58 protein-coding genes, 3 tRNA genes and 1 pseudogene (1 of these 62 running past the window's edge) are annotated in these 55,256 nt (G+C 69.7%); 19 read left to right on the top strand and 43 right to left on the bottom strand.

Annotation, left to right across the window (positions count from 1 at the left end):
- From R4I43_RS23120 to proC, 4 genes are all read right to left on the bottom strand, one after another.
- On the bottom strand, positions 1 to 305 hold the 5' portion of the coding sequence (locus R4I43_RS23120; RefSeq protein WP_324267772.1) for an NAD-dependent epimerase/dehydratase family protein. Its footprint begins 730 nt before the window's first position; the window shows 305 of its 1,035 coding nt (coding positions 1–305); it begins with the start codon at positions 303 to 305; its stop codon lies beyond the left edge, outside the window.
- A gap of 147 nt (positions 306 to 452) precedes the next feature.
- A complete protein-coding gene (locus R4I43_RS23115) occupies positions 453 to 554 on the bottom strand; it encodes a 30S ribosomal protein bS22 (RefSeq protein ID WP_010241351.1) in 102 nt (33 codons plus the stop codon).
- Between the two features lie 181 nt (positions 555 to 735).
- Entirely contained in the window at positions 736 to 960 is a 225-nt protein-coding gene (locus tag R4I43_RS23110) for a helix-turn-helix domain-containing protein (protein WP_125093164.1), read from the bottom strand.
- 242 nt (positions 961 to 1,202) lie between these two features.
- Positions 1,203 to 2,024, bottom strand: coding sequence for a pyrroline-5-carboxylate reductase (gene proC / locus R4I43_RS23105; RefSeq protein ID WP_324267771.1), 822 nt, complete (start codon positions 2,022 to 2,024; stop codon positions 1,203 to 1,205).
- A 151-nt stretch (positions 2,025 to 2,175) separates the two neighbouring features.
- Between proC and R4I43_RS23100 the strand changes: the two genes are divergently transcribed.
- Entirely contained in the window at positions 2,176 to 3,804 is a 1,629-nt protein-coding gene (locus R4I43_RS23100) for a long-chain fatty acid--CoA ligase (RefSeq protein ID WP_324267770.1), read from the top strand.
- 112 nt (positions 3,805 to 3,916) lie between these two features.
- Here R4I43_RS23100 and R4I43_RS23095 read toward each other — a convergent pair whose 3' ends face one another.
- The 12 genes from R4I43_RS23095 to R4I43_RS23040 form a co-directional block, all read right to left on the bottom strand.
- The gene (locus R4I43_RS23095) at positions 3,917 to 4,702 is read right to left on the bottom strand and encodes a thioesterase family protein (protein ID WP_324267769.1); all 786 of its coding nucleotides are present in this window, start codon (positions 4,700 to 4,702) and stop codon (positions 3,917 to 3,919) included.
- A gap of 124 nt (positions 4,703 to 4,826) precedes the next feature.
- Positions 4,827 to 5,705, bottom strand: a complete 879-nt coding sequence (locus R4I43_RS23090) for a sugar phosphate isomerase/epimerase family protein (RefSeq protein ID WP_324267768.1) — start codon at positions 5,703 to 5,705, stop codon at positions 4,827 to 4,829.
- A gap of 96 nt (positions 5,706 to 5,801) precedes the next feature.
- A complete protein-coding gene (locus R4I43_RS23085) occupies positions 5,802 to 6,920 on the bottom strand; it encodes a hypothetical protein (protein ID WP_324267767.1) in 1,119 nt (372 codons plus the stop codon).
- Entirely contained in the window at positions 6,917 to 8,008 is a 1,092-nt protein-coding gene (locus R4I43_RS23080; protein WP_324267766.1) for a Ppx/GppA phosphatase family protein, read from the bottom strand. The genes R4I43_RS23085 and R4I43_RS23080 overlap by 4 nt, the downstream gene beginning before the upstream one ends.
- A gap of 132 nt (positions 8,009 to 8,140) precedes the next feature.
- On the bottom strand, positions 8,141 to 8,821 hold the full coding sequence (locus tag R4I43_RS23075; protein ID WP_324267765.1) for a response regulator transcription factor: 681 nt from the start codon (positions 8,819 to 8,821) through the stop codon (positions 8,141 to 8,143).
- Positions 8,818 to 10,056 (bottom strand): ATP-binding protein, encoded by a 1,239-nt coding sequence (locus R4I43_RS23070; RefSeq protein WP_407691297.1) that lies wholly within the window; start codon positions 10,054 to 10,056, stop codon positions 8,818 to 8,820. The genes R4I43_RS23075 and R4I43_RS23070 overlap by 4 nt, the downstream gene beginning before the upstream one ends.
- A gap of 241 nt (positions 10,057 to 10,297) precedes the next feature.
- Positions 10,298 to 11,041: a phosphoglyceromutase gene (locus R4I43_RS23065; protein WP_324267764.1), complete on the bottom strand. Its 744-nt coding sequence runs from the start codon at positions 11,039 to 11,041 to the stop codon at positions 10,298 to 10,300.
- A gap of 629 nt (positions 11,042 to 11,670) precedes the next feature.
- Positions 11,671 to 12,156: a type III secretion system chaperone family protein gene (locus R4I43_RS23060; protein ID WP_324267763.1), complete on the bottom strand. Its 486-nt coding sequence runs from the start codon at positions 12,154 to 12,156 to the stop codon at positions 11,671 to 11,673.
- Positions 12,153 to 13,448 (bottom strand): D-inositol-3-phosphate glycosyltransferase, encoded by a 1,296-nt coding sequence (gene mshA, locus R4I43_RS23055; protein WP_407691296.1) that lies wholly within the window; start codon positions 13,446 to 13,448, stop codon positions 12,153 to 12,155. Before mshA ends, R4I43_RS23060 begins: the two co-directional genes overlap by 4 nt.
- A 170-nt stretch (positions 13,449 to 13,618) precedes the next feature.
- Positions 13,619 to 14,758, bottom strand: coding sequence for a L,D-transpeptidase (locus tag R4I43_RS23050; RefSeq protein ID WP_407691300.1), 1,140 nt, complete (start codon positions 14,756 to 14,758; stop codon positions 13,619 to 13,621).
- Positions 14,759 to 15,011: 253 nt separating this feature from the next.
- The gene (locus R4I43_RS23045; RefSeq protein WP_324267760.1) at positions 15,012 to 16,043 is read right to left on the bottom strand and encodes a chymotrypsin family serine protease; all 1,032 of its coding nucleotides are present in this window, start codon (positions 16,041 to 16,043) and stop codon (positions 15,012 to 15,014) included.
- A 54-nt stretch (positions 16,044 to 16,097) separates the two neighbouring features.
- Positions 16,098 to 17,210, bottom strand: a complete 1,113-nt coding sequence (locus R4I43_RS23040) for a UDP-N-acetylmuramate dehydrogenase (RefSeq protein WP_324267808.1) — start codon at positions 17,208 to 17,210, stop codon at positions 16,098 to 16,100.
- Between the two features lie 37 nt (positions 17,211 to 17,247).
- Between R4I43_RS23040 and R4I43_RS23035 the strand changes: the two genes are divergently transcribed.
- From R4I43_RS23035 to purU, 4 genes are read left to right on the top strand one after another with little or no spacing between them, the layout of a single operon-like run.
- Entirely contained in the window at positions 17,248 to 17,766 is a 519-nt protein-coding gene (locus R4I43_RS23035; protein ID WP_324267759.1) for a DUF2505 domain-containing protein, read from the top strand.
- 6 nt (positions 17,767 to 17,772) lie between these two features.
- The gene (locus R4I43_RS23030; protein ID WP_324267758.1) at positions 17,773 to 18,624 is read left to right on the top strand and encodes a class I SAM-dependent methyltransferase; all 852 of its coding nucleotides are present in this window, start codon (positions 17,773 to 17,775) and stop codon (positions 18,622 to 18,624) included.
- Positions 18,625 to 18,681: 57 nt separating this feature from the next.
- Entirely contained in the window at positions 18,682 to 19,407 is a 726-nt protein-coding gene (locus R4I43_RS23025) for a maleylpyruvate isomerase family mycothiol-dependent enzyme (RefSeq protein ID WP_324267757.1), read from the top strand.
- 32 nt (positions 19,408 to 19,439) lie between these two features.
- Positions 19,440 to 20,312, top strand: a complete 873-nt coding sequence (purU, locus tag R4I43_RS23020) for a formyltetrahydrofolate deformylase (protein WP_324267756.1) — start codon at positions 19,440 to 19,442, stop codon at positions 20,310 to 20,312.
- Positions 20,313 to 20,357: 45 nt separating this feature from the next.
- On the opposite strand, the gene R4I43_RS23015 is transcribed toward purU, so the two are convergent.
- The 6 genes from R4I43_RS23015 to R4I43_RS22990 all read right to left on the bottom strand — a co-directional run bounded on the left by R4I43_RS23015 (position 20,358) and on the right by R4I43_RS22990 (position 23,646).
- The gene (locus R4I43_RS23015) at positions 20,358 to 20,906 is read right to left on the bottom strand and encodes a YbaK/EbsC family protein (RefSeq protein WP_324267755.1); all 549 of its coding nucleotides are present in this window, start codon (positions 20,904 to 20,906) and stop codon (positions 20,358 to 20,360) included.
- Between the two features lie 19 nt (positions 20,907 to 20,925).
- Positions 20,926 to 21,666, bottom strand: coding sequence for an alpha/beta fold hydrolase (locus R4I43_RS23010; RefSeq protein ID WP_324267754.1), 741 nt, complete (start codon positions 21,664 to 21,666; stop codon positions 20,926 to 20,928).
- On the bottom strand, positions 21,666 to 21,950 hold the full coding sequence (locus R4I43_RS23005; protein ID WP_324267807.1) for a DUF2516 family protein: 285 nt from the start codon (positions 21,948 to 21,950) through the stop codon (positions 21,666 to 21,668). The genes R4I43_RS23010 and R4I43_RS23005 overlap by 1 nt, the downstream gene beginning before the upstream one ends.
- Before the next feature lie 114 nt (positions 21,951 to 22,064).
- Positions 22,065 to 22,754 (bottom strand): hypothetical protein, encoded by a 690-nt coding sequence (locus tag R4I43_RS23000; RefSeq protein ID WP_324267753.1) that lies wholly within the window; start codon positions 22,752 to 22,754, stop codon positions 22,065 to 22,067.
- Between the two features lie 6 nt (positions 22,755 to 22,760).
- The gene (locus tag R4I43_RS22995) at positions 22,761 to 23,171 is read right to left on the bottom strand and encodes a helix-turn-helix domain-containing protein (RefSeq protein ID WP_324267752.1); all 411 of its coding nucleotides are present in this window, start codon (positions 23,169 to 23,171) and stop codon (positions 22,761 to 22,763) included.
- 94 nt (positions 23,172 to 23,265) lie between these two features.
- On the bottom strand, positions 23,266 to 23,646 hold the full coding sequence (locus R4I43_RS22990) for a VOC family protein (protein ID WP_324267751.1): 381 nt from the start codon (positions 23,644 to 23,646) through the stop codon (positions 23,266 to 23,268).
- A gap of 103 nt (positions 23,647 to 23,749) precedes the next feature.
- On the opposite strand from R4I43_RS22990, the gene R4I43_RS22985 reads away from it, so the two are divergent.
- The gene (locus R4I43_RS22985) at positions 23,750 to 24,295 is read left to right on the top strand and encodes a CGNR zinc finger domain-containing protein (protein WP_324267750.1); all 546 of its coding nucleotides are present in this window, start codon (positions 23,750 to 23,752) and stop codon (positions 24,293 to 24,295) included.
- 72 nt (positions 24,296 to 24,367) lie between these two features.
- Here R4I43_RS22985 and R4I43_RS22980 read toward each other — a convergent pair whose 3' ends face one another.
- Positions 24,368 to 25,576 carry a DUF445 domain-containing protein gene (locus R4I43_RS22980; RefSeq protein ID WP_324267749.1) on the bottom strand — a complete coding sequence of 403 codons (1,209 nt, stop codon included), beginning with the start codon at positions 25,574 to 25,576 and terminating at the stop codon, positions 24,368 to 24,370.
- 200 nt (positions 25,577 to 25,776) lie between these two features.
- On the opposite strand from R4I43_RS22980, the gene R4I43_RS22975 reads away from it, so the two are divergent.
- Positions 25,777 to 26,946, top strand: coding sequence for a pyridoxal phosphate-dependent aminotransferase (locus R4I43_RS22975; protein WP_324267748.1), 1,170 nt, complete (start codon positions 25,777 to 25,779; stop codon positions 26,944 to 26,946).
- 15 nt (positions 26,947 to 26,961) lie between these two features.
- Here the strand turns inward: R4I43_RS22975 and R4I43_RS22970 are convergent, their stop codons facing one another.
- The 4 genes from R4I43_RS22970 to R4I43_RS22955 form a co-directional block, all read right to left on the bottom strand.
- On the bottom strand, positions 26,962 to 29,568 hold the full coding sequence (locus R4I43_RS22970; protein ID WP_324267806.1) for a CHAT domain-containing protein: 2,607 nt from the start codon (positions 29,566 to 29,568) through the stop codon (positions 26,962 to 26,964).
- Positions 29,569 to 29,573: 5 nt separating this feature from the next.
- A complete protein-coding gene (locus tag R4I43_RS22965; RefSeq protein WP_324267747.1) occupies positions 29,574 to 30,047 on the bottom strand; it encodes a hypothetical protein in 474 nt (157 codons plus the stop codon).
- The gene (locus R4I43_RS22960; RefSeq protein ID WP_324267746.1) at positions 30,044 to 30,628 is read right to left on the bottom strand and encodes an RNA polymerase sigma factor; all 585 of its coding nucleotides are present in this window, start codon (positions 30,626 to 30,628) and stop codon (positions 30,044 to 30,046) included. The genes R4I43_RS22965 and R4I43_RS22960 overlap by 4 nt, the downstream gene beginning before the upstream one ends.
- 121 nt (positions 30,629 to 30,749) lie before the next feature.
- Entirely contained in the window at positions 30,750 to 31,907 is a 1,158-nt protein-coding gene (locus R4I43_RS22955; RefSeq protein ID WP_324267745.1) for a S8 family peptidase, read from the bottom strand.
- Between the two features lie 262 nt (positions 31,908 to 32,169).
- Here R4I43_RS22955 and R4I43_RS22950 point away from each other — a divergent pair, with 262 nt between their 5' ends.
- Complete coding sequence (locus R4I43_RS22950; RefSeq protein WP_324267744.1) at positions 32,170 to 33,126, top strand: hypothetical protein; 957 nt, start codon at positions 32,170 to 32,172, stop codon at positions 33,124 to 33,126.
- Between the two features lie 386 nt (positions 33,127 to 33,512).
- Here the strand turns inward: R4I43_RS22950 and yczR are convergent, their stop codons facing one another.
- Positions 33,513 to 34,958, bottom strand: a complete 1,446-nt coding sequence (gene yczR / locus R4I43_RS22945) for a MocR-like transcription factor YczR (RefSeq protein ID WP_324267743.1) — start codon at positions 34,956 to 34,958, stop codon at positions 33,513 to 33,515.
- Positions 34,959 to 35,020: 62 nt separating this feature from the next.
- On the opposite strand from yczR, the gene yczE reads away from it, so the two are divergent.
- Entirely contained in the window at positions 35,021 to 35,668 is a 648-nt protein-coding gene (gene yczE, locus R4I43_RS22940) for a membrane protein YczE (RefSeq protein WP_324267742.1), read from the top strand.
- A 121-nt stretch (positions 35,669 to 35,789) separates the two neighbouring features.
- Here the strand turns inward: yczE and R4I43_RS22935 are convergent, their stop codons facing one another.
- Positions 35,790 to 36,416 carry a maleylpyruvate isomerase N-terminal domain-containing protein gene (locus R4I43_RS22935; RefSeq protein WP_324267741.1) on the bottom strand — a complete coding sequence of 209 codons (627 nt, stop codon included), beginning with the start codon at positions 36,414 to 36,416 and terminating at the stop codon, positions 35,790 to 35,792.
- 169 nt (positions 36,417 to 36,585) lie between these two features.
- Here R4I43_RS22935 and R4I43_RS22930 point away from each other — a divergent pair, with 169 nt between their 5' ends.
- From R4I43_RS22930 to R4I43_RS22900, 7 genes are all read left to right on the top strand, one after another.
- A complete protein-coding gene (locus R4I43_RS22930) occupies positions 36,586 to 37,263 on the top strand; it encodes a maleylpyruvate isomerase family mycothiol-dependent enzyme (RefSeq protein ID WP_324267740.1) in 678 nt (225 codons plus the stop codon).
- A gap of 69 nt (positions 37,264 to 37,332) precedes the next feature.
- Positions 37,333 to 37,920, top strand: coding sequence for a TIGR03086 family metal-binding protein (locus tag R4I43_RS22925; RefSeq protein WP_324267739.1), 588 nt, complete (start codon positions 37,333 to 37,335; stop codon positions 37,918 to 37,920).
- 51 nt (positions 37,921 to 37,971) lie between these two features.
- Entirely contained in the window at positions 37,972 to 38,412 is a 441-nt protein-coding gene (locus R4I43_RS22920; RefSeq protein ID WP_324267738.1) for a helix-turn-helix transcriptional regulator, read from the top strand.
- Between the two features lie 10 nt (positions 38,413 to 38,422).
- The gene (locus R4I43_RS22915; protein ID WP_324267737.1) at positions 38,423 to 38,833 is read left to right on the top strand and encodes a VOC family protein; all 411 of its coding nucleotides are present in this window, start codon (positions 38,423 to 38,425) and stop codon (positions 38,831 to 38,833) included.
- A gap of 11 nt (positions 38,834 to 38,844) precedes the next feature.
- A complete protein-coding gene (locus R4I43_RS22910; RefSeq protein WP_324267736.1) occupies positions 38,845 to 41,196 on the top strand; it encodes an excinuclease ABC subunit UvrA in 2,352 nt (783 codons plus the stop codon).
- Positions 41,197 to 41,407: 211 nt separating this feature from the next.
- A complete protein-coding gene (locus R4I43_RS22905) occupies positions 41,408 to 42,073 on the top strand; it encodes an esterase/lipase family protein (RefSeq protein ID WP_324267735.1) in 666 nt (221 codons plus the stop codon).
- Positions 42,074 to 42,180: 107 nt separating this feature from the next.
- Complete coding sequence (locus tag R4I43_RS22900; RefSeq protein WP_324267734.1) at positions 42,181 to 42,834, top strand: MBL fold metallo-hydrolase; 654 nt, start codon at positions 42,181 to 42,183, stop codon at positions 42,832 to 42,834.
- Positions 42,835 to 43,963: 1,129 nt separating this feature from the next.
- On the opposite strand, the gene R4I43_RS22895 is transcribed toward R4I43_RS22900, so the two are convergent.
- The 7 genes from R4I43_RS22895 to R4I43_RS22865 form a co-directional block, all read right to left on the bottom strand.
- Positions 43,964 to 44,764: an esterase/lipase family protein gene (locus R4I43_RS22895; RefSeq protein WP_324267733.1), complete on the bottom strand. Its 801-nt coding sequence runs from the start codon at positions 44,762 to 44,764 to the stop codon at positions 43,964 to 43,966.
- Between the two features lie 153 nt (positions 44,765 to 44,917).
- Positions 44,918 to 45,094: a hypothetical protein gene (locus tag R4I43_RS22890; protein ID WP_324267732.1), complete on the bottom strand. Its 177-nt coding sequence runs from the start codon at positions 45,092 to 45,094 to the stop codon at positions 44,918 to 44,920.
- The gene (locus R4I43_RS22885) at positions 45,094 to 45,405 is read right to left on the bottom strand and encodes an STAS domain-containing protein (protein ID WP_324267731.1); all 312 of its coding nucleotides are present in this window, start codon (positions 45,403 to 45,405) and stop codon (positions 45,094 to 45,096) included. Before R4I43_RS22885 ends, R4I43_RS22890 begins: the two co-directional genes overlap by 1 nt.
- A gap of 326 nt (positions 45,406 to 45,731) precedes the next feature.
- A complete protein-coding gene (locus R4I43_RS22880; RefSeq protein WP_324267730.1) occupies positions 45,732 to 45,935 on the bottom strand; it encodes a cold-shock protein in 204 nt (67 codons plus the stop codon).
- A gap of 344 nt (positions 45,936 to 46,279) precedes the next feature.
- Positions 46,280 to 46,621, bottom strand: coding sequence for a DMT family transporter (locus R4I43_RS22875; protein ID WP_324267729.1), 342 nt, complete (start codon positions 46,619 to 46,621; stop codon positions 46,280 to 46,282).
- A 32-nt stretch (positions 46,622 to 46,653) separates the two neighbouring features.
- The gene (locus R4I43_RS22870; RefSeq protein ID WP_324267728.1) at positions 46,654 to 47,115 is read right to left on the bottom strand and encodes a nucleoside deaminase; all 462 of its coding nucleotides are present in this window, start codon (positions 47,113 to 47,115) and stop codon (positions 46,654 to 46,656) included.
- A gap of 29 nt (positions 47,116 to 47,144) precedes the next feature.
- Complete coding sequence (locus R4I43_RS22865; RefSeq protein ID WP_324267727.1) at positions 47,145 to 47,741, bottom strand: DsbA family oxidoreductase; 597 nt, start codon at positions 47,739 to 47,741, stop codon at positions 47,145 to 47,147.
- 114 nt (positions 47,742 to 47,855) lie between these two features.
- On the opposite strand from R4I43_RS22865, the gene R4I43_RS22860 reads away from it, so the two are divergent.
- On the top strand, positions 47,856 to 48,236 hold the full coding sequence (locus R4I43_RS22860) for a MerR family transcriptional regulator (protein ID WP_324267726.1): 381 nt from the start codon (positions 47,856 to 47,858) through the stop codon (positions 48,234 to 48,236).
- A 775-nt stretch (positions 48,237 to 49,011) separates the two neighbouring features.
- The gene (locus tag R4I43_RS22855; protein ID WP_324267725.1) at positions 49,012 to 49,419 is read left to right on the top strand and encodes a hypothetical protein; all 408 of its coding nucleotides are present in this window, start codon (positions 49,012 to 49,014) and stop codon (positions 49,417 to 49,419) included.
- Between the two features lie 1,059 nt (positions 49,420 to 50,478).
- Here R4I43_RS22855 and R4I43_RS22850 read toward each other — a convergent pair.
- From R4I43_RS22850 to R4I43_RS22820, 7 genes and pseudogenes are all read right to left on the bottom strand, one after another.
- Positions 50,479 to 50,895, bottom strand: coding sequence for an SSI family serine proteinase inhibitor (locus tag R4I43_RS22850; RefSeq protein WP_324267724.1), 417 nt, complete (start codon positions 50,893 to 50,895; stop codon positions 50,479 to 50,481).
- Between the two features lie 1,213 nt (positions 50,896 to 52,108).
- Positions 52,109 to 52,255, bottom strand: a pseudogene (locus tag R4I43_RS22845) (IS701 family transposase); the annotation flags it as partial.
- A gap of 303 nt (positions 52,256 to 52,558) precedes the next feature.
- Positions 52,559 to 52,632, bottom strand: a tRNA-Phe gene (locus tag R4I43_RS22840).
- A gap of 29 nt (positions 52,633 to 52,661) precedes the next feature.
- Positions 52,662 to 52,738 (bottom strand) — tRNA-Asp (locus tag R4I43_RS22835).
- A gap of 23 nt (positions 52,739 to 52,761) precedes the next feature.
- A tRNA-Glu gene (locus R4I43_RS22830) sits at positions 52,762 to 52,834 on the bottom strand.
- Positions 52,835 to 53,146: 312 nt separating this feature from the next.
- Positions 53,147 to 53,737 (bottom strand): TetR/AcrR family transcriptional regulator, encoded by a 591-nt coding sequence (locus tag R4I43_RS22825; RefSeq protein WP_324267723.1) that lies wholly within the window; start codon positions 53,735 to 53,737, stop codon positions 53,147 to 53,149.
- 232 nt (positions 53,738 to 53,969) lie between these two features.
- Positions 53,970 to 54,209 (bottom strand): hypothetical protein, encoded by a 240-nt coding sequence (locus R4I43_RS22820; protein ID WP_324267722.1) that lies wholly within the window; start codon positions 54,207 to 54,209, stop codon positions 53,970 to 53,972.
- A gap of 526 nt (positions 54,210 to 54,735) precedes the next feature.
- Between R4I43_RS22820 and R4I43_RS22815 the strand changes: the two genes are divergently transcribed.
- The gene (locus R4I43_RS22815; protein WP_324267721.1) at positions 54,736 to 55,194 is read left to right on the top strand and encodes a hypothetical protein; all 459 of its coding nucleotides are present in this window, start codon (positions 54,736 to 54,738) and stop codon (positions 55,192 to 55,194) included.
- Positions 55,195 to 55,256 lie beyond the last annotated feature (62 nt).

Raw genomic sequence — 55,256 nt, 5'->3', positions numbered from 1 at the left:
TGCATGGTGCCGATGACGTTCATCTCCTTGAGCGTCGCGCGGCCGCCCGGACCCGTGTGGGTGTTGATCGCCGCGTGCACCACGGTGTCCACCCCGGCGTTGTTGATGACCTTGCTGATCAGCGGGTTCCGGATGTCGGCGCGCACGAACTCGGTGCGTCCCATCCGCCGCAGCAGGTCCCGGCCGGGCTGGACCGTGTCCACTCCCAGCACCCGGTCGATCGCGGGGTTGGCCGCCAGCCGCGCCGCCAGGTGGCCGCCCAGGAAGCGGCTCACACCCGTCACCAGCACGACGTTCGGCCCCATTAGTCACCCCGCGCAGTCGAAGGAGTGCCGCCCGAGATCGATGCTACAGGCGCACCCACCGGCAACCGGGTTGACCGGGCGTTACCAAGCGAGGTCGAGCAAGAAAAACCGCCGTCGACATCCGATGGTCGACGGCGGTTCTCTAGATCACTTGCCCAACTTGCGACGCTGGACGCGCGTCTTGCGAAGCAGCTTGCGGTGCTTCTTCTTGGACATACGCTTGCGGCGCTTCTTGATGACCGAGCCCATGCGGACTCCTTCACTCTTGACGGCGGTTCGAACGTCTTCCGTGCCGGAGCAGCTGCCAGGAGCGCATCAGGCACGACCAACCCAAAACTTTACCTGCCCAGGTCTCGGGCCTGCCGCCGTGGTCCGGCAAGCGCGCTTCGACCACCCCCGGGCGCACCTGGGGGTGGTCTACGCGGGCGCCTCAACCCGCGTTGTAGTAGGCGTGCTCCAGATAGGCGTGCACGTCCTTCTCGGCGACCCGGAACGAACGGCCCACCCGGGCAGCGGGCAGTTCACCGGCGTGCACCAGCCGGTAGACCGTCATCTTGGACACCCGCATCAGCTTGGCCACCTCGGCGACGGTGAGGAACCGCACCTGGCCCATGCTCGGCGGCGCCTGCTGGCTGGGTTCGGAGTTCGCAGACATGCTTCACCGTGCCCTCCACACGTGTCGCCCCCGGCGGCTTCCCCGTCCGCCGGAAACCTCACGCACGTGCTACACCGAGACTAACGGGACACAGAGCAATTGTTGAGTTGACTTTTTGCTCGTTGCTGCTCGTGGTCACCCTGCTCAGCGGTGCGGGTGGCGGAACCTGAGCGGCGGTGCCAGTTGCTCAGGTGGGGTGTGAAGAAGAACTGGCTTCGCCGGTTGCCTGACGGGGAGCGGGTTCAGCCCTCGTCGTCTTCTTCGTGGGCTTTGCCGAGTTCGATCGAGCGGTCTCGGGCCGCTTCGATGGCGTCGATGAGGGCTGCTCGGACTCCGTGCTTCTCCAGCTCGCGGATGCCGGCGATGGTGGTGCCCGCCGGGGAGGTGACCGCTTCGCGGAGCATGACCGGATGGCCGCCGCCCTCGCGGAGCATGGCGGCAGCGCCGACCGCGGACTGGACGATCAGGTCGGCCGCCGTGGCGCGCGGGATGCCCAGCAGGATCCCGGCGTCGATCATGGCCTCGACCAGGTAGAAGAAGTACGCGGGACCGGAACCGGACAGGGCCGTGACCGCGTCCTGCTGGGTCTCCGGGACCCGGGCGACCTTGCCGACGCTGCCCAGCAGCTCCTCGACCACGTCCAGGTGGTGGTCCTCGGCGTGCGCACCGCCCGAGATGGCGGCCATCGCCTCGCCGACCAGCATCGGGGTGTTCGGCATGACCCGCACGACCGCCGTGCCCTCCGGCAGCCGGCGCTCGAACAGCTTCGTCGGCAGGCCCGCGCACAGCGAGACGACCAGCTTGCCACCGGGGATCTTCGGCGCCATCTCGTCCAGCAGCGGCTCGATGTCCTGCGGCTTGACCGCGACCACGACGACGTCCGCGCGCTCCACCGCCGTGGGCACGTCCACGTGCGAGATGCCGTAGGTCTTGGTCAGCTCCTCGGCCCGGGTCGGGAAGCGCTCGGTGAACAGCAGGTCGGACGGGGCTCGCCCGGCCTTGATCAGGCCCGAGAGCAGGGCTTCTCCGATCTTCCCGGCTCCGAGCACGGCGATGGTCGTCATGCGCCTCAGGGTGCCAGACCACGCTGCGTGTCGACCCCTCCCGTTGTCCCGACCTGGACGTTAATGTGTCTTGCACCACAACTCGAAGGTCTTTCCACCCCGCCACCGCCGAGCGATCTCCCCACGGACGAGAAGCGAAGGAGCTTCGACCATGTTGAGCACGATGAACGATGGCCCCCTCTCGATCGCCCGGATCTTGCGGCAGGGCCTCGGCCCGCACGGAGCCTCCGCCGAGGTCGTGACCTGGACCGGAGCCGAACCCCGGCGCAGCAGCTACGCGGAAGTGGGCCGGGAGGCCGCGCGCCTGGCGCACGCGCTGCGCGGGCTCGGAGTCACCTCCGACCAGCGCGTCGGCACGTTCATGTGGAACAACGCCGAGCACCTGGCCGCCTACCTCGCAGTGCCGTCGATGGGCGCGGTGCTGCACACCCTCAACATCCGCCTGTTCCCCGAGCAGCTGGTCTACGTCGCCAACCACGCCGAGGACCACGTGGTGCTCGTCGACCACACGCTGCTGCCGCTGTTCGCCAAGCTGCTGCCGGAGATGAAGACCGTCCGGCACGCGGTGGTCGTCGGCGCCGACGCGTCCGCGCTGGAGGCCCCGCCCGGGGTCGAGGTGCACGGCTACGCGGACCTGCTGGCCGGGCAGCCCGATGAGTTCGACTGGCCGGAGTTGGACGAGCGCTCCGCCGCCGCCATGTGCTACACGTCCGGGACCACCGCGAACCCGAAGGGCGTCGTCTACTCGCACCGCTCGATCTACCTGCACTCCATGCAGGTCTGCATGACCGACGGGATGGGCCTGCGGCAGGGCGACCGGGGCCTGGCCGTGGTGCCGATGTTCCACGCGATGTCGTGGGGACTGCCCTACGCGGCGCTCATGGTCGGCGCCTCGATGATCATGCCGGACCGGTTCCTGCAGCCCGAACCGCTGGTGGAGATGATCGCCGCCGAGCGCCCGACGATGGCCGCGGCGGTGCCGACGATCTGGCAGGGCGTGCTCGCCGAGCTGGAGAAGCAGCCCCGCGACATCTCCTCGCTGGAGGAGGTCGTGGTGGGCGGCTCGGCGTGCCCACCGGCGATGATGCGGACCTTCGAGGAGAAGTACGGCATCACCGTCGTGCACGCGTGGGGCATGACCGAGACCTCCCCGCTGGGCAGCCTCGCCCGGCCGCCCGCCGGGGTCACCGGCGAGCAGCGCTGGGACTACAAGGTCAGCCAGGGACGGCTGCCGGCCTCGGTGGAGGCACGCCTGGTCGGCGACGACGGCCAGGTGCGGCAGTGGGACGGCCAGAGCGTCGGTGAGCTGGAGGTTCGCGGCCCGTGGGTGGCCAAGGCCTACTACGGCGACGACGATCCGGAGAAGTTCCACGACGGCTGGTTGCGCACCGGCGACGTCGGCTACCTGACGCCCGACGGTTTCCTGCACCTCACCGACCGGGCCAAGGACGTGATCAAGTCCGGCGGCGAGTGGATCTCGTCGGTGGAGCTGGAGAACCAGGTCATGGCCCACCCGGCGGTGGCCGAGGCGATGGTCATCGGCGTCCCCGACGAGAAGTGGTCGGAGCGCCCGCTGGTGGCGGTGGTGCTGCGCGAGGGCCAGACCGCCGACCCCGCCGAGCTCCGCGAGTTCCTGGCCGGCTCGGTCGCCAACTGGCAGCTGCCGGAGTACTGGACGTTCATCACCGAAGCGCCGAAGACCAGCGTCGGCAAGTTCGACAAGAAACGACTCCGCCAGCAGCACTCCGAAGGCGCCCTCGACGTCATCCACCTGACCTGACCCGCACACCCCGGGAGGGACCCGATTTCAATGGAAACCCGGAACCCGATTTCCACTGAGATCCGGGTCCCGACTTCCACCGAAATCGCGAAGCCCGGCGGGTGCGCGCCGGTCAGGAGGGGGAGAGCGCGAGCTGGCGGGCCTGGCAGATGAGGCGACCCACCGAGTCGACGACCTGGACGTCCTCGTCGAACCACTGGCCGTGCACGGCGCGGCAGTCGACCAGCATGCGCAACCAGCCGTTGGCCGGGTGCGCGCGCAGGTAGGCGGTCAGCTGGACCGTCGGGGCCCAGCCGAAACGGCCCAGGTTCAGCGTCACCGGAACGGTCAGGTCGCCCGCCACCAGGCCGAACAGCAGGTCCGGCTGGCCGTCGCGGGGCTTGACCCACATCCGGTAGCGGGGCTCGCCGGTGCCGCCGTTGAGGAACTCGGCGGTGTTCGGATCGAGCCGCATGTCGCAGACCCCGGCGAGGTGGAAGAACCTCGTCGACTGGCTGAGGTCGACGGCGTCCGACGGCGGGTTCACCGGCATCGACGGCAGATCCGCCCACTCCGGCTCGGCCGCGGGCATCCGGCCCGCGGTCACCGTCGCGTCGACGCACACCTCGCCGCGCTGTTCGAGCATGGCGCGCACGACCGTGATGGTCTTGCCGGTCTTGAGCGCCTGCAGCCGGATCATCACCGGCCCCACGCGCGGCGGCCGCAAGTACTGAGCGCTGATCGACAGCGGCTCCAGCCCGGTGCCGTCGCAGACGGCTCTGGTGAGCAGCGCCAGCAGGTAACCGCCGTGCGGGTTGTCCCCGACGGCCCAGTCCGGGTGGAGGTTCGCGACGTAACTGCCGTCGCCGAGCGAGCGCACCGAAGTGGCCGCGGAGAACGGATCCTGGACCTCGGTCACGTGGGATCCACCGGTCGAAAGCCCACTGAGCGCAACGAGTTCATGGTCGAGGATTCTAATGACCGCCCACGAAGTTGATCATCAGGCGTCGGTTAGCGGTCCTAAGAGCAGGTTCAGAAACCCCCTAAGCTCCGAGTGGTTCCAGGTGCAGGCGGGCGAAGAGCAGCGCTTCGGCGAGGATTTCCGCTCGTTGCTGGGGATTCTTGGCCTTGCGCGTGTTGACCTCGAGCACGACCGAGCCGTCGTAGCCGTCGGCCGCGAGGGCCTCGCAGACCTCCGCGCACGGCTGGTTCCCCTGCCCCGGCAGCAGGTGCTCGTCGCGGGACGCGCCGGTGCCGTCGGCGAGGTGCACGTGCGCCAGGCCGTCCTTCATCCGCTTGAGCAGTTCGATCGCGTCGACGTGCGCGGCGGCGGCGTGCGAGAGGTCCAGCGTGTAGTTGCGGAAGCCCACGTCGGTGGGGTCCGGGGACGGCTTGAACGCGGAGAGCCCGCTGTTGGTCCTGCTCCCGGTCGTCCGGCCGGCGCGCAGCCGGTTCAGCGAGGTCGGCGGGCGCAGCGGGAACATGTTCTCCACCGCGATCTTGATGCCGCTGGTCTCCTCCAGCTCCTCGACCAGTTCCGGGAAGGCCTCGGCGTAGCGGCGCTGCCAGCGGAACGGCGGGTGCACCACCACCGTCGACGCGCCCAGCTCGCTGGCCACCACCACGGCCTTGCGCAGCCGCTCCTCGGGTTCCGGCGACCAGACGCGCTGGGTGATCAGCAGGCAGGGCGCGTGCACCGCCAGCACCGGCACCCCGTGCTGCTCGGACAAGCGGCTCAGGGCTTTGACGTCCTGGCTGACCGCGTCCGCCCAGACCATCACCTCGACCCCGTCGAAGCCGAGGTCGGACGACATCTCGAAGGCGGCGCGGGCGGGTTGCGGCCACACCGAGGCGCTGGACAGCCCCACCGGTATCCGGCCGGGGGCGTCCTGGCGCTCAGACCTCGCTGGTTGTCCCGTCATCTCGAACCAAGCATGACCGACGGCCCCGGGCGGGCTGCGCGGCGGTGGGGCTTGCGGACTCGCGAGTCACCTGTCCGAGCCAACACCGGGAACCTCTCATTGATTGATCAGCAGCAACGCCGCTGGCGACACCGTGCAGAACAGGCCGACCAGCACCGAGAGCAGGATGGTCTGCAGATCGTTGGTGCGGAAGAACTTCCACGCAACGAGCACCAAAAGGCCGGTGAACACCAGCGCCGCGCCGAAGGCGGCGATCGTCGCGTTGATCCACAACCAGCGGAAGCCGATCCACACGGCACCGCCGCCGATCAGACCGGCGACGCCCTGCAGGGCCAGCGTGCCCCACTCCTTGCCCGCTGACGGCGGTCGGTCGCCCTCGTCCGGGTCGTAGTCCTCGTCCAGCCCGGCGGGCGCCGAGCGGTCGTAGTCCTGGTCGTACGGCTCGTCGTAGGGCTGCTCGTAGCCGCCCTCGGCGAAGCTCGGCTCGGGGTCGTCGAAGTCGTACGGGTCGGCGTCCGGCTCGGCCTGCGCCGGGTAGGCCTGCTCGACGCCGCCGTCGATGCGCGGCAGCTGCTCGGTGAAGTTCTCCGGCAGCTGCGGCGGACCTGCGGGCGCCATCGGCGGCCCCGCCGGACGCGCGGGCGGCTGCGGCAAGGCGGGCTGCCGGATCGTCGCCTCGGCGTCGCTGCTGGGTGCCGAGGGGGTTTGCGCGGACGCCGGCGGGCCGGACGGGGCGCTGCCCGCGCCGCTGAAGCGCTGCGCCCAGTAACCGGCGCTGCCGGGCGGCGGGCCCGACTCGGTCGGCGGTTCGGGAGTCGGACGCGCGGGCGCCTGCGGCGGCGTCGGAGGAGGCGTCGGCGCCTGCGGCGGCTGCTGCGCGGCCGGTGGCTGGACCGGCGGCTGCGCGGCCGGCGGCGCCGCGGGCTGCTGGTTGGCAGGCTGCTGGTTCGCGGGCTGCTGAGCCGCGGGCTGCTGGGCGGGCGGACCGCCGCCCTGCCTGCGGCTCGCCGGCGGTTCCTCGTCCGGCTTGACCGGGCGCATCTTGCCGCTGTCCGACAGCACCCGGTTGATGATCTCCTGAGGTGCCGTCTCGGTCGGGTCCTCGGCCTTCCTGCGGCGGCGCCGGGAGCCCTTCTCGGAGCTGCCGCCGTACTCGGCGAGCAGCTCTGCAACGGTGCGCTGGGTGGGCTGATCGGCCCCGCTGTCCCGACTCATCGCTCCCACCGTGCCCCGTGCCGCGGTTGCAGTCCAGTTCCGTCCACCGGTGCCTCGGTTTCATTCCGTGTCGGGCCGGACGCATTCTCCTGCGCCGGCACGAGCCCGTCCGTGCCCCCCGCACGCACCGGAACGCCGCTCTTGAACGCAGTGTGACTATCTCCGTTGGTGTGGTCCAGCCGCCTGAGGATGACTCCCTCGCGCAGCGCCCACGGGCAGATGTCGAGTTCGGTGACTCCCAGGGCTTTCATCGCGGCCTCGGCGACCAGCGCGCCGCCGACGAGCTGGTGCGACCGGGCAGAACTCACACCGTCGAGTGAAGCAAGATCGTTCGCCGACATGCGGGTGATGAACGACAGCAGCTGCCGCAGCCCCGTGTCGGTCAGCCTGCGCGGCACGCGCTGCCCCGCTGAGGACGGCGCGGCGCCGGTCAGCCTGGCCAGCGAGCGGAACGTCTTCGAGGTGGCCACCACGCGATCGGGCCGGGCGAGCTTGCGGAACTTCTTGGCGGTGGGCGCCAGCTGGCCCTCCAGCCAGTCCCGCGCCTTCTTGATCTCGTCCTGCTTCGGCGGGTCGTGCAGCATCGTGCGGCTCATCCGGCCGGCGCCCAGCGGCAGCGACACCGCCAGGTCGGGCTGCTCGTCGATGCCCAGCGCCATCTCCAGCGAACCGCCGCCGATGTCGAGCAGCAGCAGGTTGCCCGCCGACCAGCCGTACCAGCGGCGAGCCGCGAGGAAGGTGTAGCGGGCCTCGTCCTCGCCCGGCAGCACCTCCAGCTCGACGCCGGTCTCGTCGCGCAGCCGGTCCAGCACCGCCGCGGCGTTGTCGGCGTCGCGGATGGCCGAGGTGGCGAAGGCCATCAGCTCGTCGCAACCGGCCGCCACGGCCGCTTCCTGAGCTTCGGCGATCGTCCCGATCAGCTCGTCGGCGTCGTCCTCGGAGAGCCGCCCGTGGTGCGCGCCGATCCGCTCGGCCAGGCGCAGCACGGTCTTCTCCGATGTCATCGGGGTCGGATGCGCACCTCGGTGCGCGTCCACCACGAGCAGGTGGACGGTGTTGGATCCGACGTCGAGGACCCCTAGGCGCATGACCGACAAATTACCGGCTGCGCACGCGACCGGGCGGCAGGTGGGCGGGAAACTGCGTCCCGGAACACTCCCGCCACGCCCGCTACCAGGTCAGCAGCCTGCTCGGGATGCGACCGGTCACACCCCGGCCGCTCAGGCCTCGAACTTGTAACCAAGACCACGCACGGTGATCAGGTAGCGCGGGTCCGCCGGGTCGGGTTCGACCTTCGAGCGAAGCCGCTTGACGTGCACGTCGAGGGTCTTGGTGTCGCCGACGTAGTCCGCTCCCCACACCCGGTCGATGAGCTGACCGCGGGTGAGCACCCGGCCGACGTTGCGCAGCAGGTACTCGAGCAGGTCGAACTCCTTGAGCGGCAGGTTCACGTCCTCGCCGTCGACGGTGACCACGTGCCGCTCGACGTCCATCCGCACCGGTCCGGCCGCCAGGACCTGCGGCTGCAGCTCCTCGGCCTCGCCGCGGCGGCGCAGCACCGCGCGCACCCGCGCGATCAGCTCGCGGGCCGAGTAGGGCTTGGTGACGTAGTCGTCGGCGCCCAGTTCCAGGCCCACGACCTTGTCGATCTCGCTGTCCCGCGCGGTCACCATGATCACCGGCACGGCGGAGCGCTGCCGCAGCTGCTTGCACACGTCGGTGCCGCTCATGCCGGGCAGCATCAGGTCCAGCAGCACGATGTCCGCGCCGTTGCGGTCGAACTCGTCCAGGGCGTCGGTGCCGTTGGTCGCGACGGCGGCCGTGAAACCCTCCTTGCGCAGCAGGAAGGCCATGGGGTCGGCGAAGGACTCCTCGTCCTCCACGATCAACACTCTGGTCACCGGATTCCTCCCGTTTCGACGGTCGTCACGCCGTCCGCACTTTCGGTGGTGGACCGCGCGGCAGGTGCCGCCCGATCGGGTTCAGTGGTCGCCTCGTCCTCGCCGGTCTCGCCCGCGCCGTGCCTGGGCACCCGGATGGTGAAGGTGGAACCGGTCCCCGGCCTGCTCCACAGCTTCACCTCTCCGCCGTGGTTGGCCGCGACGTGCTTGACGATGGCCAGCCCCAGACCGGTACCGCCGGTGGCCCGCGACCGCGCGGGATCCACCCGGAAGAACCGCTCGAACACCCTTTCGTGGTGCTCGGGTTCGATTCCGATGCCGCGGTCCGTGACCGCGATCTCGACGAAGTCCTCCGACAGCCGGCGCGAGATCGACACCGGGCTCCCGTGGGAGGAGTAGTTGACCGCGTTGGTGATCAGGTTGGTCAGCGCGGTGACCAACAGCGCCCGGTCGCCTTCCAGCAGGTATCCGGACGGGCCGTCCACGGCGATCTCTATCCCCGCGGACTCGGCGGCCAGCCGGGAACGCCCCAGCGCCTCCTCGACCACCTCGTCGACCTCGATCGTGGTGAGCTCCGGCAGCCGCTCCGCGCCCTGCAGGCGGGACAGCGCGATCAGCTCCGAGACGAGCGTCCCCAGGCGGGTCGACTCGTGCAGGATCTTGGTGGAGAACCGCCGCACCTCTTCCGGGTCCTCGGCGGTGTCCAGCAGCGCCTCGGCCAGCAGCGCCAGGGCGCCGACCGGGGTCTTGAGCTCGTGGCTGACGTTGGCCACGAAGTCGCGCCGGGTCGCCTCCAGCCGCACCGAGTCGGACTGGTCGGCGGCGTCGACGACGGCGAAGCCGTCACCGAGCGGCCGGACGTCGCCGAGCACGGCGGCCGGGCCGCGGCCCGCCAGCGACGCGCGACCGTCCAGCGGGCAGAGGTCGACGGTCACCGTCTCGCCGGTCTTGACGGCCTGCTCGGCGGCCTTCTGCGCCCGGGGGTCGGCCCGGTAGTCGTGGATCACGCCCAGCTCGACGGCGCGCGGGTTGTGCAGCACCACGTCGCCGAAGCGGTTGAGCACCACCACGCCGTTGGTGCTGGTGTGCACCAGCCGCTGCAGGAGTTCGGCGACGGTCGGGCCCTGAGGCTGGGATTTGCGGTAGGGCCGGGATCCCCGGGCTACCAAGAATCCGCCGGCCGCGCCCAGCAGGAGCGCGGCGATGATCAGGGCGGTGTAGCCCAAAGCGGTCACATCTGCATCGTAAGCAAGCGCGGGTGGGGAAAGGCCAGTCCACAAGGGCGTTCCGTGACGCCCGTGACACGAATCGGGGGCTTCTTCACCTGTGGTTCACCCCCTGATCGGAGGCGGTTCAGCTCTCGCCCCAACCTCGGTAGCGCTCCGTTCCCCGAGTGGGCGACTTCTCGCCACTCTTCACCCACGTGAGTGACGTGTGGAGGGCACCTCGGATGCCGAGGCACCCTCCACGTCCGGCTCAGCGGCCCTGGTTGGCCACGGCCGCGGCGGCCGCCTTGGCGGCCTCCGGGTCGAGGTAGGTGCCGCCCGGGTTGGTGGGCTTGAAGTTCTCGTCGAGGTCGTAGCGCAGCGGGATGCCGGTGGGGATGTTGAGCCCGGCGATGTTCTCGTCGGAGATCCCGTCCAGGTGCTTGACCAGCGCGCGCAGCGAGTTGCCGTGTGCGGCCACCAGCACGGTCTTGCCCGCCTTCAGGTCCGGCACGATCGCCGACTCCCAGTACGGCAGCAGCCGGGCCACCACGTCCTTGAGGCACTCGGTGCGCGGCGTGTCGGAACCGAGGTCGGCGTAGCGCGGGTCGGCGTCCTGGCTGAACTCGCTGCCGAGCGCGATCTCCGGCGGCGGGGTGTCGTAGGAGCGGCGCCAGAGCATGAACTGCTCCTCGCCGTAGGCCTCCAGCGTCTGCTTCTTGTTCTTGCCCTGCAGAGCGCCGTAGTGGCGCTCGTTGAGCCGCCAGTCGCGCTTGACCGGGATCCAGTGGCGGTCGGCGCCGTCGAGGGCGATGTTCGCGGTCGAGATCGCGCGCCGCAGCAGCGAGGTGTGCAGGACGTCCGGCAGCACGCCCGCCTCGCGCAGCAGCTCTCCGCCGCGCTTGGCCTCGGCCTGGCCCTTGTCCGACAGCGGGACGTCCACCCACCCGGTGAACAGGTTCTCGGCGTTCCACGTGCTCTCACCGTGCCGCAGCAGCACCAAAGTCGAAGTCATGACCCCAGGCTATCCGCAGCGATGAGCAGGGCATCGAGGTTGTGAGGTTGACCTGAGAGTTACGTGATCACCGCACGTCCGTGACACGATAGTGTCGGTCGTCACTTTCCGTGGAAGCTATGGCCCTCTCAGGCCCACGTGCTCTACTTTTCTGGCTGAACATCACACGAATGGAGTAATGCGGCGGCCTTGTGGCGGCTACACAACTCTGCGAAGTTGACAACGCTCTCCTTGATCGGCTCCCACGCACTCCCCGATCTCGCGAGGGCGTGAGCGCGGTTCAGCTCCCCCAACGAGCCGCGCCCCGCCGGGCTCAGGGTGCCCCCCGCCCTCCAAGCCCGTCAGGCGGGACCACCGTGGTGGGGCGGCTCGAGCTCGTGACTCCCCCTCTCTCCCGAGCCGCCCCTCCCGGTCCCTTCTTCTTTGTCTTGGGTCACCTTGCTCAGCGGTGCCGGTGGCGGAACCTGAGCGCCTCCGCGGACTCCGTGCGCCGCTCCTTGAGCATTCGAAATACGCGGCGTCGCGGCGTACTAGCCACGAAGGCCCTTAGAACCCGCGGCGGTGCCAGGCGCGAGAGTGGCAAGGAGAAAGCGACTTCGTCGCTTGCCTGACGATTGTCTGGTTTGCCGTTAATCGTCCTGGTCCACCAGTTGTTTGAAGGGTTGGAGGTTGGCGAGGGATTCTCCTCTGGATTCTCGCCAGGCCCATTCCCTTCTGATGGCTGTGGCGAAGCCGAGTTCCAGGAGGGTGTTGAAGTCCCCGTCCGCCGCTTCGAGGACTTGGCCGAGGATTTTGTCCAGTTCCTCCGGGGTCACCGCTTGGCGGTTGGTCCTGCCGACCAGGTAGATGTCGCCGGTCTTGTCGATCGTGTAGTGGACGCCGTAAAGCTTGGCGTTGCGGCGCAGCAGGAACCGGTAGACGTTCTCGTGGTTCTCGTCCGGCTGCCTGCAGACGAAGGCCTCGACCAGCAGGGCGTGCTCGGCGACGATCAACCAGCAGTTGGTCTGCAGCTTCTTGGTGCCCGGCAGCGTGACGAAGAAGCGGCCGCCGCCCTTGTCCTGGTAGGTGAGCTCGTTGGCTTCCAGCGTGGACGTGATGACCTGCTCCGGGCTCACGCCGTCACCTCCTCCGTGCGCAGACTGCGGTTGAACGCCAGTTTGGCCTGTTCGTAGGCGTCGAGCAGCGACTCGGTGGTGCGCGTCCAGGAGAACGTGGTCGCGTGCTCGCGCGCGTTGCCCGCCAAGCGGTGCCGCAGCCCCCGGTCCAGCGCCACCGAGCTCAGCGCTTCGGCCCACTGCTCGGTGCGGTGGCCGTCGACCAGCACACCGGACACCCCGTCCCGGACCGCGACCGGCAGACCGCCGACCGCCGCGGCCACCACCGGTGTGCCGCAGGCCTGCGCCTCCAGCGCGACCAGGCCGAACGACTCGTTGTGGCTGGGCACGGCCACCACGTCGGCCGCCCGGTAGACCTGCGCCAGCCGCTTTCCGCCGCGCGGCGGCAAGAACCGGACCACGTCGTCGATGCCCAGGTCCACCGCCAGCTGCTGCAGGGCGCGAGGCCGCTCCAGACCGCTGCCCGACGGCCCGCCGACGACCAGCACGACCAGCCGCTCGCGCAGTTCGGGGTGGCGTTGCAGCAGTTCGGCCGCGGCGCGCAGCAGCACGTCCGGGGCCTTCAGCGGCTGGATGCGGCCGACGAACGCCAGCACCAGCGCGTCTGCGGCAACGCCCAGCTCCTCGCGGGCGGCGACGCCGTCACCCGGGGTGAAGACCTCCAGGTCGACGCCCGGCGGGATGGTCGCCACCGCGTCCGGCTCGGCGTCGTAGCGGTCGATGAGATCGGTGGCCTCGAACTCGGTGTTGGCCACCAGCATGTCCGCCTGGTCGACGATCTGCTCCTCGCCCAGCACCCGCACCCGCGGTTCCGGCGAGTCGCCCTCGGCGAGGTTGGCGTTCTTGACCTTGGCCAGCGTGTGCGCGGTGTGCACCAGCGGCACGCCCCAGCGCTCCCGCGCCAGCCAGCCCGCCTGGCCGGACAGCCAGTAGTGCGAGTGCACGAGGTCGTAGTGCCCCGGCTCGTGCCGGGCCTCCACCCGCAGCGCGCCAGCGGCGAACGCGCACAGCTGCGAGGGGAGATCGTTCTTGTCCAGGCCCTCGAACGGGCCGGCCACCACGTTGCGGACCAGCACGCCGGGGGCCAGTTCCGCGATCGGCGGGATGTCGGAGGAGGTGGCGCGGGTGAAGATCTCCACTTCGGTGCCGAGCTCGGCGAGCCGCCGGGAGGTCTGCGCGATGTAGACGTTCATCCCGCCGGCGTCACCGGTGCCGGGCTGCTCCAGCGGGGAGGTGTGCAACGAGAAGACGGCGGCGCGGCGCGGCCGCATCCGTAATGTCCTGGAAGTCATCTGCTGCCCATCGCAAGCCGGTAGGCCCGAGTTTTTCGAGCCTGCTCAACCCCGACACCGCACGCCGCGGAAACATTCCCGTCGCCGTCCTGAAACCCCGGAGCCAACCGTGGACGCTACCGCCAAGGGGCGGCCGAGCCCGCTGCTCGGCCGCCCCTCGGTGGCTTCCGTCACAACGCCGACTTCGCCTTCCACTGGTCCCAGGACAGGATCCAGTCGTAGACGTCGTAGCGGGGTTCCATCGAACTGGCCGAACCCGTGACCTCGACCGGATCGCCCAGCAGCGCGCTGTCGTAGTAGGCCTTGGCGTCGGCCGCGCTGAGGTTGATGCAGCCGTGCGAGTTGTTGACCTTGCCCAGCGCGGCGGCGTTCTCCTGGTTCTCGTGGATGAACTCGCCGTGGTTGGAGAAGCGGGCCGCGAACGTCTTGCGCACGTCACGGTAGCCGTAGCGCGGGTTGTCCATGATCTCGACCGGGTTCTTCTGCATCACGATGTAGGTGCCGTTCGGGGTGTTGCGCCCCGGGTCGTACTCCTCGCCGTAGCTGGCCGGGTAGCTGGCGACCTGCTGCCCGTCGCGGATCACGACCATCTGGTGCGTGCCCACGGCGGCCTTGACGATCTGCGCGCGGCCGATGTCGAACTCGCTGGTCAGGTCGGCCAGGCCGTAGGCGCCGTCACCGTAGGCGACGCCGTAGAGGTCGGCCTTGACGGTGACGTGCGTGTGGGCCGGCCAGTACTCCTTGGGCCGGTAGTCGACCTGCTTGTCCGACAGCCACGCCCAGGAACCCTCCACGGGCGTGGACGTCTGCACGCTCAGCGCGCGCTCGGCCGCGGCCTTGTCCTTGACCGGCTCGTCGAACTTGACGCTGATCGGCATCGCGACGCCGACCTGGGCGTCATCGGTCGGGTTGACGGTGGCCCGCACCGTCTTCTTCGGCTGCACGGTCCGGAAGGAGCCCTGCACCGGCGCCTTCTTGCCGTCCGCGCCGATCACCTGGCCCGACCAGGTGTACTCCTTGCCGTAGCCGAGCGCCTCGGTCGCCTGCCAGCTCTTGCCGTCGGCGGACAGCTGCCCCGCGACCGCCTTGCCGTCGGCGTTGGCCAGCTGGACCGACTCGAAGCGGCCCTGGTCAACGGCGGCCTTGATCGGAGCGGTCGGACTGACCTCCCCCGCACCGGCGCCCGGTTCGAAGTGGACCGCGGCGACCGGCGGAGCGGGCTCGGACTGCGTCTGCGGTTGCGCAGAACAGCCCGCGATCAGCAGGACGGCCGCCAGCGCCCCCAACAACACGCGCCACGGCAGCCGCATCACACCACTCACTTTGAGAAATCCTCTCTGAAATTAAGTCAAAAATGGCAAAACGGGCACCGCCGGAAAAGCGAGCTCGCTTCTCTCCAGCCGACGGTTCCCCACCCCCACCAATAAAGACGTGCGAAGGCCCGAAAAGATGTCCGGAGGGCGCTGTGCATTGCATCACAACCGCCGAACGCCACTTCACCAGACTCCGAAAGGCGCACATTCCGCGCGAATGGCATCAACGGGAATTCGGGCTCCACACACCTCATACGCCGAGCGGCAGCGATTGCGGGTTCAACCGGACGTCGAGCTCGGAGAGGACATCGCCGATCGGCGTCGCATAACCGATCGCCCCGTTCTCGGCGCCCGCGACGTGCAGCCCGAGCAGCCGGCCCGCCGGGTCGAGGACCGCCGCACCCGAATCGCCAGGCCCGCAGAAGCACGGCCCGTCGGTGGCGATGCGGATCTGCTCGCGCAGCACCCGGACCCCCAGCGCAGCGCCGTGATCGACGCGGATGGTGGCGTCCACCGAGGTCACGAAGCCGTCGGTGAGCCCGGTGCCGAAACCGTGCTTGCGGACCGGCTCACCCGGGTAGGCGCGAGCGTGGCCGGTCACCGGCCCGAGCCCGCCGACCTCCGGCGAGGCCGCCAGGCCGGGGACGATGCTGACGGCCGCGGCGTCCACGCGGCCCGACAGCGCGGCCCGCGCCAGCTCGGCCTGCACCCGGCCGCTGTCCGGGTCGATCATCCGGTCGCCCACCGACCAGGCGTCGTCCAAGCAGCCGACGTCGAAGGTCGTCAACCCCATCGGTTCGGTGGGATCGCTGGTCACGAGCACTCCGAGGGTGCCGATCCGGCGGTACTCGCCGGTCCCCAGCCGGACCGCCCGGTACGGAGCCAGGCCGCTGCCGCCGCGCACCGCCCGGATCGGGCAGCCCGCGCTGCCGCCGTCGGACCCGATCGTCCGGGACGGCCACCGCAGCGGCTCGCCGTGCACCCGGTGGATGTGCTGCAGGACGGGCTGCTCCTCGACCACGTCGGTGGGGATGCCGAACAGCTCGGCGGGCACGCAGCCGTCGCGCCCGAGGGCCTCGCGAGGCCGCTTGCAGGTCACCGTCACGACGATGACCTGCTCCCGGTGTCGACTGCCCGCGCGCGTCCTGCTGCCGATGTCCACGCCCGTCACCCCGGGCAGGTCAAGCAGCTGGTCCTCGACAGCGCGCTTGATCGGGCGGATCACCGCCCGGTCCCGCAGTTCCCTGATGCTCAGCATGGTGGCCCCCTCCACCTCTGCCATTTAACACTCAGGGTGATCCGTTAGTCACTAAGAGTCACCTGTATGGCCGCTGGTCTAGAACGCGCAATCGACCATCACGGGCTCGGGAACGAGGGTCACGCCGAAGGCGGAGCGCACCCCGTCGCGGACCTCGCGGGCGAGTTCCAGCAGGTCGGCGGTGCTCGCGCTGCCCCGGTTGGTCAGCGCCAGCGTGTGCTTGCCGGACAGCGCGACGCGCCCGCCCGGGCCCTGGTGGCCCTTGGCGAAACCGGCCCGCTCGATCAGCCAGGCCGCCGACAGCTTGCCCCCGCCCTCGGCCGGGTACTGCGGGATCCGCTGGTCAGGACCCACCTCCTCGGCGATCCGGGAGAGCGTGCCGGGCAGCTCGGCCTCGGCCACGATCGGGTTGGTGAAGAACGAACCCGCGCTCCAGGTGTCGTGATCGGCCGGGTCGAGCACCATGCCCTTGCCGCGCCGCAGCTCCAGCACCGCCTGCCGCGCCTTCGCCGCGTCGACCCGCTCGCCCGGCTCGACGTCCAGCGCGCGGGCGAGCTCGGCGTAGCGGATCGGTGCCGACAGGCCGCTGTCGCGCAGCCGGAACCGGGCGCGCAGCACCACCGCCGCGTCGCTGTGCTTGAGGACGCTGTTGCGGTAGGTCAGCCCCAGGTCGGCGGCCTGCACGGTCCGCACCCGGCCGGTGCGCCTGTCCAGCAGGTCCACCGAGACGAGCAGCTCGGAGATCTCCACGCCGTAGGCGCCGACGTTCTGCACCGGCGTCGCCCCGGCCAGGCCCGGGATGCCGGACAGGCACTCCAGCCCGCCCAGGCCCTGCGCGACCGAGTCGGCGACCACATCGTCCCAGTCCTCGCCCGCCTCGGCGGTCAACTGCACGATCCCGTCGCCGACGTTGTCGTACTCGCGGCCCTTGGTGGCGATGCGCACGGCATGCCCGGAAAATCCCTCGTCCGAGATGACCAGGTTGGACCCGCCGCCGAGCACCAGCAGCCGGTGCCCGCCGTCGTCAGCCGCGCGGACCGCGTCGATGAGCTCATCGTCGCTGGTGGCGACCACCAGCCCGGTCGCAGGGCCGCCGAGCCGCAGCGTGGTGAACTCGGCCAGCGGCGACCCACCACCCGGCAGCTCACCTGGCAGGGCAGTGTCGTCGCGCACTTCTTCGGCACCGGACATAGAGGCACTCACGACTGCCAAAGGTAACCTCCGCTGCATGGCACGCCGCATCGAGCACCGCAGCACCTCCGACCGGTCCGCCGTCGAGGTGTACCGGGCGCTGATCGACTCCGAGTACCTAGCGGCTCGGCTGGAGGAGCTCGGCGGCTCCACCGCGACCCTGCTGCAGCACGTGGACACCGACGACGGTGCCCGCTTCCAGACCCGGCAGGCAGTTCCGGTCGACAAGCTCCCGTCGCTGGCCCGCACCGTCGTCGGCGGTGACCTGCTCATCGACCGCAGCGAGTCCTGGCGGCGCGAGGAGGACGGCCACTACACGGGCGAGATCGCGGCGGAGATCGCGGGCGCCCCGTGCTCGATCACCGGCTCGATGTGGCTGCGCGACCTCGTCGCGCCGAGCGGTCCGGACGTGAGCGAACTCGTCGTGGAGGGCACGGTCAAGGTCACCGTCCCGTTCGTCGGCGGCAAGCTCGAAGACCTCGTCGCCGAGCAGGTGCAGAAGATGCTGGTCGACGAGGACCACTTCACAGCCGCGTGGCTGGCCCAGCGCGGCTAGCCCGCGATGAACGTTCCGAAGAAGCGCAACCCGCGGCTCGCCGCCGGACGCGCCCGCGCGATGGGCATGCCGACGCGCGGCACGACGAACCCCAACCGGCTGCGGCGCATCGACCGCTGGATCGCAGCCACCCCGTGGGTGGCGCGCGCGGTGCGCAACGCCGCCGAGCCCGTGGTCATCGACCTCGGCTACGGCGCCACCCCGACGACCACCGTCGAACTCGCGCAGCGGCTGTCCGGGCTGCACCCGCAGCTGCGGGTCGTGGGCCTGGAGATCGACCCGGAGCGGGTGGCCGCGGGCAAGGCCGTCGCCGACCCGCCGCGCCTGGAGTTCCGGCGCGGCGGCTTCGAGCTCGCCGGGCTCGCAGCCGGAATCCGCGATTTCCCCGGCCCCGCCCTGATCCGCGCGCTCAACGTGCTGCGCCAGTACACCGAGCCGGAGGCCTGGAAGGCCTGGGAGGAGCTGTGCTCCCGCCTCGCCCCGGAGGGCCTGCTGGTGGAGGGCACCTGCGACGAGATCGGCCGCCGCTGCTGCTGGGTGACGCTGGACCGCCAGGGGCCGCGCGCGCTCACCCTCGCCTGCCTGCCCTCCGACATCGACGCCCCGTCCGACCTCGCCGAGCGGCTGCCGAAGACGCTCATCCACCGCAACGTCCCCGGCGAGCGGATCCACGCGCTGCTCACCGAGCTCGACGCCTGCTGGGCCAAGGCCGCCCCGCTGGCCACCTTCGGCCCGCGAGCCCGCTGGGCCCACGCCGCGGGCCTGTTCGCGGAGCAGTGGCCCGTCCTCGACCGCCACCCCCGGTGGCGCCTCGGCGAGCTCACCGTCCCCTGGGACTCGGTCGACCCGAACACGTGAGCCGCCACTCCGCCTCGACGCTTTTCGCGCGGTCGGCGTAGCGCCTTTAATGGGGGCATGGATCGCGATTTCCACCTCAAGGCGTTTCAGGAGCAGGCGGACGCTTTCCGGCGTGCGGTGCTGCAGGCCGGACCGGACGCCGTCGTGTCCACCTGCCCGGGTTGGGACGTCCGGCAGCTGACCGGGCACCTCGCCCAGGCGTACGCGAGGGCGCGGGCGTCGCTGCGGGTCGAGCCGGGCGGCAACCGACCGGAAGCGCCCGACGCACCAGGGGATTTCGAGGCCGCGCTGTCCTGGTGGGACGAACTCCGCGGCGAGCTGCTCACCGACCTGTCCACGATGGATCCCGACCGCGCGGTGTGGGCGATCTTCTCCGGCGGAACCCCGGCGGGGTGGGCTCGGCGGGTCGCGCACGAGACCGCGATCCACCGGCTCGACGCCGAACTCGCCCTGGGGCAGGCCGGTGTCCTGGTCTTCGACCCGGAGCTGGCGGCCGACGGCATCGACGAGATGCTCACCGAGCTGCTGCCGCTGGGCGACTGGACCGCCCGCGAGCACTCCGGAACCGTGCTCTACCACGCCGCCGACGCGGGGCGCGCCTGGTTGGTGACCTACCGGCCCGGCGAGCCTCCCGTCACCGGCGCGCCCTCGGACGCCGGGCTGGAGACCGACGCGACCGTCGCCGGCACCGCCGACGCCCTCTACCGCCGGGTGTGGGGACGTCCCAGCACGGCGCTGGTCACCGGGGACGCCGGTCTGGCCGGAGTGGCGGCCGGACGCTGAGGTAACCCACCTCACCTGCGACAATCATCGTCGTGAGCTCTTCCGAACGTCGTTTCGTCATCAGCCTCGGCTGCCCCGACCGCACCGGGATCGTCGCCCGGGTCTCCGGGTTCCTGGCCGAGCACGGCGGCTGGATCGTCGAGGCCGGTCACCACACCGACACCACGACCGGCTGGTTCTTCACCCGCCAGGAGGTGCGCGCGGACTCGCTGCCCTTCGGGCTCGACGAGCTGCGCGAACGCTTCGCCGCCGTCGCCGCGGAGCTCAGCGACCGCGCCGAGTGGCGGATCTGGGACACCGCCGAGCGGCGCCGGGTCGTCGTGCTGGTGTCGAAGGAGGCGCACTGCCTGCACGACCTGCTCGGCCGCGTCGGCTCCGGGGAGCTGGACGTCGAGCTGTGCGCGGTGATCGGCAACCACCCGGAGCTCGGGCCGATCACCGAGGCGCACGGCATCCCGTTCCACCACGTGCCCTTCAGCAAGGACCCCGAGGCCAAGGCCGCCGCGTTCGAGCAGGTCCGGGAGCTGGCCGAGCAGCACGACCCGCACGCGATCGTGCTCGCCCGGTTCATGCAGGTGCTGCCGCCGGAACTGTGCGAGCGGTGGGCGGGCAAGGCGATCAACATCCACCACAGCTTCCTGCCGTCGTTCGCCGGCGCCCGGCCGTACCACCAGGCCTACGAGCGGGGCGTGAAGCTGATCGGCGCCACCTGCCACCACGTGACGGCGGAGCTGGACGCGGGCCCGATCATCGAGCAGGGCGTGATCCGCGTCGACCACACCGACGACGTCGCCGACATGGTCCGCAAGGGCCGCGACATCGAGAAGATGGTCCTCGCCCGAGGGCTGCGCGCGCACGTCGAGGACCGCGTCCTGGTCCACGGCAAGCGCACCGTCGTGTTCTGACCCCCAGCTCGCGAGCGCGGCGACGGCGTCACGGCCGTCGCCAGGTCAGCGGGCGAGGTTCTCGAGGACTTCCGCGTGGGGTAGACCGGGGAGGACGTCCGCCGGGGTGATGATCTTGCTCCGGCGGAGTCCGCTGCCGACCACGACCGCGCCCGCCTCGGTCACCCGGGGGTCGATCAGGACCGGCCACGAGCCCGGGAGGCCGAACGGGGTGATCCCGCCGTACTCCATGCCGGTGTGCGCCACCGCCTCGTCCATCGGGGCGAACGACGCCTTGCGGACGTCGAGCCGGCGCTTGACCACGCCGTTGACGTCGGCGCGGGTGGTGGCCAGCACGACGCAGGCCGCGTAGCGGACCTCGCCCGCGCGCTTGCCCGCCACCACCACGCAGTTGGCCGACAGCTCCAGCGGCGAACCGTACTTCTCGCAGAACGCGGCGGTGTCGGCCAGTTCGGGGTCGATCTCGGTGGCGCCGATCCGGTCGTCACCGAGCGCGCGCACGGACTCGGCGACCGGGTCGGCGAGCAGGTCGAGCCGTTCCAGCGCCGTCGTGACGTCCAGCGTTCCCGCTGCCTCGGACCAATCGAAACCCATGACGCGCACGATAGAACGCTCAGCGCAGGAAGTCCGTCAGCAGGTCCCGGAGCAGCTTGCGGTGGGTGAGCATCGGCGCCTGCGATTCCAGCAGCTCCAGCCGTGCTCCCCGGAACGCCGCGGCGGTCGCCTTCGCCGCCGCAGCCGGATGCATCGGGTCGTCGGTGGCGCCGATGACCAGGACTTCCGCGGTGGCCTCCGACAGCGCGCCCGCATCGGTGACCGGGACCTGTTCGGGCAGGTCGCGAAGGGCGTCGGAGAGCCGGGTCAGCGCACGGGCCCGCTGCTCGAGGTGGTCGCCGACCTCGACGCCCGGCGGGACCTCGGCGGCCAGCACCTCGCGCAGGCTCGCACCGCCGTCCTCGGCGGCGACCGCGCCGGCCAACCGCTCGCAGGCCCAGGCCGCGGCAGGTTCGCGAGGCCGGTCCAGCGCCGCCGGGAGCAGCAGCGCCAAGCGCTGGAACCGGCCGGGGTGCTCGGCGGCGATGCGGGTCAGCGCGCCCGCGCCGAGCGACACGCCGACGGCCTGCGTCGCGCCGACCTCGTCGGCGACGGCGAGCACGTCGGCGGCCACCGGGCCGTAGTTCCAGTAGCCGGGCGGGGCGTCGGGAGCGGAGCCGTGCCCGGGGAGGGTCATCACCACGCGGGTGCCCCGAAGCCCGGACGCGGGGATGCGGGCCTCGCCTTCGGTCGCGCCGAGACCGTGCACGACCAGCGTCACCGGGGTGCCGTTGCCGAGCACCCGCCAGCGGGCGCGCACTACCAGGACCGCCCCTGGACTTCCTTCACCTTCGGGCGGACGTCGACGATGTAGACCAGCGCCGCGACGAGCCCGGCGATCCAGATGATCCCGTAGGGCCCGCGCGTGTCGAGGATCAGCAGGAGCGCGGCGGCACCGGTGATCCCCATCCAGGCCAGCTTGTTCAGCTTGTCCGCGGCCGTGAAGGCATCCGCGCGCTGCAGCGCGGCGTGCACGAACGCGAAAACACCGACCGGGACGCACACGATCCAGATGACCGTCAGGATCCACCAGTACAGCGGCATTCCGCTCGAGAAACCCACGCCTCCACCTTACGTGCTAGCCACCTCGGAGGGCACCCACCTCCGCAGCAGCCGGTCCCGGCACCCATCGGGTACCGGGACCGGTGCTCGCGGTGATCAGTTGCCGCTGGTCTTGGGCGCGGTGGTCGTCGACTTCTTGGCGGTGGTCGCCTTGGTGGTCGTCGACTTGACCGCCGGGGTTGTCTTGGCCGCAGCCGGCTTGGTGGCTGCCGGCTTCTCGGCGGCGGTCTCGGTCGCCTCGGCCTGGGGGGCCTCCGCCTCGGAGGTCTCGGACTGGGAGGTCTCGGAGCCCTCGGTCTTGGCGGCGGTCTCCTCCTTGACGAAGGGGCGGGTGACCTTGCCCAGCACGTCGTCGGCCATGCCGCGCACGTCGTCGGCCATGCCGCGCACGTCGCCGACGGTTTCCTCGACCTTGCCCTGGGCGGTGCCGACCTGCTCCTTGACCTTCTTCACCTGCGTGGAGTCCTGCAGCTTCTTGAAGGTCTCCTCACCGTGTTCGGTGAGCTGGTCGTAGAGCTTCCTGGCCGACTCGCCGTAGGTCTCGAGCTGCTTGCGCACCTCGGACGGGTCCAGCTTGGCCTTGAACTCGCTGAAGTCCTTGGGCAGCTCGGCCTTGGCGGACTCGGTGCGCTCGGTGACCTGGGTGCGGAACTTGTTGACGGCGTCCAGCACCGCCTGCGCGGCGAGGTCGCCGGCGCCCAGCGCGGCCAGCAGCGGGGTGCGGGCCTGGTCGACGCCTTCCTTGAAGGCCTTGTTGACGTCTTCGGTCTTGGGGAAAGCCGGCATCGCGGTTCACTCCTCGGGTTGGTGGGTGGCCCCGTCCCCGTCCTCCGCGGCGTCCTGCTCGCGCCGGAACGAGGAGTAGATGTCCAGAAGCACTTGTTTCTGCCGCTCGTTGAGCTCCGGGTCGCCGAGGATCGCGTCGACCACGGGCCCGGACTCGCGGCTTTCCAGGATTCCGGCCTGCACGTAGAGCGCCTCGGCGGAAATCCGCAGCCCCTTGGCGATCTGCTGCAGGATCTCCGCGCTCGGCTTGCGCAGGCCGCGCTCCACCTGGCTCAGATACGGGTTGGACACTCCGGCGAGCTTCGCCAGCTGCCGCAACGAGATCTGCGCGTTGTTGCGTTGAGTCCGGATGTAGCTGCCGAGGTCGCTGACCGCCTGGTTCACGGCCTTGGGGACTGCCTTGTCCATGCGTTCCATCGGACACCTCTCCGGGTTCGAGACCCACCCTAGCGCCGAGTGCTAGCTATTGCAAGCACCCAGCTAACACCCCGCTGGTGTTCGACGGACAACCCTACTGAGCTGCGCACATGCAGAAGGGGTGACCTTCCGGATCGGCGTAAACGCGAAAGCTCGCGTCGAGCTGATCAGGCGGCTGCGGCAGCTGGACCGCACCTGCGGTGATCGCCCGCTCGTGGCCTTCGTCGAGCGTGGCGACCCGGACGTCGAGGTGCGCCATCTGCGGGACCTCCCGATCGGGCCAGGTCGACGGGCGCTGGTCCGGCGCGAGCTGGAAGGCCAGCGGCGCACCGCCCGCGGGGTCGGCGAGCTCCACCCAGCGGCCCCCGGACTCCGCCTCGTCGATCTGCCAGCCCAGCAACCGCCCGTAGAACTCGGCGAGCCGGCGCGGGTCCGCGCAGTCGATCGCGTACGCGGCGAGCTTCAAGGCACTCATCGCACTCCCTCTCTAACCGGTATCGGTTGTTTTGCGGGTTACTAACCGTCAAGAAGCAGAATGCTGGTTACAGGGGTCGGCCGCAACCCCCTACTGGCTTACGATGGTGTCCGTGAACAGCAGAGCTGTCGCTCCGGAAGTGGACCGCGCGTCTGTGCTGGAGGCGGTCGAACTCGACTTCGACCACGACATCGAGCTAGTCCTGGCCTTCCTCAACACCTGCGACGCCGAGAAGGGCACCGAAGTCCTCGACGATCACGCCCGATGGCAGCGGTGGTGCACCGAACGCGGCCTGGTCGTGGTCCCCGAAGTCGAAGCGGCCCGCGAAGTCCGCGACACGATGCGGTCGGCGGTGACCTACGGGATGCGCCCCACGGGCCTGGCGAACACGACCTGGCCGGTGCAGGTGCAGCTGCGCAACGGCATCCCCTCGCTGGTCGGGGTGGACGCGCTGGGCAGCGTGCTCGTCGCCGCGACGCGGCTGGTGCACACCGAGCACTGGGACCGGATCAAGATCTGCCCGGCCGAGGACTGCCTGTGGGCCTTCTACGACCGCTCCCGCAACAGATCCCGGACGTGGTGCTCGATGCGCGTCTGCGGCAACCGGGAGAAGGCCCGCTCCTGGCGCGAAAGACACACCACGGCCTGAGACCTCGTTCGTGGTTCCTCCGCCTCAGAGGGGCGGGTGGCGGAACCTGAGCGGCCCCAGGCGTCACCCCGTTCAGATCAGCAGCTCCGCGATCGTGTGGATGGCCAGGCCGGCGAGGGCGCCGACGACGGTGCCGTTGATGCGAATGAACTGCAGGTCGCGGCCGACCTGCAGTTCGATCTTGCGCGAGGTCTCCTGGGCGTCCCAGCGCTCCACCGTGTCGGTGATCAGCGTGGTCAGCTCGTCCCGGTAGTTCGACACCACGTAGGTGACGGCGCCTTCCAGCCAGCCGTCGACCTTCTCCTGCAGCTCGGGCTCGGTGTGCAGCCGGGCACCGAGCGAGCGCAGGCCGTCCCGGACCCGCACGCGCAGCTCGCTGGAGGGGTCCTCGGCGGCGTCGAGCAGCATCTTCTTGGCCGTGCCCCAGGCCGAGGACACCAGGTTCTGCACCTCGGGGTGCTCGAGCACCTGGTGCTTGATCTGCTCGGCCTTGGCCATCGTCTTCTCGTCGTGCTGCAGGTCGTGGGCGAACTCCACCAGGAAGCGGTCCACGGCCTGGCGCATCGGGTGCTCGGAGTCGGTGCGCACCGCCCACGCGAAGGACAGCACCTCGGCGTAGATCTTGTCGGCGAGCATCGCGTCGACGAACTTCGGCGACCACGACGGAGCCCGCTGGCTGACCACCCGCAGCACGGTCTCGTGGTTGTCGCGCACCCAGTCGTAGGCGCGGTCGCAGACCAGGTCGACCAGCTTGTGGTGCGAACCGTCGCTGAACACCTGGCCCAGGATCCGGCCCAGCGGCGGGCCCCACTGCTGGTCCACCAGCTTGCGCACCACGCCGTGCTCGATGATCGCCTGCACGTCGTCGTCGCGGAGCACCTGCACGGCCCCGCGCACGGCGGTGGCCAGCTCGGAGGTGACCCGCTCGGCGTGGTCGGCGTCGTCGAGCCAGAGCCCGACCCGGCGGCTGATGCCGGCGCTGCGCAGCTTGTCCCGCACCACGTCCTCGGAGAGGAAGTTGGTGCCCACGAAGTCACCGAGGCTGCGGCCGATGGTGTCCTTGCGGGTCGGGATGATCGCGGTGTGCGGGATCGGCAGGCCCAGCGGCCGCCGGAACAGCGCGGTCACCGCGAACCAGTCCGCCAGCGCACCCACCATGCCCGCCTCGGCCGCGGCTCGGACGTAGCCCACCCAGGCCCCGGCACCTGCGCTCTCCTGCCAGCGCGCGAAGAAGTAGACCACCGCCGCGAACAGCAGGAACGCGGTGGCCACGGCCTTCATCCGCCGAAGGCTCCGGCGCTTTTCCGAATCGGGAACCGATGTGGGTTGCACACGTCGATTGTTGCAGCGATTCCGGTCAACCCGGGGCGAACGCGACGACGTGACCTGCCCAACAACTCCCGAGCACCGCGGAACGACCCGTCGACCACGAGCTAAAACGCTGGTCGCAGGCGTTGTTCGGTGTATTAGGCTCCGCAAGCGTGCGCACTCCTGCTTTGACCTCCCGTCTTCGGCCGTTCACGTCCACGATCTTCGCGGAGATCACCGAGCTGGCCCGCCGGACCGGCGCGGTCAACCTCGGCCAGGGCTTCCCCGACACCGACGGCCCGGAGAGCATGCTGCGGGTCGCGCAGGACGCCATCGCCAACGGCGTGAACCAGTACCCGCCGGGCGCCGGTGAGCCCGAGCTGCGCGCGGCCATCAGCGAGCACCGCGCCGCCCGCTACGGCACCGAGTACGACCCGGAGGGCCAGGTGCTGGTCACCGTCGGCGCCACCGAGGCGCTGACCGCGACGATGATGGCGCTGGTCGAGCCCGGTGACGAGGTGGTGCTCGTCGAGCCCTACTACGACTCCTACCCGGTCGCGATCGCGATGGCCGGTGGCGTGCGCAAGACCGTCGCGCTGCGCCAGGGCTCCGATCACCGCTTCGAGCTCGACCTCGACCAGCTGCGGTCGGTGGTCGGCCCGCAGACCCGCGCGCTGGTGCTCAACTCGCCGCACAACCCGACCGGCACCGTGTTCACCGACGACGAGCTGGCCGCCATCGCCCAGGTCTGCCGGAACAACGACGTCATCGCCGTCACCGACGAGGTCTACGAGCACCTCCTGTTCGACGGTCGCGAGCACCACCCGCTGGCCGGGCTGCCCGGCATGGCCGAGCGGACCGTGTCGATCTCCAGCGTCGGCAAGAGCTTCAGCGCCACCGGCTGGAAGATCGGCTGGGTGTGCGGCCCGGCCGAGCTGGTCGCGGCGGTGCGCGCGGCCAAGCAGTTCATGACCTTCGTCGGCGGCGCCCCGTTCCAGCCCGCCGTCGCGCACGCCCTGCGCAACGAGCTGGCGTGGGTCGATCAGCTGCGCGCCGGCCTGCAGCGCAAGCGCGACCGGCTGGCCGAGGGCCTCGCCGAGGCCGGTTTCGACGTGCTCGACAGCGAAGGCACCTACTTCATCTGCGCCGACGTGAGGCCGCTGGGCTTCACCGACGGCGCCGAGTTCTGCCGCTCGCTGCCGGAGCGCATCGGCGTCGCGGCCATCCCGGTCCAGGTGTTCTGCGACAACCCGGACGACTTCAGCCACCTGGTCCGCTTCGCGTTCTGCAAGAAGGACGAAGTCCTGGACGAGGGGATCCGCCGCCTCCACAAGCTCCGGTAGACCTGGCGACCGGGGTCACACACCTCCGTAGCCGATGCAGATGAATCCGGTTTCGCCGTGCCGCGCTTGGGCTTTCGCGAGCGCGGCGGATGGTCGCAGGCCCGAGTCGAGCGCGTCGTGGAGGGTGAGCATGACCTCCACGGTCCGCTCGTCGGGGACCGGGACCACGCTCGCGATCACCGTGGCGGTCCCGCGTTCCAGCAGGGTGGCGGTCAGCCCGCTGAGCTGATCTCCCCTGCTGATCGCGGACTTGCCGACGTCGCAGGCCGACAGCACCACCGTGGTCGGGCTGCGGCGCAGACCGTCGAGGTCGTGCGCGTAGAGCGGCCCGTCGTCGAGGTCCAGGCAGGACAGCAGCGGCTGGTCGTCCCGGAAGTGCCCGTGCGCGGCCAGATGCGCCACACGAGCTCCGTCCAATGCGGACAGAACGCGATCGGTCCGCGCCCCCGCTCCGGTGAGCACCTGCCCGCCACCGCTGCGCTGCAGCGCGGTGACCTCCCGTTCGGCGTGGTCCAGCCGCGGCCCGGCGATCCACACCCGCGCACCGGCCGGATCGGCCGCCCGAGCTCGGGCGGCACCGCCCAGCCAGCAGCGGATCGACGGGCTCACCGTGACCGGGTTCTCGCTGCACGCGGGCAGCACCGACCACGGCAGCAGGTGCAACCGGCCGGTGGGCACCACGACGAGTTCGCGCCCCCGCTCCAGCTCGGGGAGGACCGGGGACAGCAGCTGCGACTGGAGCTCGGCCGCAGCCAGCCGGACGCCGTGCTCGAACATCGGCGCAGCTCGCGAGGCCACGCCGCAGGCCTGGCGCGCCAGCAGGTACCGGAGGCGGACCGCTTGGCTCTCCGCCGCGGCCTCCGGTCCGAGCACGTGCAACGCCATCTCACCGTCCACGATGGACACCGCGAAGAGCCTGCCGCGCTCGGAGAACAGGCTCAGCAGCACCGCGTCGCCGAGTTCGGCGCTGATCTCGTCGATCCCGGCCGGCGCGCGCAGCGGGTCGGTGCGCCCCTCGACCAGCATCGCCTGGTGGCGGACCTGCTCTTCCAGCTCGGCAACGGTGCTCATGGCCCGCTGCGGGTCGGCGGTCTGCTGCGCGTCGAGCACCGCGCCGCGCAGCCGGACCAGGGCCGTGTTCAGCCGCGGATCCGACGGTGGGCGCAGCGAGCGGCGGTGCAGCGCGCTGGCGCGGGAGCGTTCGGTCCAGCGCAGCACGAGCTGCGGGTCGCCGATGCGCAGCGCGGCCCGCACGGCGACCTCACCGAGCTCGTCGGCCAGCCCGAGCGCGTGCACCCGCATCTCGAAGGCCGGCATCCCGACCGCTTGCCCGTCAACGGCTTTCAGCCCCGCGCGGCAGGCGCGCAGCAGCCGGGCGATCCCGCCCTCCTGCTCGGCCAGCAACGCCTCGGCCAACCATCCCAACGCCCGCAGCTGCGGTGGCGCGTCGTCGACCTCGCGCCACTGGGCGCACCTGCCGAGCAGCCTGCGCGCCACCGAGTTCAGACCGGCGCGCTGCGCGGTCCGACCGGCGGTCAGCCGCAGTTCGGCAGCGGTGGCGTGCCAGCCGAACTCCTCGCACGCGTTGGCCGCGCGTCGCGCCGCCGACAGGGAGTAGCGGGTGTTCTGCCCGGATCGCAGCTTGGCCTGCCACACGATCGCCGAGGCCAAGGCGGCCCACGCCGGTCGCTTCTGCCCCCGGAACAACCGCCGGGCCGCGCCCGCGGCCTCGGCCGCTGCGGCGGGCTCACCATCGCGCAGCGCGCATCCGGCCAGCGCGAGCCGGGTTTCGGCGAGCCTGCCCTGCCGACCGGTGTCGGCCAGCCGCTGCGCCGCCTGCTCCATGACGGCGCGGGCCTGCTGGGTCAGCCCGGCCGCCGCGAGTGCCTCACCCCGGTCGACCAGCGCCTCCGGGTTCGCGGTGACGTCGAGCCCGGCCGCCACCGCCTCCTCGAACAGCCGCAGCGCCTGGGGCAGGTCACCGGCCCGGAACGCCACGCAGCCCCGGTTGTGCCGGCAGCCCGCGGCCCGCGGGCCCCGGCCGTCGGCGTGGAAGATCCCCTCCGCAGCGACCAGGTCCTGCTCGGCCTCGACCAGCCGGTTGGTGTAGAGGTTGGCCAGGCCCCGGCCGAGCAGCGCGTTGGCCTTCCAGTGCCGATCCCCGTCGAGGTGCACCAGCGCGCTGGTCAGGCGCAACCGCGCGTCCCGGTGATGACCGCGCTGGCAGTGCAGCAGCCCGCGCAAGCAGGTCGCCCTGGGACGGTCCTCGGCGGGCAGGTGCGGTTCGGCTGCGGCGAGGTTCGCCCAGCTCGCGCCGGTGTTGCCGCGTTCCAGCTCGATCCACGCCAGGGTCAGCTGCAGCTGCGCGGCCCGCTGGGGCCAGCCGCCGCGCTGCGCGGTGGACAGCCCGAGCCGCACGTGCCTGCGCGCCTGCTCGACCATGCCCAGCTCGACCGTCGCCAACGCGGCGATGTGCCGGGCGAGCACCCGCAGCTCACCCTCGGGCGCTGCTCCCGCCAGCAGCCGCTCGGCTTCGCGCAAGGCCTCGCGCGGTGCTGCGGTCGCCTCGTCGCGCCAGCGCAGCGCACCCGCGATCACGTCCGGCGGTGCCACCGCCGCCACGGCGCTCAACAGACCAGCCAATCCGCGATGGCGGGCTCGGCCCGCTCGGGGCGGAACACCACGCTCAGCGGTCCGCGCGGCACGTCGGACACCTGGAACGCGCCGTGCCGGTCCAGCTCTCCGCTGCGCTCACCCGCAGGGTGCCGCAGCACGACCTCCCCGGCCGGCGATGCCTGCCCGGACCGGTTGAGCACCAAGCCCGAGGCCCGGACCAGTCCGCTCGCGGTGGGCACCAGGTCCATCTCGAGCACGCGGCCGGGCATCGCGAAGGTCAGCACGCGGCTCTGCGGACCGCCGGTGCGCACGCCGACGCGTTCGTCGGCCGAGTCGCCGACCAGCTTGAGCTCGCCCCGGTCGCGGTCGGCCGCGCGCATCGCCACCGCCGCGTAGGAGCCGGCCAGCACCCGTTCCGGAACCGGGTCCTGGGTCTGGAACAGTTCGCGCAACCTGCGCAGCTCCGCCGGAATCCGCTGCTTCATCCCGCCACCTCCTCGGGCAGATCGGCGCCCACCAGCCGCTTGCGCAGCTCGGACAGGCACCGGCTCTTCTTCGGACCGATCGTTCCTCTTGGTATGCCCAGCGCCTCGCTGACCTGGGCGTAGCTGGCCTCCGGTGTGACGGCCAGGACGCGCAGCAACTGCTGGCAGCGCTGCGGCAACGCGCTGAACGCCTGCGCCAGCCGGTTGCCCGACACCATCCGCAGCACCAGCTTCTCGGCGGCCTCGGAGTGCTCGGACGCGCCGAGGTGGTCGGTGTCCAGCCCGACCGGCGCTTCCCGCACCCGTGCTCGGCGCAACCGGATCGCTTCCCGCCGGGCGGTGGTGACCAGCCAGCCCGGCAGCGCTTCTGGCTCGCGCAGCCGCTCCAGGTTCTCCGCCAGCGACAACCAGGTCGCCTGGCAGACGTCCTCCGCGTCGGCGACGTTGCCGGCGAAAGCCCGCGAGACACCCCAGATCACCGGCGTGTACAGGTCCACCAGTTCCCGCCACGCCTGTTCGTCCCCGGACGCCGCCCGATTCAGCAGCACCCCAGTCGGACCGGCTTCCCCGACCTCGTACACGACCAGCACCTCCGGAGCTCGGTGATCTCTTCCTTCCCACCGAGTAAGAGGAAGAAGGGGTGCCGAAAGATTCAGTTGGAGCCGGATACCCCACGATCGAGTCAAGAAGTGCGGTTCGAGATCACTCCGCCGCGACGGTTTCGGGCAGCTCCGGCCCGCACGGGTAGCAGTGCGCGACGAGTTCCCGCGCCCGCGCGGGATCGCGGTCCGCCTGCAGGGAGGTGGCGATCGCGGCGGCGACGCGAGGTGCGGCGAAGGACGTTCCGCTCCAGCGGGCGCAGCCGTAGGTCCGGTCGCCGCCCGGCGCCATCCGGACGAAGCAGCTGCGCACGTCCACGCCCGGGGCGGCCGCGTCGACCCAGGCGCCGGTGTTGGAGAAGGCGGCGATCGTGCCGTCCGCCCCGGTGGCCGCCACGCCCAGCACCTCGGGCAGCGCGGCAGGCCAGAAGGGCCTGGTCCGACCGTGGTTGCCGGCTGCGGCCACGACCACGGCCGGGGCCATCGCGCGCAGTTCCGCGACCAGGACCTCCGGGCAGCGGTCGTCGGCGGTGTGGCAACCGGAGGTCAGCACCACCACGTCGACCTGCTCGCCCCGCTGCTGCGCCGAGCGCCGCAGGGCGCGCAGCCCGGAGGCGACGGTGTGGTCGTCGGTGAAACCGAGCGAGGACAGCACGCGCTGCGGCCGGATGACCGCGCCGGGCGCGTGCTGCAGCACGACTCCGCTGACGAAGGTGCCGTGGCCGGCCTGCCGGTCCTGGCCGGAGTCGTCGTCGGCGTCCAGCTCCTCCGGGACGGCGACGAACCCGAGCCGGTCGGTGAACCACGGGTGCGGGTCGCAGCCGGTGTCGAGCACGCCCACGACCACCGGCGATACCCATTGGGCTGCAGGCGGTTCCGGAACCGGTGGGGTGAATTCCGCTTCAGCTCCGGTGCCGAACATGACCGGCGTCCCGAACATCACCGGACTGCCGACGTGCACGTTGTTCACCGACACACCGGAGGTGTCCCGCGCCAGGTCAACGCAGTGATCGCGTTCCGCTTCGCGGAGCCGGATCCGCGCCAGCAGCAGGTCCTCGTCGTGGTGCACGCGGTCGATCCACCGGCGGTAGCGGTCCAGCACCGGCTCCAGCGAGCCGGCCGGAGCCAGCAACTCACCCCGCCTGACCAGGCATTCCGCCTCACCACCGGGGTCGTGCAGCAACATCTCGTGCCCGTAGGACGTCCAGATGCGATGGAGCTCCTCGAGGCCCAGCCGGTCCCGCTGCTGATCGTGATCCACAGCGGACACTGTGCACGTATCGGACGAAGTCCACAGCGGACGAGCCCCCTTCGGGGAACGACGATCACCCCTTCCGACAACGTTTGGCCCCTTCCCGAGTCCCCCGAATGCATGGAGAATGCTGGCCCAACTGTCGTGATCGTCGCTCCGGGTGGTCCGAAATCGCCCCCTGGAGTGGTTGAATGTCAGCCGGAGGCGCCGATCACGGCGCAGCCGTTGCCCACCGCGCCAGACCGCGCGGACCTGACCGAAATTGGCGGTGGTGACCGTGAAGGGAATCTGCGCATCGCGCGGTCCCCGCTCGCGGACCGCCACGTTCCTCGTCCGGGTCTCGCTCTTCAGCGGTCTGTGCCTCGGGGTGATGGTCGGCGGAGCGACCGCGGCATCGGCCGCCGAGCACGCGCACGCCGACAAGCCGAGCCTCGCCCAACCCGCCTCGTCGAACGAGTCCGACTCCGGCGAGAAGGCCTCCGGTTCGGAGACGAAGAGCTCCGGGAAGGCGAAGCCCGCTGGGAAGTCGTCCAAGCCCGCCGAGAAGGCCTCCCGGCTGAAGGCCGACAGCGACGAGTCCGAGCCAGCTCAGCCCGAGAATGCGCAGCCGGACCAGCCCACCAAGGCCGAACCGGCCAAGCCCGCCGAGGTTGAACCGGCCAAGCCCGCCGAGGTTGAACCGGCCAAACCGGCGAAACCCGAGGTGCCCGCCCCGGCGGAACCGGAGATCAACGCCCCCGGCAGCGGCGACACGCCCGCGCACGCCGAAGCGAACGCCTCGGCCCACGCCATCGCGGCGTCCGAGGGCGACCAGGACCGGCCCGCCAAGGCCAACGGCGCGCGGCACCACGCCCCGGCCGTCGCCCACGGCCAGCCGAAGGCACCGACACCCGACCTGGTCGGTATGTCGGTGGCGCGGCAGGCCGTGAAGGTGCCCGGCCGGAGCACCGCGCCCGACGACGCCCAGCCGAGGGCTCCCGACGCCGACGGCACGCCGGACGTCGAGCCACCGAGCGATCCGGGGCCGGCCGCGCCCGCGCCCTGCGCCCCTCCGCCGGGCTCGTTGACCTCGGCGAGCGCTGGCAGCATCGGTGGACTGCGCAACGCGCACGCCATCCTGCCCAGCTCACCCGACCTCTCCGACACCGGCGCCACCGTGGTGGCCCAGCGCGACATCGGACCGGACATCAGCATCCGATCGGTCGAAACAACGGCCTCACCTGACTAACAGCGGCCGTTCCGGCCTGCATGAAGCCGCTTCGGCGGTGACTCTGGTGTCAACACCACCCGATGGACTCCGATCCGGACGCCTGCGCCCGGCCGGATCGGTCCGGGGCGCCACCAGCCTGCCCGGCAGCGTCGCTGAAGAACATCGCTGACTAAGCGTCTCTGACCTGCTGGAAGAACAGGACTGGGCCCTGGCCCCGGCGCCGCAATTGCCCCTGCGGCGCCGGGGTGGCGCCCTCTGGTCGAACCGCCCGTCGGCACGTCGAGGGGCCGTGCCGACGGGCGGCCGGCAACTGCTCATGGGCTGAATCCGCACGACATTCGCACGGGACCTCGTGCGGATTCCGCCTGGCGCGGGCCTGAAGCTCGCTACGAGGGGTGTGAACTTCAGGCAATGGGAACGGTGAGCGGGTTCGGTGCCGGCCCTGGCCGCACCGAACCCGCTGCCGCCGCGAGCCGCTGGATCGCATCGACCAGCCGCTCGCCGGGCAGCGTGTAGGGCAACCGGATCCAGCGCTCCAGCGATCCGTTCACCGAGAACCGCGCCCCCGGCGCCACCCGCACCGCATGCGCCTCCGCGGTCACGGCCAGCCTGCTGGCGATGGGTTCGCCGACGTCGCACCACAGCGACAGCCCGCCGTCGGGCATCCGAAACCGCCACTCCGGCAGGTGCTCCCGCAGCGCTCCCACCAAGATGTCCAGCCGTTCCCGGGTTTCCGCCCGCCGCCTGGCGAGCACCTGCTCGGCGTCGTCGAGCAGTTCGGCGAGCACCAGCTGCTCCAGCACCGGCGTGCCCAGGTCGACCGCGGCGCGGCCGAGCACCAGCCGCTGCACGAACTCCTCGCTGGCCCGGATCCAGCCGAGCCGCAGCCCGCCCCAGAACGACTTGCCCGCCGATCCGATGGTGATGGCGCGGTCGGTGTAGCTGGCCATCGGCGGCGGCGGTTCCTCCCCGGTGAGGTCGATGTCGATCAACGTCTCGTCGATGACGGCGTTGGTGCAGGTCCGGGCCAGGGCGGTCGCCAGCCGCGACCTGCCCTCGGCGTCGAGCCGAACACCGGTCGGGTTGTGGAAGTCGGGGATCAGGTAGGCCAGCCGGGGCGCGGTCTGGCGCAGCGTCGCGGTGAGCAGCTCCAGGTCCCAGCCGTCGTCGGTCATCGGCACGGCCACCGGCGTCACCCCGAGCCCGCGCAGCGCTTCGACCGCGTTGGGGTAGGTGGGGTGCTCGACGAGCACCCGCTCACCGGGCGCGACGAGGGCCCGCAGGACCAGGGCCAACGCGTGCTGCGCGCCGTTGGTGATCAGGATCTGCTCGGGGTTGGTGGGCAGTCCGCGCGCGGTGAACCGCTCGGCGACCCGGGCGCGCAGCGCGGGGAGCCCGTGCGGCTGGTAGCCGTGGTCACCGAGCTGCTCGACGAGCCTGACCTGCGCCCGTTCGACGGCGCCGCGCATCTCCGGCGGTGCGCCTGGGGTGGCCTGCGCGAGGTTGATCACGCCCGGGTCGTTGGAGGGGAACCAGCCGCCGTGCATCTCGTTGCCGCGCCGCGAGTCCGGCAGCTTCACCCACGAACCGGCGCCCCGGCGGCTGGCCACGAAGCCGTCCTCGCGCAGCCGCTCCACGGCGCGCGCGACCAGCGTCCGGCTCACGTCGAGGGCAGCGGCGAGCTCCCGCTCGGCGGGCAGCCGGGTGCCGGGCGGAAGCCGCCCGTCGAGCACGAGCTGGCGGACGCCTTCGGCGAGCAGCAGCGAGGAGGGACGCGCACCACCGTGCCAGGCCCCGAGGAGATCGACGAGCTTCTGGCCGTAGATGTGCGCACCCGGCGTCGGCAACATAGGTCCACATTAACCAGATTGGCTATCGAACTGAAGTCCAATCTGCGGGTAGAAAGTGGTTCATGGCCTCGATCCCGGTCCGAGTGGACCTCTCGCCCCTGTCGATGCGGTTCCGGCCCCTGACCCGATTCCCGCAGCTCATCGGCGGCCTCGCGCTCTACGGGGCGAGCTTGGCGCTGATGGTGCGCGGCGACCTGGGCCTGTCCCCGTGGAGCGTCCTCGACCAGGGCATATCGGAGCGGCTGGGCGTGAGCATGGGCGCGTCGAGCGCGATCGTCGGCGTCGCGGTCCTGCTGTCCTGGCTACCGCTGCGGCAGCGTCCCGGTGTGGGCACGGTCGCCAACGTGCTGCTGATCGCCGTGTCGGTGGACGCCACCCTCGCTGTGCTGCCGCCCGTCGAGGGGCTGGCGATCCGGGTCCCGCTGCTGGTCGCCGGGGTCGTCCTCAACGCGCTGGCGACCGCGACCTACGTCGGCGCCCGTCTCGGACCGGGTCCGCGCGACGGCCTGATGACCGGGTTGCACGCGCGCACGGGCTGGTCGGTGCGTCTGGTGCGGACGTCCATCGAGGTCTGCGTGCTGGCTGCGGGCTGGCTGCTCGGCGGCACCGCGGGCCTGGGCACGGTGTTGTACGCGGTGGCCATCGGTCCGCTCACACAGGGGTGCCTGCGGTTCACCGCCGTGCGAGTGAAAAAAGATCTCTGCCCCTAGAGACATCTTGGATACCACGCAGTAGCATTGACGCCGTCCACCTGACCCCCAGGGGTGGACCTTGACGCCCCCGCACTCCCGGTAACCCCCAGGCCGGTTGAGCGCGGGGGCGTCGCTACTCCTAGATCGCGTTGACTGTGGACGGCGCCCGCTCCACCCGGCTCAGCGCCCGCAGCAACGCCGTCTGCCCGTGCCGCCGAGCGGCCAACGTGGACAGCAACGACAGCACCGGCTCGAACACCTCGGACGGCAGTTCGGGCGTGTCGAGCCCGACGCTGACGGCGATGTCGTCGTTGTGCACGGCGATCTCCATCATGCGCGTGACCAGGTAGTCGTCCAGCCGGATCGCGCGGCCCGCGTGCTCGACGAGCCTGTCCCGCCCAGCTGCGGGCAGCGTCGTCCGCAGCTCGCCGATCGCGGTGTCGAGCCTGCTCACCAGTGCGGCGTGCCCCTCGGCCGCGACGTCCTCGCCGAGCTGCCGCAACTTCACGTTGATCTCGGCGTTCACGTCAGCCCCGACCCACGGCATCCCGGAGTAGTAGTCGAGCAACGTGATCGGTTCACCCGACGGCTCGTCGGCGGCGAGCACCCCGGGCAACCGCAGCACCTGAGCCCCCAGGTGACCGACCAGCCCGGACACCCGGAACTCGGCCAGGGCGCTCTGCCGCTCCCAAGCTCCGGCCACCGCGGGCTCCCGCACCAGCGCAGCGGCGATCCCGGCTGCCCGGAGATAAGCCTCCCGAACCACGATTCCTCCCCTCCCTCAACCACAGCGAAGCTACCGCTGACCACCGACGAACCACGCCCCAAGACCACCCCGGCCACCCCTCCGAGGGGGCGAAGACCGCTGTTTTCGACCGGCCGAATACCGCAGTTCTCTCCCCTCGACGTCGGCAGGGCGACCTATCGTCGCGATCATGGACTTCCTCGGTGAGTTGACTCAGCAGCTCGACGCGTTCCGAGATCTGCTGCGCGGTGACCTCTCCGCCCCGGTCGAGCACTGCCCGGGTTGGACGCTGCGCGATCTGGCCGATCACCTGGGCAACGGGAACCTCTGGGTTGCCACGGCCGTCCGCGACGGGCACGGCGACCACGAGCACGTCCGAGCACCGGATGCGGCGCTGGTGGCCTGGTTCGAAGACTCCTGCAAGACGATGCTGGCCGAGCTCTCAGCCGCCCCGGAGACCTCGGCCTGGACGTTCGCGCCGCCGAACACGGTCGGTTTCTGGCGACGGCGGCGCTGTCACGAGACCGTGATCCACCGCTGGGACGCCGAGAACGCCCTCGGAGGCACCACCCCGATCGACGCGGAGCTCGCCTCCGATGGCATCTCGGAGGTCTTCGACACGATGGCCCCGCGCCAGGTCCACCTGGACCGCGCTCCAGCCCCACGACGAGCGATCCGCATCAGCGCCACTGATGCGGCCACGACCTGGACCTACGGCCCAGGCGCTCCGGAGGCGGAGATCGCGGCACCAGCGCAAGCCCTCTACCTCCTGCTCTGGAACCGCCTCCCGCTCGACGCTCCCGAAATCACCTGCAACGGAGATATCGACGTCGCGCGGGGCTGTTTGTCCGGGCCGTTGGTTCCGTGAAGGGTGGCGATGACTTTCGGTGGGGTCGGTGGTCTACCTGTCCGAGAGCTGTCGGAGGGAGGGGTTGACGTGGAGCAGCGGGAACCGGTGGTGGGGCCGGAGCTGGTGGGTTTGCTGGAGCGGAGCTTCGAGGCGACCTCGGCGGTGCTTCGAGCGGTGCCGTCAGCGCGGATGGGTGACCCGAGTCCGTGCGACGGGTGGACCGTCGGGCAGCTCGGCGGGCACCTCGTCGACGGTGCGCTCTACTTCGGGCGGTGCGTGGACGGGCAAGCCCCGGAGCTGTCGGACGAGGAACCTCGATCGCTCGGCGACCGGACCGCCGCGGAGTTCGACGCGGCGGCGCGGTTCAACCTGACCGCCTTCGGCAAGGCGGGCGTCCTCGATCAGCAGCACCAGTTCGCGTTCGGCCCGACGCCGGGCTGGGTGATCGCCAACATCGCCCTGTCCGAGTCCTTGATCCACGGCTGGGACCTGGCTCGCGCGACCGGTTCGTCCTACGCGCCGGACGCCGCCGTCGTCGACGCCGTCGCGCGGTTCCAGAGCCAGGGCAGCGAGGACGAGCTGCGAACCGAGGGCATGTTCGAGCCGGCCGTGCCGGCACCTCGGAACGCGTCCGCGTTCGAGGAACTGCTGGCCTTCACCGGGCGCGGACCCTGATCCTGGACGAAACGGGCGCGGCCGTCGGGGTGGCGTGGCAGGATTCCGCAGGTGAGTGCGTCATCGGGTGAAGCCGCGCGGTTGCGAGAGCTCGCGCTGCTGCGCCGGGTCCGGGACCGGATCGACCGCGAGCACGCACGACCGCTGGACGTCGAAGCGCTGGCGCGCGGGGTGAACATGTCCGCCGGGCACCTCAGCCGGCGGTTCCGGGCCGCCTACGGCGAATCGGTCTACTCCTACCTGATGACGCGACGGATCGAGCGGGCGATGGCGCTGCTGCGGCGCGGCGACCTCAGCGTCACCGACGTGTGCTTCGAGGTCGGCTGCTCGTCGCTGGGCACCTTCAGCACCCGGTTCACCGAGCTCGTCGGCGTGCCGCCCAGCACCTACCGGCGGGAGGCGGCGGGCACGGCCGCGATGCTCCCGTGCCTGGCCAAGCAGGTCACCAGACCGGTCAGGAATCGAGAAGCGCCGGCCGCAGGGGGCTCCTAGCGTGGCTGGCATGGACATCAGCATCAACGCCAGCTTCCTCCCGCAGGACGATCCGGAGGCGGCCCTGGCCTTCTACCGCGACCTGCTCGGCTTCGAACTCCGCAAGGACGTCGGCTACAACGGCCTGCGCTGGCTCACCGTCGGCCCCGCGGACCAGCCCGACACCTCCATCGTGCTGCACCCGCCGGGCGTGGACCCGGGCATCACCGAGGACGAGCGCCGGGTGATCAGCGAGATGATGGCCAAGGGCACCTACGCCGGAATCCTGCTGGCCACGCCTGATCTCGCCGCCACCTTCGACAAGCTGCAGGCAGGCGATGCCGAGATCGTGCAAGAACCCACCGACCAGCCCTACGGAATCCGCGACTGCGCCGTCCGCGACCCCGCCGGGAACATGATTCGAATCCAGGAAAAGAGCTGAACGGAGCCACCATGCACGTCGCTGACAGCCACGACCTCATTCGCGTGCACGGGGCGCGGGTCAACAACCTCAACGACGTGAGCGTCGAGATCCCCAAACGCCGGTTGACCGTGTTCACCGGCGTTTCGGGATCGGGCAAGAGCTCGCTGGTCTTCGGCACGATCGCCTCCGAATCGCAGCGGATGATCAACGAGACCTACAGCGCGTTCCTGCAAGGCTTCATGCCGACTCTCGCGCGCCCCGACGTCGACGTGCTCGACGGCCTGACCACGGCGATCATCGTCGACCAGGAGCGGATGGGCGCCGATCCGCGCTCCACCGTCGGCACCGCCACCGACGCCAACGCGATGCTGCGGATCCTGTTCAGCAGGCTCGGCACGCCGCACATCGGTTCACCGCAGGCGTTCTCGTTCAACGTCGCCTCGATCAGCGGCGCCGGTGCGGTCACGATGGAACGCGGCGGGACGAAGGTGAAGGAACGCCGCGAGTTCAGCATCACCGGCGGCATGTGCCCGAGGTGCGAAGGGCGCGGCAACGTCTCCGACTTCGACCTCACCCAGCTCTACGACGACTCGAAGTCGCTGCGCGAAGGCGCCCTGACCATCCCGGGCTACACGATGGACGGCTGGTACGGGCGGATCTACATGGGGTCGGGCTTCCTCGACCCCGACAAGCCGATACGCAAGTACACCAAGAAGGAGCTGCACGACCTGCTCCACAAGGAGGCCACCCGGATCAAGGTCGACGGCGTCAACGTCACCTACGAGGGCCTGATCCCGCGGATCCAGAAGTCGATGCTGGCCAAGGACCGCGAGGGGATGCAGCCGCACATCCGCGCGTTCGTGGACCGGGCGATCACCTTCACCACGTGCCCCGAGTGCGAGGGCACGCGGCTCAGCGAAGGCGCGCGATCGTCGAAGATCGCGGGCATCAACATCGCCGACGCCTGCCGGATGCAGATCAGCGACCTCGCCGAATGGGTCAGCGGGCTGGACGAACCGTCGGTGAAACCGCTGCTCGGCAAGCTGAGGCACACCCTCGACTCGTTCGTCGAGATCGGCCTCGGCTACCTGTCGCTGGACCGGCCCGCCGGAACGCTGTCGGGTGGTGAAGCGCAGCGCACGAAGATGATCCGGCACCTCGGGTCGTCGCTGACCGACGTGACCTACGTGTTCGACGAGCCCACGATCGGACTGCACCCGCACGACATCCAGCGGATGAACGACCTGCTGCTGCGGCTGCGCGACAAGGGCAACACGGTGCTGGTCGTGGAGCACAAACCGGAGACGATCGCCATCGCCGACCACGTCGTCGACCTCGGCCCCGGCGCGGGCACCCACGGCGGTTCGGTGTGCTTCGAGGGCGACGTGCCGGGCCTGCGCGCCAGCGACACCGTGACCGGCAAGCACTTCGACGACCGGGCCTCGCTGAAGCCCGAGGTCCGCCAGTCCACCGGTGCGCTGGAGATCCGCGGCGCGACCGAGAACAACCTGCGCGAGGTCGACGTCGACGTCCCGCTCGGCGTGCTGTGCGTGATCACCGGCGTGGCGGGGTCCGGCAAGAGCTCGCTGATCCACGGCTCCATCCCGGCCAGCGAGGACGTGGTGTCCATCGACCAGAGCGGCATCCGCGGTTCGCGGCGCAGCAACCCGGCGACCTACACGGGCCTGCTCGACCCGATCCGCAAGGCCTTCGCCAAGGCCAACGGCGTGAAACCGGCTCTGTTCAGCGCGAACTCCGAAGGCGCCTGCCCGACCTGCAACGGCGCCGGGGTCATCTACACCGACCTGGGGATCATGGACACGGTCGCCACGACCTGCGAGGAGTGCGAGGGCAAGCGGTTCAACGCCTCGGTGCTGGAGTACCGGTTCGGCGGGCGCGACATCAGCGAGGTGCTGGACTTCTCGGTGGCCCAAGCCGAGGAGTTCTTCGGTTCCGGGGAGGCCCGCACCCCGGCCGCGCACAAGATCCTGGAGCGCATGGACCAGGTCGGCCTCGGCTACCTGCGGCTCGGTCAGCCGCTGACCACACTCTCCGGTGGTGAGCGGCAGCGCCTCAAGCTCGCCACGCACATGGGCGGCAAGGGAGGTGTGTACGTCCTCGACGAACCCACCACCGGACTGCACCTGGCCGACGTCGAGCAGCTGCTCGACCTGCTGGACCGGCTCGTGGACTCCGGCAAGTCGGTGATCGTCATCGAGCACCACCAGGCGGTCATGGCCCACGCGGACTGGATCATCGACCTCGGCCCCGGGGCCGGCCACGACGGCGGTCACGTCGTCTTCGAAGGCACCCCGGCCGACCTGGTCAAGTCCAGCAAGACCCTCACGGCCAAGCACCTCGCCGACTACGTCGGCGCCTGACGCGCCCGGGCCGCACCCTCCCAACCCCACCGGCCTCCGCTCGGCGAACGCGCTCGAGCGGAGGTCCGAGGCGGCGCGGCCATCCGGGTGATCGCGCCGAGCAGGCGCATCTGCGCCGCCGGACGCCCGTTGAAACCTCCACCTGGGGCGCTCGCGGCACGTGCCGCCCCGGGCGTCCCGGGCGATGTTGTCGCCGGAGGAAGGGGCGCCCATGCGTCGAGCCCGCTTATCCACCATCGCGATCTTCGCCGCAGCAACCGCTGCGTCGGTCACCGCCACCCCCGCAGCAGCGCTCGAGCGCAACCCGGTGATCTTCGTGCACGGCTGGAACGGAAGCGCGTCCAACTGGAACGAGATGATCGCCGACTTCAAGGCCGCGGGCTACACCGATGGTGAGCTCAACGCCTGGAACTACAACACCGCGCAGTCGAACAAGACCACCGCCGAGCAGCTCGCCGCCGTCGTCGACGACACGCTCGCCAGGACCGGGGCGTCCGAGGTCGACATCGTCACGCACTCCATGGGCGGCCTCAACAGCCGCTGCTACCTCAAGTTCCTCAGCGGCACCGGCGAGGTCGACGACTGGGTCTCGCTGGCAGGCCCGAACCACGGCACCACGTCGGCCCACGGCTGCCTGGACATCTCGTGCGTGGAGATGCGACCGGGATCGGATTTCCTGACCACCCTCAACGACGGCGACGAGTCACCGGGCACGACCAACTACGGGACGTGGTGGTCGACCTGCGACGAGACCATCGACCCCGATGACAGCACCGTCGTCGCCGGGGCCCGGAACACCCAGACCGGGTGCATCACGCACCTCGGCTTCCTCACCGACGACGGCGTGTCGCAGGAGGTCCGCGCCTTCGTCGGGTGACGGCGGCCCACTGCACCAGCGCGTGACAGATCGCTCAGGCCGAGCCTTGACTTCGAGTTAACTGGAACTCCTAGCGTTGTCCCCAGACCGATCGACTGGAGGCAACGATGAAGAGGATCCGCCCTGATCTCTGGGAAACCGAAGCGGAGTACCCGGCGCCCGGCCTGAGCACCCACGCCTACGTCTGGACCTCGTCCAGCGGGAACGTGCTGTTCTACAACACCTCGCTGGAGTCCGAGATCGAGGCGATGGCCGAGCTCGGTGGCGTGCGGCACCAGTACCTCAGCCACCAGGACGAGATCGCGCCGTCGCTGCGCACCATCAAGCAGCGCTTCGGCTCGACGCTGAGCATCGCGGCCGCCGAGGCCCCGATCGCCCGCGAAACCTGCGCTGTGGACGGCGCTTTCGACGATCGGAGGAGCGAACCGGCCGGGTTCGAGGTGATTCCCACCCCGGGTCACACGCCGGGCAGCGCCTGCTTCCTCGTCCCCGGGGCCGACGGCACGAGCTACCTGTTCACCGGCGACACGATCGTGCGGGGCGCCGACGGCAGGTGGTTCGCGGGCTACCTGCCCGGCCACAGCGACCACGACTCGCTCGTGGCCAGCCTCGGAATGCTGGCGGACCTCACCCCGGACGTGGTGATCTCCAGCGCCTTCACCGGCGACTCGGGCGTCACCGACCTCGGGACCCGCCGCTGGTCCGACTGCGTCGAGGAAGCCCTCGCCGCCCTCGCGCGCGACCACTCGCCGACCAGCTGACCACCGACGGAAATTCGGTGGAGCGCTTCGTCCTCGCCGTCTAACCTCGGCGACGTGATGATGCAGCAGTTCTTCTTCCGGCTCGGCTGACTCGCCCACGAGTCCGCGGCGCCGCGCTTCGCGCGCGGCGCCTGCTGAGCCATTCCCGAAGGAGAAACCTTGCTGTTGCTCGTCAGCGGCGCCTCGTGCGCCGGCAAGACCACCGCCCGCCTGCACGCGCGCCGGCTCCTGGGCGAGGAGTTCGAGACGGCCGAGCTCTTCACGCTCGGCCCGATCCCCCAGATCCCGACCATCGCCTGGCGCCAGGAGCAGGTGGAAACCGCGGTCCGCCGCGCGATCACCCTCGAGGCCGAGGGGAAACACCTGCTGTTCGCGGGTCAGCGCGGACCGGATCGACATCGCCGCCTGCCTGCTCGACGTCGACGAGCGGACCCACGCGGCCCGGCTCGCCAAGCGCGGCGACCCGAGCGACCTGATCCCGCGCCACCAGGCCTTCGCCGCCTGGCTGCGCGCCCACGCGACCGACCCGGGCCACGTCCCGGAGGCGGTCACCAACGACGCCTGGCCGGACATGCGCTGGCACCGCTGGATAAACCGCTCCCCGGGCCCGGAGTGGGCGATGACGACCATCGACTCCTCACCGCTCACACCGGAGCAGGTGGGCGCCGAGGTCGCCGACTGGTGCCACCGGGCCGTCAGCGGCCGAGCACCGGTGTTCCGGGCGGGCTGGCACGAATGACCCACCGGGGCAGGAACTCCGCCTCTGCGGGGGTTCCTGCCCCGGTGAACACGGCGGCGCGCCCCTCCGGAAGCATGGCTGACCATGTGGTAGATCTACCAACTGGTCAACGTATCTCGCGCGATGGGACGGTGGGAGCACGCCGTCGCGTCCTCGGTGGAGCATCGAGCAACGCTGATCACCGAAGGGCTCATCCGCCAGCGTGAACGGGCACGACCGGTCGCGACGTCGCTGCTGGGCCACCCCTGCGCGCCTGTTCATCACCGGAGACCGCGAACGCATCGACGCGGCCTCCGAAGACGTGCTCCCCACTGGAAACCCGAGACACAAAGCAGCACCCCCGCGCTGAAGCGGGAACTACAGCAACGCGCTCCTAGCCCGGAAGTCCGTTCACAGCAAGCAGTTCGGCTGGAAGCCGGGGTCTGCCGGACCTTCGCGGTCGAGGGCGTGGAGCACCCACTGCGCCACCACCACGTCGTTCGGGCTCTGGTCGTGCTCCATGAGGTTGTTCGGGCACTGGTCCTGCACGGTGATGTTGGCCAGGTCCTCGGCCGGGCCGTCGTGCAAGAACGCGTTGGTGTAGGGGGTGACGACCTCGTCGTAGCGGGTGGTGATGACCGTGTGGTCAGGACCGTCCGGCGTGTCGTCGCCGTCGTTGAGCTCGGTCAGGAACGGCGATCCCTGCGTCTGCTGGGCGCACGCCTCGCAGACGACACCGGTGGGGTTGGTCAGCGGCGTGGTGGTGCCGTAGTTGGACGGCACGATCCCGATCAGCTCGCCGGTCTTGTCGGCGCCGCCGAGGGACTTCAAGTAGTGGCGGGGCATCATGCCGCCCTGGCTGTGCCCGACGAGATCGACCTGACGAGCACCGGTGGCGGCGAGGACCTGGTCGACGAAGGACGACAGCTCCTGCGCGGAGTTCTCGATCCGACCGGTGGCGTTGTTGCCGTAGTCCAGCGCGAACACGCAGTAGCCCGCCTGCTCGATCTGCGGGGCGAGCACGGACCAGTTCTTGGCCATGTTCTCGAAGGTGCCGTGCACGAGGACGACCGGACGCGGGTGTTCGGCACTGGGCTCGCACGACCAGTCGTTGGCCCCGGGCGGCGAGACAGCCGGCGGTGCGGCCTGAGCCGTGCCCGACCCGACCACCACCGCACCGGCCAGGGCCAGCGCCAACAGCGAGCGTCGCATTCGACTGCTCCTCCCAGGAGCTTCCAGTGGTCCGAACACCCGCCGAACGCAGGCCCAAACGGGTTACCGTCCAGTATTTCCTAGTCTGCGGCGACCACCGCTGTCAAGCACGTGTTGATGATCTGACCTGCCCAAACGTTGATCCGGGAGCGGTCAGTCGGCATCGGTGAGCAGCACCTGCCCACCCCCGTAGGCGGCGAGCTGATGGTGCGCGCGAACGATCGCGTCGTGTTCGCTGCCGACGACCCGCGCGGTGTGCTGACCCTCGGCATCGGTGATCACCCAGGCGTCATCGGACAACGTCCGCGCGACGTGTCGGGCGTGTCGCATCAGGCCATCACCGGCAAGGCGCCTTGCCGAGGTGCCGGATTCGCGACCGCGCGCAGCACGCCGGGCGCGGCGTTGATCAGGTGCAGGGCGATGTCCCGGTGGGCCGCGTAGGTGCGCGCGGCGACGAGGAGGTCCAGCCCGGCGGCGTCGACGGTGTCGGTCGTGGCCAGGTCCACGAGCGTTTCCGGTGGCGCGATCAGCAGATGCGGCCAGAGCCGCTCGGCGAGCCGGGCGACTTCGGCGCCGACGAGGTCGCCGCTCACCGCGAACACCGCGGGTGGGGTCGTGATCAGGCTGTCGTGTGCCCGCATGTAGCTCCAATGCGTAGGAGGATCCGGCGGACCTGGCGCAACGCCGAGCGTCGCGGCTGCAGGTCCGCAGGCGAACGAGGTTCCGGGAACCGTGCCCGTGGCGACGGATTCGGCTCGACCGGGGGAACAGGAGTTGCAGCGGGAAAGCCGCGGCCAGTCGCGCGCCCAGCGGTGGGCAGCGTCGTCATGGCAGCGAGCGCGCTGCGAGGTGGATCGGTTCGGCCGTCCTCAACCGCACCACGAGTGGCGGGTGCGGGAGCTGCACCGGCGGAACCGCAGCACCCGGCCCGCACGCGAGGTGCGGGCCGGGTAGGAAATCAGCGGAGTCAGGCCACGCGCACGACATCGGCCTGCGGGCCCTTGGGGCCCTGGCTGACGTCGTAGGTCACCTGCTGGTTCTCCTCGAGGGTGCGGAATCCGGCCGCGTCGATGGCCGAGTAGTGCACGAACACGTCCGGACCACCCTCGTCAGGAGCGATGAAGCCGAAGCCCTTTTCCGAGTTGAACCACTTCACGGATCCGTTGATCATGTCAGTCTCCTTCGGGAGCTGGGGTATGACGGGCAACCGCACCGCGCGGAGGCCCGGGCCGGGGGATCTCAGACGGCGGCTAACTCCAGCTACAACCAAAGAAAGAAGCTCGCCCGCATCAACATCCTGCGAGCATGCACAAAACACGAACCCAGAAGTACAACGACCACCACTCACCCTACACGCCCACCGACCCCGGCGACAGCCCACGCCGGTGACCAGGCACGAGACGCGCACCTCGGCCGGAAGCCCCCGCCGAGATCGACGGGGGCTCCTGAAGCTCTGAGGAGTGGCCACGCGCGGGGTCGAACCGCCGACCTTCCGCTGCGAACACCCCGGCGATGTCATCGGGTCGCGCCAGCTCGCTCGGGGCTGTCCGCGAGTTTGAGCCAGACCACGCCCGCGATGATGACGGCCAGCCAGACGGCCTTTGCGGCCGTGAGGGACTCGTCGAAGAACAGCGGTCCGAGGAGCGCGGCTCCGGCTGCGCCGATGCCTGCCCAGACGGCGTAGCCGATGCCGACGTCGAAGGTGAGCAGTGCCAGGCTGAGGAAGTACGTGGCGATGCCGCCGCTGACCAGCGTCGCGGTGGTCCATTTTGCGTTGGTGAACCCTTGTGCTTTGCCGGCGGAGATGGCAACGGTGATCTCGAAGATGACGGCGATGCCGAGGTGGAGCCAGTGCATGGCAGCAGGTCCTTTCGTCGTGGGTGGCGTACTCAGAGGCGAGGAGCACCGCCGCCGGCTCGGCGATGCAGATAAGCGGCGAACGGCTCTGGAGCTCGGTCGACGGCGAGGTGTTGGGCGGTTGCGGCAATGGGGAGGTCCTGTGTGCAGTCGGCTGCGTAGCTGGCCCGGTAGTCGAATCCCCATTCGGCGGCACTGTCGCGGTCAACGGCGTAGTAAACGCGGCTGATTCCGTGACCAGCGGAGAAGCGGTAGCACAAGGCGCACGGTTCACCGGTGGCCAGCAGGGTCGCTCCGGTCAGCGCCGAGGAACCCCGCTCCTCTGCCGCTTGTCGTAGAGCGACGATCTCGGCATGGGCGGTCGGGTCGCCGGTTTCGGGAACGCGGTTGAACCCTGGTTCTGAGACCCCACCGTCCGCGGTGACGACCACACCGACGAACGGGAGCCCGCCGGACAGAACGTGCCGGATGCCGGCCTCGACGGCGCGGATCATGAGAGTGCTGAGCGGGGTGGCGTCGGTGCTCATGCGGCCGCCGTTTCGCGCAGAGCACGGCGGATCACGCCCTCTGCTGCTACCCCGTGGATGCGCCGCGTGCCGATGACGATGGTCGGAACCACCGTGATGTCCATCGAGGCGGAGTCGGCCAGTGCTCGGCGGTGTCGCTCGGCATAGGCGGCCTCGTCCAGCGCCCGGTCGAAGGCGGAGGCTTCCAGGCCGACGTCATCTGCCAGGTGCCCGAGCACCGATCGGTCTCCGATGTCGAGGTCTTCGCGGAAGAACGCGGTCATCACCCGGCGGTGGTAGGCGTGCGCCCGTCCGCAGTCTGCGGCGTACTGCGCGCCGCGAAATGCCAAGTCGGTGCAGGGCTGCGGGGAAATGCTGGGCAGCGTCAACGGCACGTCGTAGCGGCGAGCCATCGGGTAGACGGCGCGCTGCCAGACGTCGGGCAGGTACGGATCCTCGGGCCGTAGCGTTGGCGCAGGTCGGGGGCGCAGCTCATGGGGATGGTGGACGACCTCCACATCCGAGTCGTCTTCGATCGCGCGCTCGATGACCTCGTCAGCGATCAGGCAGAACGGGCAGACGTAGCCAGACCACACGTGGATCTGCGTTGTCACGAGGAGACTCCGGTTCCACGGGCACCCGTGGTGGGCGCGGCCCCTCGATCCTGGAACCTCACACCGGTGTCAACTGCAACACTTGAAGTGGGACGAGAGCCCGAGGAGGTCTTGATGCGCATCGGCGAACTGGCGGACGCCAGCGGTGTCAGCGCCCGGTCACTGCGCTACTACGAAGGCCTGGGCCTGATTCGCTCAGAACGCACTCCGGGTGGGTGGAGAGACTTCGACCCCTCCATGATCGAACGCGTCGTTATGATCCAGCACCTGTTCGCCGCCGGCCTGTGCAGCGCCACGATCAACGAACTGCTCCCGTGCCTGGAAGCGCCCCCGGAGGAACGCACGGGCCTCATGGAAAAGCTGCTCGAACAGGAGCTTGAACGACTCGAAGCCAAACGGCGCGACATCGACCGAGAATTGGGCACCCTCAGAGCACTGCGAGACGAAACAGCCCTGGGGAACGGGCCAACGGCTGACGATCTCAACGAGGTGTGACGACGTTCGCGGGCACGAGTTGGGTCACCACTAGGCCGGGCTTCCGCGAGCGGTTGGTGGCTCCCGCCAGTCAAGTTGATCGAAACCGACGCCAAACGAGACCCGGACTGAGACCAAAAAACCCCTCCCAATCCGGGATGGGCCTTCTTGCAGCTCTGAGCGGTGGCCAGGGGCGGGGTCTAACCGCCGACCTTCCGCTTTTCAGTTCTACGATTGCCCGTTCGACACCGTTCACCTGAGCTGTATGGCCTGGTCAGGAGGCTAGAGCGAACAGGGCTGGCCGCCCTTGAACGACAACGAATGAGACCCAAACTGAGACCATCACCCCGGCAGTTCACCAGATCCGCAAGCCTCGCGTATCTAACCACCCCGGCGCTCACGGCCAATGGCACGGTGCGGATCATGAAACAAATTCGCGCTAGGCGCACACAATATTCCAACGTAGAAGCGTCTTAGCCACCTTTACACGTCGATTTTGTTGCTCAGCAAAACTCTTGACCTACTACTGTGGTGAACTGAAGCGCCGCATTCCACTTTTGAGGTGAGCCTGCGTGCACCCACGACCAGGCGTTGAAAATGGCTTCGCTTGCACCAACTTCGCTAGGTCATGAAAATATACATCGCAACTAGAGGCCAGGCGTTACAGTGATCAGGAACACGTTCGCTGGGATTGAGAATCTTGTACGATTCCGTTTCGTCACGATCATTCTGATTCGAGATCCAGCGGCGGTAACGCCGATGGCTACTAGTTTTCTCATGTGGGAGAACCTCAACAATGCACACCGTAAGCTTCGATTCCGATGCCAGCGCTCAGGCCGCATTCAGTGGGGACGCTGACTTTCATGCCGAAGCCATGGCTCGTTCCTACACCACGGCCGAGGTCGAAGCTGACCAGAGCTCGCAGGCTCAGCTGATCGGCGCAGCCGCGAGCACTTTCGAGGCTGAGGGCGACGCGGACGCTGAGTTCGACGCCACCGCTACTAGCTACGGCAGCGCGGATTTCGGCATGGTCGACACGTACTGGGGCGGCAGCGTTGAGGGCGATGTCGCCACCAGTGCCGCATCCAGCGTGGATTACACCAGCTCCCTCGATGGCGGGTTCGGTGACGCCATGTTCGCTGGCAGCGGTGAGGCGGTGGCAGAAAGCAGCGCCGCGACAGAGGCTGATTTCTTCTTCGCCTAGGACGTGCGCGCAATTCGGTGGGTAGCTGCAATTGCGCAAGTGCTGGAAGATAATTGGATGACTGCTTAGGATTTGCGGTGAGTGTCCGCCGCTGCCGCAGTCGTCAACCATTTCACGCAGCCAAAGATATCGCCCCCGCCTCCGACCGGTTCGCCGATCGGAGGCGGGGGCGATTACTTCGCAGTTGATGGCGGGATTCTGCTCGGCTTGCCGTGCTGGCGGGTAAGCGCGCTGGAGATCACAAGCGCTGTGGGATGAGTTCGCCCAGCCGGCGCCGGTCCTCACGAGTGACACTCGACGAGACCCCGTTGAGCACAGCCGAAGGTCGATCCGTGCGAAAGGCGCCGAGGACGTCCGCGTCGACCCTCCGCAGCAGGGCGGCCGCCTTGACAGGGTGCCCTCTCGTGGCTCCTTAACGACCTTGACTACGAGCGTGAGGCTTCGTAGGAACTTGGCGTTGCATGCTCTCTTGCGAGCTTTGTGAGCGCCCTGCGGACAGCGGTGCAGCCGCGTTTGTCCACAAGTGCATGGAATGCGGAGAGCGCGGCGCTGTCCTCGTGTCCGGCGAGCTTCAGAAGAGCGCGCAGCTCAAACAGGCAAGCAGCCTCGTTAGCTATCACGGACTCAACCTTCCTTGAAGCGATGCTTTTCGCGCTGTAATCATGTTCTTCGAAGCGGCAGAACGCGGGTCCGTGCCACGGCTTGCGGGAGGTACCTGGTTTCTTCGCCACGTTGTGCCTTGGCGGGTTTTGCGGCAGGCAGGGCACCTTGAAATCGGAGCGATCGCGGAACGTGTTGGCGAGGAATGCGCAGCCTGATTGTGTCTGGATCCGCGAAGCGACGGGCGGGGGCGTCGGGATCCTCGGTAGGCCACTGAGGTACGACAGAGGCCGCCGTCGTGATCTGACCCAAGGGCGCAACAAGGCGCGTCATCTCGTAGTAGCTCATCTCGGCTTTCTCCACAGTTGAATTGAATTGGGCCTTGGGGGCCAGAGCGGGGGTGAATTGCCCTGGCCCCAAGGTCAGCGAGAGTTCCAGCAAAATTCAGGTGGAGGTCGGTCAGAAGTCGAACACCACACCTGTTTCCACGCGCAAGGCACACATGTTGGAATACGTTTCTTCGAACCGGACTTCGGATCCACGCCAGGCGCCTGTAGCGCTGACCATGACGGGGGCGTACTCCAGCGTGCACGCACGGGGCTCTTCCGCCTGCAACGCTGTGAAAGATCCACCGACTTGGTCGAGCTGAGCACAGGCTTCCACCGTGTGCTTGTGATTGCCGCCCGTCGGGTGGCAGCGCAACACGACCATGCGGTTCACGCCCGAACCGTCGCTGGAAACAGAAAGCCTAACCGTACTCGCGACACTGTTCTTCGGTGCGGCCGACGTCTCCGTGGCGACCGCGGCAGGCGCCAGCATCGCACCGATCAGCGCAGCACCAACAATCAAAGCGCGACGCATTGATTTAGCAAACATTTGTCTTCCTCCAGGAAAGGGAAGAGCCACAACTTTAAGGACAAGGGGTTCAGATGTCGATCAACCGTTGCCGAAGCGTTGCACAAGCAGTTTTCGTGCCGGGTTGCTCATTGCGCGACCTCTGAGTTTGCGCCAGTGGTGACGCAGAGGTATCGCGCGAGTCCCCGCCCACGGCCAATGCGGGCGGGGACGTTCTTTTCGAACGCGCGCAACGCTATCTCGTTACAGTCTGTACAGCTTCGTTAGACCATACGGGTGATGTATCCGGAAGGACTCCTGTTGAGTCGTCACAGTTAGGGGGTGCCAGTGGGCTGCCCACTATCCACCCGGATGAGGCGCGCGGGAGCCCTCGTCACTTGCCATGGCCTTCCGCATGGGCGCGGCCGTGACTGCGCCGAAGCCCCCGGCCCCTCACGAAAAGAATCGGTTTCGCCTGGAGCAGCCGAACAATTTTCGCGTTGGTTCATGTTTCAATAACGCATACGTTGAGAGACGAATGAACTCGACTCTGACGAATCCCGGGCGCGGGAAGTTAGCCTTCTCGCGACTGGTGACCGCTGGTTTCCCCCGGCCGACGCTCACCAGGGCCCGGGTCGCAGCGCTCCTGAACTCCCCCTCCGGGCGGCGCGCGATACCTTCACCGCAAGCAGTAGATGCGCGGTGGATGCGGAGCGTCCGCACCTGTTGTGTCGGGGCCCAAGAACAGGTGCGGACGCTTCACGAAACGTGAGGCTCCACGCCAAGCGGCGTCAGCGTCTCGGCCTATGGGCGCTGGCGCTCCCGTCGCCGGCGACGCAACTTGATTGGGCCTACCCCGGCGGAGAGATCATCAGCGCGCGGCCCGACGATCTGCCCGGGAACCCGAACCCCCGCGATACAGGTCTGGGTGTGCGCTGTCGCGCGAGGGTTCGCGGAGGCGGGCATGTCGAGGGCGGTCGCGGCGATGCGGCCGAGCGGACACTTTGACCCGTTTGGCGTTGTCCTCGATCAAGGCATGTCCTTGCTGGCATGCTGGCTATTGCCTCCCGCCGGAGGTGTTAGTACTGCAACGGCACTCAGAGTGGGTAGCCGCGTCGTCGGTAGTGGCAGTGTCGGGCTTGGTGTTGGCGTCGTCGGCGCCAGCGTGACCAGGACCAGACGTGTTCGGCGGGGTGTGGTGTTCGGGTGATGAGGTTGATCAACAGGCGACGGATCTCTGCTAAGGTGTAGTCGATCACGCCCTGGTTGCTGACGCGGTTTCCCCCTTTATGGCCTGGGTTTTCGCGACGGCTAGCCACGCGAGGGCGAGTAGTGACAGGGTGGTGTGGGCGTACCAGGCTCGCCAAGAACGTGCTTGGTAGTGGTCGTCTCTGGCCATATTGCCTCCCACGAAAGCACTCACTACCTGGTAAAACGCTACTCCACAGCCACGACACCGCGTCGAAAATGAATGGCGTCATCGAGCTCGATTGCGTTGCCGCTTGCCCGGCGAAGTGGGGCACACGTCGCCAGCGCTCGTCAGGCGATACTTGTCGACCGACATCTGCGATCGACCGAGCAGTCCAAGTGACACGGACCGGGGAAGGCCGTGCCCCGGCACCATCGGCACAGCCAAATGAGACCCAAACTGAGACCAAAAAAGCCCCTCCGGTCTCCGGAGGGGCTTTCTCGCAGGTAAGAGCGGTGGCCAGGGGCGGGGTCGAACCGCCGACCTTCCGCTTTTCAGGCGGACGCTCGTACCAACTGAGCTACCTGGCCGATAGCGTCCGGCGTGTTGCCGTTCGCCTTGGCGACCCAGACGGGACTCGAACCCGCGACCTCCGCCGTGACAGGGCGGCGCGCTAACCAACTGCGCCACTGGGCCATGCTTCAATCTTCAGTTGTTCGTACCCCCAACGGGATTCGAACCCGCGCTACCGCCTTGAAAGGGCGGCGTCCTAGGCCGCTAGACGATGGGGGCTTGACCGATCCGAAACCGGTCCGGCCTTCGCCTCCAACCGGCTTTCCCTTTCGGGGCGCCCCGTTGGCAGTGATGAAAGCTTACGACACACGCTTCCGGCCGCCCAAACGGGGGGTCCCCTTAGCCGCGCGGCACCGTCGCGGACCGCCCCAGCGCTCCGCGCCCGACGTCGATATTAGCCCCCTGACCTGCCCAATCGCCAGAGTCAGCCAGGGCCACCCGGGAGTCGGCGAAAGGCCTCGGGGTGGCCCCTCCGCAGCCCGAAACGGTCAAAACCGGCTGCGGCGGAGTTTTGTGATCCAGGACTCGTGATCATCCCGCTGCTGCGGTCATCCGGTCGCCGTCGGCGACCAGACCCGGCAGCAGGACTCGCCACGACTCCTCCAGGCGGGCGGCGAGGCGTCGCGGATCACCAGAGACGAGCAGGTTCGTGCCGACGACCACGGCGTAGCAGAGGCGGGCCATCGCGGCCGGGTCCACGCCGGGGCGCAGCAGGCCGCGGTCCGCCGCGCGGCGGATGAGGTCGTCGAACAGGAACTCCCAGCCGTCGGTGTCCGTGCCCACGTGGTTGCACGCCAGGAGCAGGCCGGCGCGCAGCTGCACGTCCTCCTCCAGGTGGCGAGCCGTGTCGCAGGTCAGGCCGACCATCGTGGCCAGCGGGTCCTGCGCCCGCTGGTACCACTGATCGCTCAGCTCAGAGAGGCGCTCGCGGTAGTGCTCGACCAGCACCTGGGCCACGTCCTGCTTGCCGCTGAAGTGGAAGTAGAACGCGCCCTTGGTGGTCTTGCAGCGGCGCAAGATCGCGCTGAGCCTGGCGGCCTCGTAGCCGACCTGGTCGATCTCCGCTGCTGCGGCGACCAGGATCGAGTGGCGCGTGAGCTGTGCCCGGTGCTGCTGCGGCATTGATCGACTCCGACCCGATGGCATGTGCACGACCCCCGCCCGCGCGAGCGAAGCCACGCCCGAACGGATGATCAAATATGCCACCGGAAGTTACCCCGGATGCACGACTTTCGCCCAGCGGAACACCTGCTGATCACGTTCGTTGAACGCGTGCCGACTGCGAGTTCGTCATCGAACCCAGCCGCACCTCATGGCCGGTCCACGCCCGGTCCAGCCCTCGGCGCGAACCAGGTCAGCGCGCCACGGGCGGCTGCCCGTCCTCATCGGGGACCAAGCCCAGCATGTCCAGCAGCAGGCGGCAGTCCTCCGCGCTCTCGGCGCTGCGAGCGACCGCGATTCTGGCTCGGTGGACTTGTTCCTCCGAGATGCGCGAGGGCTCGCCGACGCGCTGCCCGGGCACCGCGGACGACTGCCGCGACTGCCCGTCTTCCTGCTGCCACAAGAACTTTCGTACGTCCAGCGACCCGTACATGACGCCTCCCAGGCCTCGGGTTCCGGCCGCAGGTTATCCACAGCTTGTCAACAGCCGCAGCCCCCCAGAGAGTGATTCGGTGTCAACTGAGAGTAATCGCGTGCGTGGGGCGATCCACTTCGGATATTGCCTGCGTCACAACGTGCGTCCAATCCGGACAACGAACAGAACACCTCGCGCATTCCGGATCCCGGCGGACTCACTGCCCGTAGTGCCGGATAAGCCCCCGGACGGACGGCGCCGGGCGGTGCCGGATGCACGAATAGTGGCCAGAACCCTCCCCGCGAGAGGGAGGCGCGTGCCACAATCGGCGTCGCTGACACACCCCCGGTCAGCACCTGTGGAGATCCCCTCCGGCCCCCGCGCTCTTCCCCCTGGCGCGGGGGCCTTCCACGTCAGGGCGGGTTTTCGCCAACTCGCCGCCGATCGGGACACCCGCTCGTGGCGGTAGCGCGCTCCGCCCCGCGGAGCGAATTCCGAGGTCGCCGCGATAGGCAGGCCGCAACACAACCGTTATCGTGTCGGCGTGGCTCTAGGACGAACCAGGGCGAATCGGCAGCGCAAGACCGCCGAGGAAGCCGAACCGGACCCCGAATTCGAGTCGTACCTGGCTGCGCTGGACCCGGAGGACAACCCCGAATCCACCGGGTCAGGGCGTCGCTTCGGTGCCGCTCAGGTGTACCAGCTGCGCCTTCCGCTGCTGGCCAACGAGCGTCTCCGCGAGCTCGCCTTCAAGCAGGGCACATCCCCGGCCGCGCTCGCGCGCGACTGGGTGATGCAGCACCTCGAGATCGCCGAGGAGGAGCACGCGGCCCAGCCGCAGGCGCAGCAGCCCGCGGCGCAGGCACCTGCGTGGCCCGGCCAGGACGGCCCCTACCCCGACAACACCCCCGACCCGATGACCACCGGCTTCGCCGGAGGCATCCCCGATGTGGAGCGGACCGAGGAGATGACCGTCCCGGTCGATCGCTACCGCCCCATGTGACGTGGACACCACGAGGGCCTGGGCGCCAAACCCCCCTCGGGGCCCCGCCCCCCACGAGAGAG

Origin of the sequence: Saccharopolyspora mangrovi, assembly GCF_035320975.1 — a bacterium.
In the GTDB taxonomy this organism is placed as follows: Bacteria; Actinomycetota; Actinomycetes; order Mycobacteriales; family Pseudonocardiaceae; genus Saccharopolyspora; species Saccharopolyspora mangrovi.
This window is presented reverse-complemented; position numbering and strand designations above follow the sequence as displayed.

Coding starts and splice junctions, on each gene's coding strand:
- R4I43_RS23115 (WP_010241351.1), bottom strand. CDS start 554: ATGGGCTCGGTCATCAAGAAGCGCCGCAAGCGTATGTCCAAGAAGAAG.
- R4I43_RS22990 (WP_324267751.1), bottom strand. CDS start 23,646: ATGAGTGCCTTGAAGCTCGCCGCGTACGCGATCGACTGCGCGGACCCG.
- R4I43_RS22980 (WP_324267749.1), bottom strand. CDS start 25,576: ATGAAGGCCGTGGCCACCGCGTTCCTGCTGTTCGCGGCGGTGGTCTAC.
- R4I43_RS23030 (WP_324267758.1), top strand. CDS start 17,773: ATGAACGTTCCGAAGAAGCGCAACCCGCGGCTCGCCGCCGGACGCGCC.
- R4I43_RS22930 (WP_324267740.1), top strand. CDS start 36,586: ATGGACTTCCTCGGTGAGTTGACTCAGCAGCTCGACGCGTTCCGAGAT.
- R4I43_RS22820 (WP_324267722.1), bottom strand. CDS start 54,209: ATGTACGGGTCGCTGGACGTACGAAAGTTCTTGTGGCAGCAGGAAGAC.
- R4I43_RS22855 (WP_324267725.1), top strand. CDS start 49,012: ATGCACACCGTAAGCTTCGATTCCGATGCCAGCGCTCAGGCCGCATTC.
- R4I43_RS23005 (WP_324267807.1), bottom strand. CDS start 21,950: ATGCCGCTGTACTGGTGGATCCTGACGGTCATCTGGATCGTGTGCGTC.
- R4I43_RS23025 (WP_324267757.1), top strand. CDS start 18,682: ATGGATCGCGATTTCCACCTCAAGGCGTTTCAGGAGCAGGCGGACGCT.
- proC (WP_324267771.1), bottom strand. CDS start 2,024: ATGACGACCATCGCCGTGCTCGGAGCCGGGAAGATCGGAGAAGCCCTG.
- R4I43_RS22890 (WP_324267732.1), bottom strand. CDS start 45,094: ATGCGACACGCCCGACACGTCGCGCGGACGTTGTCCGATGACGCCTGG.
- yczR (WP_324267743.1), bottom strand. CDS start 34,958: ATGTTGCCGACGCCGGGTGCGCACATCTACGGCCAGAAGCTCGTCGAT.
- R4I43_RS22965 (WP_324267747.1), bottom strand. CDS start 30,047: ATGAAGCAGCGGATTCCGGCGGAGCTGCGCAGGTTGCGCGAACTGTTC.
- yczE (WP_324267742.1), top strand. CDS start 35,021: ATGGCCTCGATCCCGGTCCGAGTGGACCTCTCGCCCCTGTCGATGCGG.
- R4I43_RS23110 (WP_125093164.1), bottom strand. CDS start 960: ATGTCTGCGAACTCCGAACCCAGCCAGCAGGCGCCGCCGAGCATGGGC.
- R4I43_RS23085 (WP_324267767.1), bottom strand. CDS start 6,920: ATGAGTCGGGACAGCGGGGCCGATCAGCCCACCCAGCGCACCGTTGCA.
- R4I43_RS22870 (WP_324267728.1), bottom strand. CDS start 47,115: ATGATCCGCGCCGTCGAGGCCGGCATCCGGCACGTTCTGTCCGGCGGG.
- R4I43_RS23000 (WP_324267753.1), bottom strand. CDS start 22,754: ATGCCGGCTTTCCCCAAGACCGAAGACGTCAACAAGGCCTTCAAGGAA.
- R4I43_RS22900 (WP_324267734.1), top strand. CDS start 42,181: ATGAAGAGGATCCGCCCTGATCTCTGGGAAACCGAAGCGGAGTACCCG.
- R4I43_RS22885 (WP_324267731.1), bottom strand. CDS start 45,405: ATGCGGGCACACGACAGCCTGATCACGACCCCACCCGCGGTGTTCGCG.
- R4I43_RS23015 (WP_324267755.1), bottom strand. CDS start 20,906: ATGGGTTTCGATTGGTCCGAGGCAGCGGGAACGCTGGACGTCACGACG.
- R4I43_RS22880 (WP_324267730.1), bottom strand. CDS start 45,935: ATGATCAACGGATCCGTGAAGTGGTTCAACTCGGAAAAGGGCTTCGGC.
- R4I43_RS23065 (WP_324267764.1), bottom strand. CDS start 11,041: ATGACTTCGACTTTGGTGCTGCTGCGGCACGGTGAGAGCACGTGGAAC.
- R4I43_RS22915 (WP_324267737.1), top strand. CDS start 38,423: ATGGACATCAGCATCAACGCCAGCTTCCTCCCGCAGGACGATCCGGAG.
- mshA (WP_407691296.1), bottom strand. CDS start 13,448: ATGACTTCCAGGACATTACGGATGCGGCCGCGCCGCGCCGCCGTCTTC.
- R4I43_RS23040 (WP_324267808.1), bottom strand. CDS start 17,210: ATGTCCGGTGCCGAAGAAGTGCGCGACGACACTGCCCTGCCAGGTGAG.
- R4I43_RS22905 (WP_324267735.1), top strand. CDS start 41,408: ATGCGTCGAGCCCGCTTATCCACCATCGCGATCTTCGCCGCAGCAACC.
- R4I43_RS23090 (WP_324267768.1), bottom strand. CDS start 5,705: ATGACGGGACAACCAGCGAGGTCTGAGCGCCAGGACGCCCCCGGCCGG.
- R4I43_RS23100 (WP_324267770.1), top strand. CDS start 2,176: ATGTTGAGCACGATGAACGATGGCCCCCTCTCGATCGCCCGGATCTTG.
- R4I43_RS22875 (WP_324267729.1), bottom strand. CDS start 46,621: ATGCACTGGCTCCACCTCGGCATCGCCGTCATCTTCGAGATCACCGTT.
- R4I43_RS23045 (WP_324267760.1), bottom strand. CDS start 16,043: ATGGCAGAGGTGGAGGGGGCCACCATGCTGAGCATCAGGGAACTGCGG.
- R4I43_RS22850 (WP_324267724.1), bottom strand. CDS start 50,895: ATGTTTGCTAAATCAATGCGTCGCGCTTTGATTGTTGGTGCTGCGCTG.
- R4I43_RS22825 (WP_324267723.1), bottom strand. CDS start 53,737: ATGCCGCAGCAGCACCGGGCACAGCTCACGCGCCACTCGATCCTGGTC.
- R4I43_RS22895 (WP_324267733.1), bottom strand. CDS start 44,764: ATGCGACGCTCGCTGTTGGCGCTGGCCCTGGCCGGTGCGGTGGTGGTC.
- R4I43_RS22910 (WP_324267736.1), top strand. CDS start 38,845: ATGCACGTCGCTGACAGCCACGACCTCATTCGCGTGCACGGGGCGCGG.
- R4I43_RS23080 (WP_324267766.1), bottom strand. CDS start 8,008: ATGCGCCTAGGGGTCCTCGACGTCGGATCCAACACCGTCCACCTGCTC.
- R4I43_RS23050 (WP_407691300.1), bottom strand. CDS start 14,758: ATGCGGCTGCCGTGGCGCGTGTTGTTGGGGGCGCTGGCGGCCGTCCTG.
- R4I43_RS22985 (WP_324267750.1), top strand. CDS start 23,750: ATGGTGTCCGTGAACAGCAGAGCTGTCGCTCCGGAAGTGGACCGCGCG.
- R4I43_RS22860 (WP_324267726.1), top strand. CDS start 47,856: ATGCGCATCGGCGAACTGGCGGACGCCAGCGGTGTCAGCGCCCGGTCA.
- R4I43_RS22995 (WP_324267752.1), bottom strand. CDS start 23,171: ATGGAACGCATGGACAAGGCAGTCCCCAAGGCCGTGAACCAGGCGGTC.
- R4I43_RS23035 (WP_324267759.1), top strand. CDS start 17,248: ATGGCACGCCGCATCGAGCACCGCAGCACCTCCGACCGGTCCGCCGTC.